The organism is Methylovulum psychrotolerans, assembly GCF_002923755.1.
Lineage (GTDB): Bacteria > Pseudomonadota > Gammaproteobacteria > Methylococcales > Methylomonadaceae > Methylovulum > Methylovulum psychrotolerans.
In genome coordinates this window covers 512009-568614 of the sequence record NZ_PGFZ01000001.1, presented here as the reverse complement: position 1 = coordinate 568614, position 56606 = coordinate 512009, and the positions used below count along the sequence as shown (strand labels likewise).

Here is a 56606-nt window from a genome sequence, read left to right as displayed (position 1 = left end):
GCTGGTAACTGCCGGGCTGCTGTTGCTGACCGCACTGACTTTGCCCTTGGCGTTGCAATACCAAACCGTAGACGCGTTGGCGGAAAAGGTTAAAGTCATTGAAAAAGATGCGAAAAAAATCAAAGCCCTGCAACAGGAAGTCGATTCGGTCATTAACGAAACCCAAAAGCTCTTAGATGAAAAACGTGGCCGCCCGAATATGGTGACCATGCTTAATGAATTGAGCCATCTCATCAAGGATGACACTTGGCTGGCGTATTTGCAGTATTCGGACGGGCATTTGCAAATCCAAGGCGAATCGCCCGCCGCATCGGCGCTGATCGGGGTTTTGGAAAGCTCGGATTTATTCAATAACGCCCGCTTTGCCTCACCCGTGACCCAAAACACCGTCAGCAAGCTGGAGCGTTTCCAGATTACCGTCGATGTGACCGGCAGCATTCCCCCTGGAGGCAATACCGATGAAAATCCTTAAGCAGCCTATCATCAATAACATTAATAAAGACCGTTGGCTGGCCGTCGGCCTGTTAGCAGGCGTGGTGCTGGTGGTTGGCTCGCTGGTGCTGATACCGCTGGTCGGCCAAAGTTTGGATCTGCACGATAAGAAAGAAGGGCTGTTGTTTAAGCTGGAACAATACCAACGCATTTTGGCGAAAAAAGACGCGGTGATTGCCAGCATGGAGAGCCTTAAGGTGCAACATGACGAGCAAGGCTATTTTAATAGCCAACAAACCGATGCCTTGGCTTCGGCGGAAATGCAGGATTTTATCAAAAAAAGCATTGTTGATGCGGGCGGGCAATTAAGCAGTACCCAAGCCATTCCGGTCAGTCTTAAAGGCGGTTTTAGCCGCATTACCGTTAGGGTCAGGATGACCGGCAATAGCGAAGTGCTACGCGCGGTGCTTTATAAAATTGAAACCTCCACGCCGCTGATAGTGGTCGACCAAATTGACATTCGGCCTATGCGCGGGCGCAGAAGCATGACTTCGCATAAAATCGAGCCCAGCAACGACCTTAATGTCAATTTTCAAGCAGTCAGCTTTATGAGAAAAAAGCCCGAATGAACAGCAAACTTGTAAAAGTGTTGGGGGCCATCTGCGGCGGCTTGTTGTTGGTGATTGGCGGCGAATGGTTTTATGCCAGCGTTAGCCAACAGGAATTGTTAAACACACAAATCCCCAAAGACAACAAGCCGTTAGCCGATGCAATGCCCACCATCAACCTGACCGAACACGACGAAGAAAGCTATGGTGATTTAGTCAACCGACCTTTATTTATTGAAGGCAGAAAACCTGTTAATGAGCCGCCGCCGGAGACCGTTAAAGGCCCAGCAGTGACGGTTAATTTTGATTGGGTGTTAAAAGGTATTGTTTATAGCAGGAAAAGTGGTTTGTTGGCGTTATTGACCCGCCCTGCCACCGTCAAATCGCCCAAAGCTAGCAATAACCGCACTCAGATCCGCTTAGGGGCGATATTGGATGGTTGGCGGCTGGCGGAAGTCACTGCCGATTATGTGGTGTTCACGTTGGATACTGATCAGAAACAATTATTCTTGCACAAAGCTAAGCCTAAAACGCCTGCCCGATCCGGTAACGCCACACCACCGCCAGGTGTGCAGCCCGAAGGGACACCGCCAGAAGGTACCCCGCCTGAGGGTGTGCCGCCGCCTGCTCCCGAACAGCAGCCGGAAGATTTGATGCCCGAACCCGAATCACCAGAAGACCTCATTGAGAATAGTGAAAATGAATAATGCCCCAAAAATCACTAACGTATCCTGTCTGCTTGCGTTAGGTTTATCGTTGTCCAGTTGTGAGCATCTAGGCCCTAAACATAACCAATTGCTACCTTTGGAACCGATCAAAGCGCAGAATGCCAAAGATGCCGAAGTTTTTAAGGATTTACAAAATAAACCCACTAACAGTACAGTACGTCCCCCTGCCGAAATTTATAAGGGTACTGACCGCTATATTGCCCCTTCAGGTGGGTCAGGCAAAGTGACACCAAAAACGGGTTCTTACACTATGGATTTTGATGACACAGATTTGGCGGATGTTGCTTATGTAGTATTCCATGATGTGTTAAAACAAAGCTATGTTATTAACCCTAAAGTAGTCGGTAAGGTGACAGTCCACACCAAAGAACAGCTGACAGACGATGAAATGCTGTCAACCTTTGAAACCTTGTTGCGTATGAACGGAGCCGCATTAGTTAAGCAAGGTACTGTTTATCATATCGAGCCTGCCGCTGATACTTTATATAATTCCGATATTACAAGCGGCGGTTCCAATGCTGGCCAAGTGGGTTATCAGACCCGTATTATCCCGGTCAGAAATGTCTCCGTTACGGAAATTGCCGAGGTGATTAAGCCCTTAGTGCAGGAAAAAACAATCCTGCATGTCGATAGCACCCGCAATATTTTGGTGGCTTCGGGTACAGCGGATGAAATGTCGCGGGTGATGGATTTGGTCAGTACCTTTGACATTGATGTCTTAAAAGGCCGTTCTTTCGGCTTATTTCCGTTGGTGCATAGCGACCCGGAAGACGTGGCGAAAGAGCTGGAAGAGATTTTTGTCGGCAAGAAGGGCAAAGAAGAGTCCGAGTTTTTCCATTTTATGCCGCTTGAGCGTTTGAATGCCGTGCTAGCGGTTACCCACCAAGGCCGCTACTTGCAGGATATTGAAAGTTGGGTATTACGCTTGGACAAGCCTAATACCGCCAGCGGCGGCGGGGTCAATGTCTATAAAGTGCAACATGCCGATGCCGAAGAGCTGGCGGATACCTTAAATGAAATTTTTACCGGCGCACAACACCAAGACCGTTCGGCAAAAGTCTCACCTGGGCAAAAATCCACTGAGCTAAGCAATAAAAATAGCGGCTCTAACAACAGTTCTAACCCTAACAGCAGCACAAATTCCGCCACCGGTTCCGGTTCCAGCTCTAGTGCCAGCAGTAAGCGCTCCAAAAAAAGTACGGGCCGCAGCACCGGTTCGGCCAGTACGGGTACGGCGACGGTCGCTAATGTTGACGATGTGCGCATTATTTCCGATAAGACTAACAACGCCTTGATTATTGTCGCTACCCCACGCGAATATGAAGTGATTTTGCCTGTTATCAAGCAATTGGACATTTTGCCGCTGCAAGTGCTGATTGATGCGACGATTGTATCAGTGACTTTGCAAGATGATTTGAAGTATGGGATACAGTGGTTTTTGGACCATCAAGGCAGCAGCATCAGCAGTGGTGTGACCAAGGCCTCGCAGCTAGGTAGTGTCGGTACTGCCGCGACGGATGCGTTTGCCACGGGCGGTTTGAGCGCGGTTTACAATTCGGGGGTGATCAGTGCCTTATTAAGTTCGGTGGCGGCAAAAAATAATCTGAATGTCATTTCATCACCGTCATTAATGGTGCTGAATAATCAGGAAGCCACTATCGAAGTGGGTGACCAAATCCCCATTTTAAGCAGCAGTTTGTCAGGGGTCAGCTCGGCCAGCACCAGCGGCCTAGTCACCAGCAACTCGATACAATATAAGGATACCGGGGTGACGCTTAATGTTACGCCACGCGTTAATGCCAATGGTATGGTGATTATGGACATTAAGCAGACGGTCAGCGACCCTAAAACGACGACGGTCAGCGGTATTGATTCGGCGACCATTTCGCAAAAGAAAATCGAAAGTTCGGTAGCGGTGGTGGATGGAGAAACGATTGTTTTAGGGGGCTTAATTAAAGAGGAAAATACCTTTAATAAATCGGGTATCCCTTTTCTGAATCAACTGCCTTGGGTAGGGCCGTTATTTGGCACAACGACTAATAATAAGGATAAAACGGAATTGGTTGTGCTGATTACGCCGCGTGTGGTGAAAAGTAAACATGATTCCAGATTAATTTCGACCGAGTTCAGACGTAAGCTGACTGGCATTTACCGCCAATAATTTTCCCGGATTAAGGAAAAGCCAGCCACCATGCTTTAGCTTAGGAATGTGCATGAAATAAAATCTGTTGGACAGGCGAAAGTACGGCAACCCCCTCCCAGCCTCCCCCTTGGCAGGGGGAGGGGCGTTTTCCTCTTGATTTTCGCCTGTATGAGGTGGAAGTCATTTGCTCCCTCCCCTGCCAAGGGGAGGGCTGGGGTGGGGTTCAACACGCTGAGCTGCAATGGAACGCCTACTTAATTTTATACACGTTCCTTAAGGTGCGCGGCAATTAAAACGTGATAATTTGCTCGCCATCGCTCACTAAGACAATATCCGCAGGACGGGCGGCAAACAGGCCGACGCAGACTACGCCGGTGATGTTGTTAATTGTCCGCTCTAAAGCAATCGGCTCGGCGATGCTGAAGCCATGCACATCCAAAATGTGGTTGTGGTTATCGGTCACGCAGCCTTCGCGCCAGACCGGTTGGCCGCCCAATTTCACCAATTCTCTGGCGACATAGCTTCTGGCCATCGGGATAACTTCGACAGGCAACGGAAACGCACCCAGCACATCAACCCGTTTGCTGCCGTCAGCGATACAGATAAATTTTTCGCTGGCGGCGGCGATGATTTTTTCGCGTGTTAAGGCCGCACCGCCGCCTTTAATCAGCTGTTTTAACGGATTGATTTCATCCGCACCGTCCACATACACTTGCAATGGGCCGACGGCGTTCAAATCCAATACGGGGATGCCGACTTTTTTCAGATGTTCGGTTGTGCCTTCCGAACTGGACACTGCGCCTTCAATTTCGCCTTTAATATCGGCCAGATAGTTGATGAAGTGCTTGATGGTCGAGCCTGTGCCGACACCGATAATGCCGACATCTTTTACATAAGGTAACGCGGCATGGGCGACTTTTTGTTTTAATTCATCTTGTGTCATAGTAGGGGTTGTTCCTATAAAGTGAATGGGGTGTGCGATAATACCCCAGAAACTAGGATTATTCAGCCCATTTTTTAAACCATGCCCGAAAAATATATAGAAAAAATACTCCGCGCCAGAGTTTACGATGTCGCCATAGAAACCCCTTTAGACTTTGCCCCGTCCTTATCGGAACGTTTAGGTAACGCGGTCTTTTTAAAGCGCGAGGACTTACAGTCGGTGTTCTCGTTTAAATTGCGCGGTGCGTACAACAAAATGTCTTTGTTGCCTGACAGTGCCAAGCAGCAGGGCGTAATCGCCGCCTCGGCGGGTAACCACGCCCAAGGCGTGGCGTTGTCGGCCAAACGCCTGGGCATTGACGCGTTAATCGTCATGCCCACGACCACGCCTGAAATTAAGATTAAATCCGTCCGCGCGATGGGAGCCAGCATTGAGTTGTTTGGCGACTCCTACAGCGAAGCCTACACCTATGCCCAGCAGTTGGCGGCAACGTCGGCACGGGTGTTTATCCACCCTTATGACGACCCCGATGTGATCGCCGGGCAAGGCACGGTGGCGATGGAAATCTTGCGCCAACAAACCGCCGCCTTAGATGCTATTTTTGTGCCGGTGGGCGGCGGTGGCCTGTTGGCGGGTATTGCGGTCTATGTCAAATTTGTCCGCCCTGATATTAAGATTATCGGGGTTGAGCCGGATGATGCCGATTGCCTTAACCGCGCCTTGCAGGCAGGCAGTCGGGTGGTGCTGGATCAGGTCGGCTTGTTTGCCGATGGGGTCGCCGTTAAGCAAGTCGGTGCCGAGCCGTTCCGTTTGGCGCAAAAGTATGTTGATGAAGTCATCACCGTCAGCACCGACGAGATTTGCGCGGCCATTAAGGATATTTTTGACGATACCCGCTCTATTGCCGAACCCGCCGGGGCGTTGGCGATTGCGGGCCTAAAAAAATATGTCGACCGCGAACAAGTGTCCGGTCAAACCTTGGTCGCCATCGACAGCGGCGCGAATATTAATTTTGACCGTTTGCGCTATGTTGCCGAACGGGCGCAAGTCGGCGAACACCGGGAAATATTGCTGGCGGTGAGCATTCCCGAAACGCCGGGCAGCTTTTTGGCGTTTTGCCGTTTGCTGGGCGGGCGGAGCATCACCGAATTTAACTACCGCTATTTTGACGCGGCACTGGCGCAAGTGTTTGTCGGCCTGTCCAGCAGCGGCTTAGAGTCCGACCGCGCCACCGTGATCGACCATCTCCAGGCGCATGATTTTCCGGTCACGGATATGACCACCAATGAGCTGGCAAAAGAGCATATCCGCTATATGGTCGGCGGCCACGCGCCTTGCGAGTTGCACGAAATTATCTACAGCGTCGAATTTCCTGAACGGCCAGGGGCGTTGTTAAAGTTTTTACTGGAATTGGGCGGGCGCTGGAACATTAGCCTGTTTCATTACCGCAATCATGGCGCGGCTTTTGGTAAAGTGCTGATGGGGTTGCAAATGCCGCCAGAGCAGCAAGCTGCTTTTGAGCAATGCTTGGAGGCGTTGGGTTTTTACTATCAGGAGGCGACGGCCAATCCGGCTTACCGTTTGTTTTCTGGGGGGATGCGTTAAGAAGGCCACGAAAGACGGCAACGCTGTCTTTCGTGGCAGATCATCGGCACAGGCTATAGGGTGGTCAATACGCCTGCCCGATAATCGCGGAAAGCTTGCTCAATTTCCGCCATCGTGTTCATGACAAACGGCCCGGATTGTACGACAGGTTCGCCTAAGGGTTGGGCGGCGAGTAGTAACAGCTTGGCGGGGCTAGCGCCCGTGCTTAGGATGATGCCGTCGCCGTCGGTCAATTGTCCCAGTTGCCCCGCTGTTAACACCCCGCCATCGGTATCGACGTTAAGCATACCCTGATACACATACAGCACGGCGGTATGGGTCAAGGCCACGGGGACGGTCAGTTGCTGGCCGGGGCTAAGGCTAATGTCAAAATACAGCGGTTGGGTGGCGGCTCCGCTGACGGCACCTGTCACTGTAGTTTGCCCATCGGCATAGTCGCCCGCGATCACTTTAATAGAGCCGCCCTCCGCCAAGCTGAGGCAGGGGATGTCGGCGGCGGCAATGTCCTGATAATGCGGCGGCTTCATCTTATCTTTGGCGGGCAGGTTCAGCCACAGTTGGAAACCTTGCATCAAGCCGTCTGTTTGCTCCGGCATTTCCGAATGGATAATGCCGTGCGCCGCCGTCATCCATTGCACATCACCCGCGCGTAAATGGCCTTGGTTGCCTAAATGGTCGCGGTGCAGCATCGCCCCCGCCAGCATATAGGTTACGGTCTCAAAGCCCCGGTGCGGATGTTCAGGAAAGCCGCCGATATAATCTGTCGCCTCGTCGGAGGCAAATTCATCCAATAATATAAACGGATCGAAGGCGTTGCTGGGGGTAGGACTGATGATGCGCTTTAATTTAACCCCTGCGCCGTCGGAAGTGCGTTGCCCGTTGATCACTTGGGCTAAATGGCGCGGTTGGGTGGGGTTGGTTGTCATAGCAGTCTCCTATAATAAATGTCATGTCAGGATTTAAGTTGCGTAATCGCATTATAGTCGGACTGAGTAGAATAAAAAGCGGTATATTTTGGTTTTTTTAATCAAGAAATTAGATGGATTAAAGGGATGGGGGAGGGCTGATAAAAGCATTTGCCATTGCCTTAACGACAATAGGGTGTCGATTTTCTTTACAGTGTAGGATGTATGTGGTTATTTATTATTTTGATAATAAAGGACTTTTGTATAAAGGTGTTATTATTGCTTATATTTAAGGTCTGATAATCCTTAATCCCTACAGAGAGTATAATTATGAAGAAAACAGCATTTGCTATAGGTCTTATGTTAGCTTTGGCTGTACCCCAAGTTAACGCCAGTATCTTTGATTTTTCCTATTCGTTTACGGATGCGGGTAGTGCCAGCCATACCATAAGCGGTGAAATGGTGGGGACGCTACAGGGCGACAACAATACGGTCGATGTCAGTGCCATCCAAAACCTGATTTTTGATAGCTTGGCGCAACCGTCAATGTCTTTTACTAGCAGTGCCGATGTTTTTTTCGGGGATGGCTCCCTCATTCCGGCAGTGACGTTGGATGGTAGTTTCATGGATTTCTATGCTTGCCATACCCTAGGCGGTTCTAGCGGCTGTGACCTCTATGTGGTCATCAATAATGGCAATGGCATTGCCACCACGCAAGGCTTTTCGGATTTTACCTACCAATCCGGCGCTGATTTTAGTAACAACACCTTTTATGGCAGTCCTTTCGTATCCGCTAATTGGACTATGAGCGAAACCAGCCCGGTTCCCGTACCGGCCACTTTGCCGCTGTTGGCTATCAGCGCCGGCGCGTTTGTTTGGCAACGCCGCCGCCAAAGCCGTTAAGCCATACGGTTAACAGCTATCTACCAAGCCCGTACCGACCAATCATGTGTCGGTACGGGCTTTCCCATTCTTAAAAAACGCCCGTTTTTAACGGCAATAGGGCATGACAATCTTGCTTAATTTTGCCATTCTGTGCCAATATGGCCTATGGCTGGCGGCTTTCCCTTCTTAAAGCCTTCGCTTTTCCCTTCCCTATAATAGACAGTTAAGCGCTTAGGCCTTAACCCTGACCTATACGAGCACATCCCCATGAAGAACCTACAACAAACGCTTATCTGGCTGACCATCGCCATCATTGGCGCTGCGGCGGTCGGCGGCATTGCCCTACAGCGCGGCGAGAGCATCAATGCCCTCTGGTTTGTCACCGCCGCCTTGTGTGTCTACGCCATTGCCTTCCGTTTTTATGCGGCCTGGATTGCCGCCACCGTATTAGAGGTTGACCCTAGCCGCGCCACCCCCGCCGAACGCTTGGATAACGGCCATGATTTTACCCCTACCCATAAATGGATAGTCTTTGGCCACCATTTTGCCGCGATAGCAGGCCCTGGACCCTTAGTGGGGCCGACCTTGGCGGCACAGTTTGGCTATCTGCCGGGCACCTTATGGATATTATTTGGCTCGGTGCTGGGCGGTTGTGTGCAGGATATGGTGACGTTGTTCATGTCCACCCGCCGTGATGCCAAAAGCTTGGGGCAAATGGCCCGCGATGAGCTGGGGGCGTTGGGCGGCACGGCGGCGTTAATCGCCACTTTCACCATTATGATTATCCTGATTTCCGTCTTAGGCCTGATTGTCGTCAATGCCATGAAACATAGCCCGTGGGCGACCTTTACCGTGTCCGCAACCATCCCGATTGCCATTATCGTCGGCTTTTATATGCGCTATTTCCGCCCTGGGCAAGTGCTGGAAGCCTCGGCCATCGGTGTGGCTTTGCTGTTATTGTCTGTGGTGGGCGGTAGTTGGATTGACCAGCATCCGGTTTTGCATGGCTGGTTCGACCACGAAGGCCTGACTTTGGCATGGTGGATTATGGCCTACGGTTTTGCGGCGGCTATTTTGCCGGTCTGGATGTTGCTCGCCCCGCGTGATTACCTGTCCACTTACATGAAGTTAGGCACGATCACCTTGTTGGCGGTGGCGATTATCGTCTTACAGCCTAGCGTCAAAATGCCCGCCATTACCCAATTCATTGACGGCACCGGGCCAATATTTGGCGGCAAACTATTCCCGTTCGTCTTCATCACCATTGCTTGCGGCGCCATCTCCGGCTTCCATTCGCTGGTCGCCTCCGGCACTACGCCCAAGCTGTTATCGAATGAGCGCGACATCCGCACCATCGGCTATGGCGGCATGTTATTGGAGTCTTTTGTCGCCATTATGGCAATGATTGCCGCCACAGTGCTCGACCCCGGCGTATTCTTCGCCATCAACAGCTCGGCGGGTGTCGTCGGTAAAGAAGCGGCCGATGCCGTGGCGAAAATTTCTTCTTGGGGCTTTCCGGTCAGCGTCGGACAAATGCAGGACTTAGCCACAGCGATGGGCGAAACCACCCTGTTTGCCAGAACTGGCGGCGCACCCTCTTTAGCGGTCGGTATGGCGAGCATTTTCGGCAGTGCCTTCGGGCAAGGCATGTTAGCGGTGTGGTATCACTTCGCCATCATGTTCGAGGCCATCTTCATCCTGACGACCTTAGATGCTGGTACCCGTGTCGGGCGGTTTATGCTGCAAGACATGCTCGGCAACATCTGGCCGAAAATGGGCGAAACCTCATGGACACCCTCCGCCGTCATCACCAGCGCCATTGTCGTAGCGGGTTGGGGCTATTTTCTTTATATCGGTGTGATCGACCCGAATGGCGGGGTTAACATCCTCTGGCCTTTATTCGGCATCGCCAACCAAATGCTTGCCGCAATTGCTTTGTGCGTATCGACCACAATTCTGGTCAAGTCCGATAAACTGCGCTATGCGTGGGTGACGGGCTTACCGCTGACATGGTTGGTTATCATCACCAGCACGGCGGCTTGGCAAAAACTGACCAGCGCCGATGTCCGTATCGGTTTTTTTGCGGGGGCCAATGACCTGAGCGCCAAATTGGCAAGCAACAGTCTGCCGCCGGAAAAAGCTCAACACGCCCCGCAACTGATCTTTAACCTGCATTTAGACGCTTATATAACGTTGGCGTTTGTCAGCCTGCTCTGGCTGATTGTGTTTGATATGCTGCGCGTATGCAGCCGCTATGTCAGCGGCAAATCTGTGCCGCCGCTGAGCGAATCCCCACACATCCCTAGCCGTTTAGTCGAAGACTGGGTGCGTGACTGATGCTGCTGAGTAAACTGAAAATTTTCTGGCGCGGTGTCCGCCAATTGTCGGGCGATGACGCTTATGAGCGCTATTTGCGGCATTACGCCCAACACCATGCCGACACCGACACCCCGCCGCTAAGCAAAGCCGAGTTCTTTAAACAATGGCAAGATGGCTTGTGGCAGGGGATCCGGCGCTGTTGCTGAGATAAAATCGTTATTTAACCTTGTGTGTAAGGGGGTTATGCCTTATAATTGTATCCCTTACGCATTTGGGGTGTTAGCTCAGTTGGTAGAGCAGTGGACTCTTAATCCATAGGTCTAGGGTTCGAGTCCCTAACGCCCCACCATATAATTCAAAGTGTTACGCGCGTCCAGTCTTTTAAAAATCCGTGCTATTAGCAACTGCACGGTTTTTTGCCATTTTTAGCCCTTTGTTGGGGTGACTTCTTTTTTCTCTATGTTGTAGATATTTAGATATTCATCATTTCCGGTGATCTGTGGCGGCTTGGGTCCATTTTTCCTGCTAATGTTCCGTCGGTATCGGTTATGCCTTTTCTTTTTAAATCGTGCAGGTTGAACGGTTCAAATGAGATGTTATTTGCGGTGGCAGTGGCTACGGTGGTAGCTCTGATGCGTTGCCAGGCCGTTTGCATGTCCAATTCGCTTAGCTTGTTCCCCCATCCGTTCGCTAATAAACAGGAAGCGTTTTTTATATTGATGGGCGGTGGCTGTTCGTGTTTCGCCAACATTTAAACGGGTTCGGCATGGAGCTTTACGCCTAATGCCTTAATCACTTTCAAATAAGAAGCCCCAATGGCCTAGCTGCCCTTGGGGCTTTTTTATGCCCCGCAAAAATGGAAACCCCCAGCTATCCCCCACCACCCGCGCCCTATAATGGCCAAAACACTATTATGGAGGGTGTATGCCCAGAGAATTGCCGCTAATCCGTTACTCGTTGAGGGAGCGGGGGCGTGAGTTTGGCGATCGCGGCGTTGGATTGCGCGGCGCAATTGCGCAGGGATATTGACGAATTTAACAGCCTTGCCGCGTTGCCGCAGTTTAAGGCGACCGACAGGGGCGGGTAAGTGTTACGTTTCATCAATAATGAGGGCACTGCTTGCTTCTCTGGGTTATATCGAAATGATTAAGGCAATACCGCCAAGTTAAAAGCCCCGTTAAGGGGCTTTTTTGTGTCCGGCGGTGGGTGGGGTTAGTTGTCCAACTGCGTGTGTATCACCCGGTTACGGCCTGCCGATTTTGCACAATATAAGGCTTTGTCCGCTTCATGAAGTAGGGTCTCTTCCGATTGGTGCTTAAGCAGGTCTACGGAGACGATGCCCGCACTAATGGTCACGAGCTTTTCCCTACCAAAAACCAAGTTCAGGCCGCTGATTTTTTCCCTGAGAGAATCGGCGGCGGTTTGTGCATAAGCGTTACCTATGCCGCCAAAAATGACGGCGAATTCGTCACCCCCCAAACGGGCGGCAAGATCGTTTGGCCTACTGGCGAACGACGACAGCACTTGGCTAACTTTGATCAGACATTCATCTCCCGCAAGATGGCCGAAATGGTCGTTGTAGCCTTTGAAATTATCAACGTCTATCATCACCAAGCTGATGGACAATTGGTTACGGATGCAACGGCGTATCTCTTCATGCAGAAACTCATTGAAATAGCGACGGTTAGCCAAACCTGTCAGCGGGTCATGCAAAGACAGGCTTTCTGCTTTTTCTTCAGCCAGCTTGCGCTCGGTAATGTCGTAATGGGCGATGACGAACAGACGTTTAGGGCCGTCCTGTAAGGGCGACACGCGCATGATGAACCAGCGTTGTTGGTTGGGGCTATGGCAGGGGTATTCGTAGTAAAAATGGGGGGAAGTGCAATTAATGACCGTCAAGATGCCTTGCAATGCCTGAACGGCAAGCTGGTCGCCCATGAAGTGGGAGTACCGGACAATATCAAGATAGTTGCTGCCAATGCTGCTGAACTCAGGCGACAAATTATTTTCCGCCCCGAAACATATCCAGGCGTAATTGACATCAATAATGCTGCCGGTGTCATCAATCACGGCGATTTGCTGTTGCAAAGAGTCAAAAACGGCTGCGCGTGTGGCCATTCGCTCTTGTGTGTGTTGTGCTTTCATGTCTAGTGTCAGAAAATGGGCGGTATGTGTGGTAAGTTCATACGTTTACCCATTCTGAGGATTGGGATTAGGGGCGCGATTGCTGGGCATAAACGGCATAACGGCCTTGCTTTTCGCCTGCCTTTGCGTTGACAGTATATACCAATTAGGTTAGGGTATATAAGTAGATGGGCATATATTTTTTAACATCCATTAATCCGTATAAGTTGATGGCAGGCCTCATGTTAAAGGATGGAACTGCTTGCCGGAATGCGGATAAAAAAAGCCCCTTAGCGGTTTTTTTTTGTGTCCGGTAGTTTGCGCCGGACGGGTGGGGTTTTGTTTGTTTTGATGCGTTTTAGGCGTTTGCTACTTCCTCCCTTAAGAAGTTTTCTAAGCGCTCGGGGGCGCAATGGATTAGTTGGGTGAGGCGTTTGGGCGAAACGTAGTGCATGACGATTTGGCCGGGTAGGTCTTAGCCTTTTTCGGTCGCCAGGTGTGAATGATGGGGTGTGCCACTAAAGGAGATAGTTGGATGCCAGCACAAGGGTACAAGTCGGGGCATATCCGGTCTTGCATCCTTTGCGGTAAAGCGCCCATTTGCTGGGCGCGGTCTGTTTGGCGATGAACAAGCCACTTCGGCCTAAGCCCATTCGGCGCTCAAGCTTTCCGCCTGCTCCAACACCAGTTGCACGGCCTCTTCCTGTTTGCCGGGCGGGTATTTGTATTTGCGTAAGATACGCTTGACCATCAGCCTTAAGCTGGCTCGGACGCTTTCGCGCACTGACCAATCGACGCTGATATTTTTGCGTAAATTTTCCGCCAGTTCGTGGGCGATTTTTTTCAGCGTCTCGTCGCCCAACTCGCGTACCGATTCCTCGTTGTTCGCCAAAGCGTCGTAAAAAGCCAACTCGTCATGGTTTAGGCCTAGGTTCGCGCCGCGCTCCGCCGCTGCCTTGAACTTTTTCGCCATCTGGATCAGCTCTTCCATCACCTGCGCGGTTTCAATCGAACGGTTCTGGTAACGTTTGATGCTGTCGGCGAGCAGTTCTGAGAACTTATGCTGCTGGACAATATTAGTCGCGAAACGGGCTTTTATTTCGCCTTCCAGCAACCGCTCCAGCAATTCCACAGCCAGGTTGCGTTCGGGCAGGTTGCGGACATCATCCAGAAAGGCTTGGTCAAGAATACCGATATTGGGCTTGTCCAGCCCCACGGCATCAAAAATGTCCACCACCTCTTCAGATACCACCGCCGAGCCGATAATCTGCCGTATCGCCAGTTCGCGCTCTTCGTTGGTTTTCTTTTTGTGGGTACTGTCCTTCTTGGTCAGCAACACCTTGACGGCCTGGAAAAAGGCGACCTCTTCGCGCACGGCCTTGGCTTCGTCCAATGTGCAGCACAAGCTGAAGGCTTTGGATAGAGCCAGCGCGGTGTCGCAGAAACGTTTTTTGCCCTCTTTGATACCCAGTACATGGTTGGCAGTTTTCGCCAATATGCCATGACCGCCGGTCAAAAAATCGCCGTAATCGAAGCCATGCAACTGGGCGCGAAGAATATCCAACTTTTCTTCCAGCACCGCGTAGGCTTCCTGGGCATCGACGGTGGGGCGGCCACGGCCCTTACTGGCGGTGTATTCTTTTAAGGCAGCTTTCAGGCTGTTGGCAATGCCGATGTAATCGACCACCAAGCCGCCTTGCTTATCGCGGAACACACGGTTGACACGGGCGATGGCCTGCATCAGGTTATGGCCTTGCATGGGCTTGTCCACATACATCGTATGCACACAGGGCGCGTCAAAGCCGGTCAGCCACATATCGCGGACAATCACCAACCGCAACGGGTCATCTGGATTTTTAAAGCGTTTCTCCAGCCGCTTTTTGGTTTGTTTAGCGTAGATATGCGGGCGCAACAAAGGCTTGTCGCTGGCCGAACCGGTCATAATGATTTTAATGGCTCCTTTTTCGGGGTCGTCGTCATGCCAAGCAGGGCGAAGGTCGATAATGGCGTTGTACAGATGCACACACACTTCCCGGCTCATCGCCACTATCATGGCCTTGCCGGATTGCGCTTGGCCGCGCTCCTCAAAATGGGCCACCAAGTCGGCGGCGACTTGCCGGATGCGCGGCTGCGCCCCGACCACTTGCTCAAGGGCTGTCCAGCGGCTTTTCAGGCGGGCTTGTTGGTCGTCTTCTTCATCTTCGGCCAGCTCATCGACTTCCGCGTCCATGTCTGCCAAGGCCTCTGGTTTCAGCCCCAGTTTTGCCAGCCGTGATTCAAAATAAATCGCCACCGTCGCGCCATCCTCACGGGCTTGCTGCATATCGTAAACGTCGATGTAGTCGCCGAACACGGCGCGGGTGTCGCGGTCTTCGGCGGATACTGGCGTACCCGTAAAGGCGACAAACGTGGCATTAGGCAGGGCATCGCGCAAATGTTGGGCATAGCCGACTTGATACACCAGACGCGGTTCGGCGGTCATCGCTGCCGATGGGGTTTGCGCCGCGTTTGCACCCAAGAGGGGGTAAGCCGATACATCCAAAGCATCTGACAGCTTAACCCCCGCTACCGCACGGGTGGTTTTGATTTTCGCGGCAAATCCGTATTGGCTGCGGTGCGCCTCATCGGCAATCACGACAATATTTTGGCGTTCAGACAGCACCGGAAAACAATCTTCATCTTCACCCGGCATGAATTTTTGGATAGTGGCAAAGACAATGCCGCCGGAAGGCCGATTAGCTAACACACGCCGTAAGTCTTGGCGGCTTTCCACCTGTACAGGCTGTTCGCGCAATAAATCCTGCGCCAAGGAAAACACCCCGAACAACTGCCCGTCCAAGTCATTGCGGTCGGTGATGACGACAATGGTCGGATTTGCCATCGCCGGTTCGCGCATCACGCGGGCGGCGAAGCAGGTCATGGTGATGCTCTTGCCGGAACCTTGGGTATGCCAGACTACGCCGCCCTTGTGCGAGCCGCCGGGGCGCGAGGCCGTAACCACTTGCACAATCGCCGTGCGCACCGCATGGAACTGATGATACCCGGCGATTTTCTTAACCAGCGTGCCGTCATCTTCAAACAGGACAAAGAAGCGCAGGAAATCCAATAAGTAAGTCGGCGCTAAAACCCCGCGCACCAGCGTTTCCAACCCGCTAAACTGCCCCAGAGGGTCAAGTGCCGCGCCGTCGATGGTGCGCCACGCCATAAACCGCTCGCTATCCGCCGACAGCGACCCCAGCCGCGCTTCCGTGCCGTCCGAAATCACCAGCACTTCGTTGTACTGGAATACATCGGGGATTTGCTCCTTATAGGTTTGCAGTTGCCTAAAGGCTTGCCAAATATCGGCGTTGGCATCCGCCGGATTCTTCAACTCCAGCAATACCAGCGGCAAGCCGTTAATAAACAGGATAATATCAGGACGGCGGGAATACTTCGCCCCCTTGATGGCAAACTGGTTAACCGCCAGCCAGTCATTGGCGGCGACATCGGCAAAATCCACCAGCCGGACAAAATCGCCGCGCGTTTCGCCCGCTTGTTGATATTCAACGGGTACGCCATTAACCAACAAACGGTGGAAATGGCGGTTTGCCGCCAACAACACGGGCGTGTCCATATTCAACACCTGTTGCAGCGCGTCTTCACGCGCGGCCATCGGCACTAAGGGATTCAGTTGGCCGATGGCCTTACGCAACCGCCCAACCAACACCACTTGCGCGTAATGGCTACGCTCAGGCGCGACACCATCGACGGCAATATCAGGGTCATAAACGGCGCTATAACCGACATCCGCCAGCCAGCCTAGGGTTTCTTGTTCCAGTTGGTCTTCGGTCATACACTGCTGTTGCTAAGGAATGGGTAAGAAAATCATTCAGGCAAACGCCAAAAGCTACACATTGTGGAGCGCGGGCATCTTGCCCGCAACAGCGGGCAAGATGCCCGCGCTCCAATAAGCTGACTGCCTTACGGTTATGCCGAGGTTATTTTATACGCATTACTAAACCAAATGTACTGCTAATTTTTTACCGAATCAATTAGCCTTCTGTCATTCCAATAACTCCCAATAGCCACCCTTGCTGGAACCAACCCGGCGCAAGCGGTTTTCTTGCTGTAATTTTTGCAGATTGCGCTCAATTGAGTGCCTAACTCTGGAATGGTAAGACGCGTTTTTCACGCAGCAGCGCAAACATTTTCCCCGACGTTTCCCCCGACGTTTTTACCGACACTTCCGTCATGGCATTGTGTACAGGTTTTTATTTCATGCACATTCCCAAGCGGTATGGCAGGGTTGAATGCTCATAATGGCGATGTAACAGGCGGTTTTTGGTCTGGGTTTGGTTCAGGTGCTACCGCATCATTTACCAATTGCCCATTTACCGAATACCAATTGACAATGCCCAGTTCACGGTTACGCGCTTGCGCTTCCCGGACGGCTTTATTGCCGATACGGGCAATTTTGACTGTCCAACGCTCATTTTTATTTGTTTTCATGCGCGACCTCTAAAAAATAATTAAATTTCCCCCATGCCGCCTACGATAACTAATTGTGGCCGGGGGTTCATGCAGCCGCCTCTTCGGCATCGGGCAGGCGGAGATGGCCGGAGATTAGGCGGGGGAGTAGGGTGTCGCGTAGGGAGGTTAGGGTTTGGGCTTGTTGTTGATTCTCTACAATACTTATTAGTAATTCGCTAGTTATACCATGGAAGGCTTGCATAATTTCGTTACTAGGTAAAACACATTGAATACCTGATACCACTTCAGGGCGCACCGCAGGATAAGCTCCACCATCTGCAACATGAGCAAGATATTCAATACTTGAATCTTGTGTGGCAGCGAGATAAACAAACTCAGTATTTTGACTGGTTTTTGGTCGCAAAACTGCGAAACCTGTACTTGCCGTCAAATTACTAGTAGCCCCATGAATGAAAGCAAAAGAACGGTTGCCTGGACGAACAGTGCCAATAATTGTATCTCCATTACTTAATGATCGCCGCGCACGACTAGGTGCTTCATCAAATTGGTAATCTATAATAGCGGCAATTTCATTATCTTTAGTATTTGCTAAATCAATATACGCGACCGTATCAGGGTGTTTATTAGCTTTCCATGATTCAGGATTAAGCTTAGCTAAGTTCGCCAAGTTTCCAATTCGCCACCCCCTAGGCACTAAACCCAATTCCGATTCCTCAAAACCATCAGGAAACAGCGCGGCGGTGTCCGCGTCCATGCCTTCCGGCTCGCGGCCTTGCTGTTTGGCGTGTACGAGATCGAAATCCACAAACCACGATTTGAACAGGGCTTGGGCAATGGCTTCTAGCGTGGCGTTGGTTTCGCGTAGTAGGGCAATGCGGTTAGTCAATACATCAGCAATAGCGGAAATGTTCTTTATCGTGTTACTTGGTGGCATCGGAATTGGTAGCTTACGAATATCTTTTAGATTAAGCGTTTTTTGAACCGTAGTGTTTAACACCGCGTCAATGAGATGCCTACTTGCAGCACTTTCTAATACTGTTTTTAAATATATACGTATACTCGGATCATGTAGGCGAATTACTGCTATTGCACGAGCAGGGTTCCAACCCGCCATTGATGGCTTGACTACTACACACTCTCCTGGATTACCTACAAGCGTGATTAGCAACTCATCGCCCACAAGTTGGGTGCGTTTATGCTCTTCGTTTGTTTTCTCCGATACACAATAAGTAGGTTTTAATGGAATGGAACCGTCTTTTATATCCCCAACTTTTATAAGTGGAATACCACTGGGTGTATCAGGGCCAGGATACATGACACCTACAGCAATGCTTTTGCTGTCACGTAATAGCGATTCAAGGGGCACAATACTCCAATCTGATGGTATTTGACCTCCCGCACTTTCCCAATATCTTCTTAATTCAGATGCCAGTCGGCTTACGCTATCGCTAACCCGACCTACGGTTTTGTCTTCACCTAAACTCATAGCCCCGCCCGCAACAAAGCTACGATGACATTAACCACTTCGGATTGTTTGTCGGCCTTTAATAAGCCTGCTGTACCTTTAAACAGCGTTTCATTGGCGGTAAAGAGTTTGCCAGGACGGACGTAGCTGGTGCGTTGCAAGCTGCCTGTCACAAAATCCGCATCGGTAAGTTCCACGGCGGCAGAATCCGCATAAGGGTTGCTGGTAATTTGGCATAACACCCAGTCGCCTTTGCCCGCTGACGCTAACAACAATGCTGGGCGTAGTTTGCTGGCGGACAGGTCGGAAAACGGAAAAGGCAGCAAGATTACTTGGCGGGTTGCAAATGCGCCCATGCCGCGTCCTCCTCGTTGCGTAACCAATCTTGGGCCAATGCGATTTCGCTAAGGGTCGCACCGCATAAGGCCGTGTCAGCAGGTTGCGTTTCCGTGGTGAAAGTAACCAGCACCCTGCAGGAGGTGGTGATTAGTGTGGGTAAGGTTTCCAAGAACTGGAGGTGACCATTTGGCTCTAGCACGGCTTCGTAGGTTTGCAGCATCGTTGCTCCTGATTGATTTTAAAAAGGTTGGCTTATTTTGCTATTAGCTTCGGCAAGCGCGATTGCCGCCTCGGATTCTTTTAGTCAGCTGATAACAACATTGGTGTCCAGCAAAAACTTAATCCCATTCATTACGCATATCCTGTTGGATTTGCACAGGGTCACCCGCAAATATTGGCGATGATTTTAGCTGGCCAGCAAATGACCGCCAGTCTTTTGCTGGGCTGGGCGTTTTTGATGTCAGCACTTTTTTGGACCGCCTCAACACCACCAACGGCTCGTTTTCCTCAAACTCGACGGCTTCTAACAATTCGATAACGCCGGATTTTGAAACGGCTTCAATCGCTTGATACATAATTGATTCTCCTGTTGGATTGCATGGCATTGTGCCACAGCTTGTGGCATAAAGTTGGGCCACAAATAGAGATGTTATCACTCACATTAAGCGGCACAACTTGATTTGTTGGGTTAGGCGCGAGGTTAAAGCCCTCGGCAAAGGCTGAAGACCTTTGCACTCCACCGAAGAAGCCGCCCCGAACGGAATGCAATGGTCTTCAGCCATTGCACGATGGCTTAACCGCGTGTATCCGCGTTTAGCCTGCCATTTGCTTAATAACGGCCCCAAGCCTAATACTCGATCATCAAGTTTTTCATAAAACCCGCCCCGAATAATATTACAGATGCTGGTTCCCAAGCTCCAGCTTGGGAACCTTGTTTTCCGAAGCTCTCGCTTCGGGAATTCTGGGTACTAACATTTGCTAACACCGTTCAGATAGGTTTGTAAAGCGGTTTTGGCGCAGCCGCTGAGTTTTTTTGGAATTCTCGAAGCAGGAGCTTCGAGTAGGTTGGTTCCCAAGCTGGAGCTTGGGAACCAGTACAAAATTTCAGGGCTGGTTTTATGAAAAACGTGAACATCTTAACCCTAACACCCCCCGCCTCAAAACGTATAACCCAAGCCCCCCAGCTTCTGCCGTATCAGCTGATCCAGTTCCGCGCCCTTCGCCATTTGCTCGCCGAGCTTTTCGGTGAGTTTTTGCATCTTGTCGGCAAAGGCTTCGTCATCGTCTTCCACGGCTTCAGCGCCGACATAACGCCCAGGGGTCAGGACATGGCCGTGTTCGGCAATTTCCGCCAAGGTCACGCTACGGCAAAATCCGGCAATGTCGGCGTAGGCTTCGCTTGTTGTGCCGTCGCCACGCCAAGCGGCGACGGTGTTGGCGATCCTGTCAATCACGGTATCGGTAAATTCGCATTGGACGCGGCTAATCATGCTGCCTAGCTTACGCGCATCAATAAACAGCACCTCGCCTAGTCGGGCGCGTTTTTCTTTGACCAAAAACCACAAACAAGCGGGGATTTGGGTATTGAAGAACAACTGGCCGGGCAAGGCGATCATCACTTCGACTTTGTCGGCATCGACCATGGCGCGGCGGATGTCGCCCTCGCTGTTCTGGCTGGACGACATGGAGCCGTTCGCCAGGACAATGCCGCCGCGCCCGTTGGGTTTCAGATGGTGCAGGATGTGTTGCAGCCACGCGTAGTTGGCGTTGCCTAGCGGCGGTGTGCCGTACAGCCAGCGCGGGTCGCCTTCCAAGCTGCCATGCCACCAGTTGGAAATATTGAAGGGTGGCCCTGCCAAAATGTAATCGGCTTGTAAATTTGGGTGCTGATTACATGTGAAGGTATCGGCTGGTTCTTTGCCTAAATTAAAATCAATCCTATGAATTGATAGATTCATCGTCGCCAATCGCCATGTCGTCGGGTTAGCGTCTTGTCCATATATAGATAGGTCACCCTTCTTGCCATTATGAGACTTTGAATATATATCGGCTAACAGGAGAGTATTGCCCACGCCACAGCAAGGGTCATAGACTTTACCTTGAACAGGTGCGAGTACTGATACAAGTAACCAATCGACACTTCTCGGCGTGTGATCGTCACCGCCGCGCTTGCCTTCGGCGCTGGCAAATTGCCCCAGAAAGTATTCGTACACTTGCCCCAGCAAATCCCGCGCGTGGTTTTTGGCGGTGTCGGCGGATTCGCCAAAGCCGATTTGCGAGACCAAATCCACCAACTCGCCGAGCTTGCCGTCGGGCAGTTGCACCCGCGCATAGCGTTTGTCGAGTATGCCTTTCAGCTTGGGGTTTTCGCTTTCAATCAAGGCCAGCGCATCGTCAATGCGCTTGCCGATGTCGGCCTGTTTGGCTAGGGCGCGTAAGGTTTCCCACCGCGCCGCTTCCGGCACCCAAAAGACGTTGGCCTCTTTGTAATAGTCGCGGTCTTCCAGTTCGGCCTCAATAAGGTCTGGGTCGTCGGCCCCTTCCAGATAGTAGTCGTCGCCACTGTCGGTAAACTTGCCCAGCAGTTCGGCGCGGCGGGTCTGGAAGGTGTCGGAAATGTACTTGACGAAGATCAGACCCAGGACAATATGCTTGTATTCGGCAGCGTCCATATTGGCCCGCAGTTTGTCGGCGGTCGCCCACAGGGTTTTTTTAATGTCTTCAATCATCTGTTGAGGGTATAGGGATGGGTAAGGTAAGGCCGCTTAATCCATCACTGGCAATGGGTCGGGCATCGGTGTTTGCGGCAAAGGGGCTATTATAGGCTGGCTAACGTCTGAGATTCTATGAACCATTTCACAACACGGTTAAAAACAGTGAAATATTTTAGGGATGTCACAAAAAGCCCCTTGATGGTGGGTAGCTTGGCTAAGGGCGCAGATCGACAAGGCCGAGATAGGGGGCGGGATGGGATTAGGAAAGCTACTTTCGGGTGGTTTTTTGTGCCTGAAGCGGCAAGGGGTGCGGCTTTATGGTGGCTTGTTGTCCGGTGTCATTTTGAGGGACAAAATGGGGACAATTTTTCTTGCGGGCATAAAAAAAGGCCTACATTTTCATGTAATGCCTTGATTTGATTGGTGGCGATAGGTGGATTTGAACCGCCGACCCCGGGGTTATGAATCCCGTGCTCTAACCAACTGAGCTATATCGCCATGTTCTTGAAAGAACCTCTAAAAGAGCCGATAATTTTATATAGATAATGTCTGTCTGTCAAACATTAAATCTAAAATGTACCACATCACCGTCTTTAACGACGTAATCTTTACCTTCAAGCCGCCATTTTCCGGCATCTTTTGCGCCTTGTTCGCCTTTGTAGGTGACAAAGTCTTGGTAAGAGATGACCTCGGCGCGGATGAAGCCTTTTTCAAAATCGCTGTGGATAACGCCAGCGGCTTGGGGGGCGGAGGCGCCGACGGGGATAGTCCATGCGCGGACTTCTTTCACCCCGGCGGTGAAGTAGGTCGCCAAGTCCAATAACTCATAACCCGCCCTAACGACACGGTTCAGGCCGGGTTCTGCCAGGCCTAAGTCGTCCAAGAATTCTTTGCGTTCGTTTTCTTCCAACAACGCGATTTCGGCCTCAATGGCGGCGCAAATCGGCACGACACGGGCATTTTCTTTGGCGGCGAGGGCGACGACCTTGTCTAAGAGCGGATTGTTGTCAAAACCGTCATCTTGGACATTGGCGATGTACATGGTCGGTTTGATGGTCATCAGGCACAGGTCTTTGATTAAGGCTTTTTCATCCGCGTCCAGATTCAGGCCACGCGCAGGTTCGCCCGCTTCGAGTTGCTTTAAGACCCGTTCCAAAACGGATTTTTTCGCCACGTCGTCTTTGCTGCCGGATTTCGCCATTTTGCTGACGCGCAATAAGGCCCGTTCGACTGAGGCCATATCGGCTAAGGCCAATTCGGTGTTGATGGTTTCTATGTCGGAAATGGGGTCGACTTTACCCGCGACATGGACGACGTTTTCGTCATGAAAACAGCGCACGACATGGGCGATGGCATCGGTTTCGCGGATATTGGCGAGGAATTTGTTGCCTAAGCCTTCGCCTTTGGAAGCCCCAGCGACTAAGCCTGCGATGTCGACAAATTCAATCGTGGTGGGCAGGGTGCGTTCGGGTTTGACAATTTCCGCGAGTTTGTCGATTCTAAGGTCGGGTACCGGCACTACGCCAACGTTGGGGTCTATCGTGCAGAAGGGGTAGTTTTCGGCGGCGATTTTTGCGCGGGTCAGGGCGTTAAATAAGGTTGACTTGCCTACGTTGGGTAAACCCACGATTCCACAATACAGTGCCATAGTAATTTTCTATATAATCGGTTAAGTTAAGAACAGGGTGTAGCAAACCCAGCATTATACAAGCTATCGGGTGAATCCACACGGCAAAACGCCGATTTCTTGCCGCGACACTAACATTTAAGGACATTTATGAAGTATTGGTTAATGAAATCCGAACCCGACACGTTCAGCATCACGGATTTGGCGCAACGTCCAGGCCAGATAGAGCCTTGGGACGGGGTGCGTAACTATCAGGCACGCAATATGATGCGCGACGACATGCAGGTGGGCGATTTAGTGTTTTTCTACCATTCCAACTGCGCCGAGCCGGGCATTGTCGGCATTATGGCGGTGGCGAAAGCGGGTTATCCTGACGGTTCGGCATTTGATCCCGATGATAAGCATTTCGACCCGAAAAGTAATCTTGAGCAGCCGCGCTGGTTTCGGGTCGATGTGCAGTATGTCAGGACGTTATCGCGCACCATCACCCTGCACGAGCTGAAATTAAAGCCGGAATTGGCCGATCTGGCCTTAGTCAGGCGCGGCAACCGCCTGTCGATCATGCCCGTCAGCGCGGCGCAATGGCAGTTTATTTTGGCTTTGGAATAATCAAGGCTTAGGCTGTTGGCTTTGCTCGTAGCGGTCATAAGATTGGGTGGCGGTGTCATAACATCGCGCCCGTTCGCTGTTATCGGCGATTTTTGTGCATTGGTTAACCCGTGCGCCTTGCGCGGTATCATACAGGCGTTGCTCGGTGCAGCCTTGCAGCAGGATGAAGAGCAGGGCGGTTAGGAGGCGTTTTGGCATGGTGTTGTCCTGGTCTGTGGGGGGGGAGGGCGGATACTATAACACTAAAGCTATCGGAAATAGAGGGGGTGGATGAAATGGCGATAGGGTTAGGTAAAATGTTGCAAGCGTGTTGCCGATGGTATCCGGTATTGGCGGCAGCATTTGTCCATGAGTTTTTGCCTTGGGTTTCGATGGCTGTAGAGACGTTACGGCGCAACGTCTCTACAAAGGTAAAATCACCCCACCTCAATCACAATTTTGCATTTCGACAATAAAATTTTCTGAATTGCGCTCGCTTTGGGCATCATCGTTGCGTAGGGCTTCGATGCGTTCCAGGTAATCGTCGTCGATGTCTCCGGTGATGTATTCATTGCTGAAACAGGAGGTGTCGAAGTGGCTGATGTTGGGGTTGCCTTTGCCGACGGCGGCGATCAGGTCGTCCAAATCTTGGTAGATCAGGCGGTCGGCGCCGATGGCGGCAGACACTTCGTCTTCGGTGCGGTTGTGGGCGATCAGTTCATGGGCGGCGGGCATGTCGATGCCGTAAACGTTGGGGTAACGCACAGGAGGCGCGGCGGAGGCGAAATAGACTTTTTTCGCGCCCGCATCTCTGGCCATTTGGATGATTTGTTCGGAGGTGGTGCCGCGCACCACCGAATCATCGACCAGCAAGACGTTTTTGCCTTCAAATTCCAAGCCGATGGCGTTGAGTTTTTGACGCACGGATTTCTCGCGCATTTTTTGGCCGGGCATGATAAAGGTGCGGCCTATGTAGCGGTTTTTGATAAAGCCTTCGCGGAATTTTACGCCTAAGATGTAGGCCATTTGCAGGGCGGCGGTGCGGCTGGTGTCGGGTATCGGGATGACCACGTCAATGTCGTTGTCCGGCCATTCGCGTTGGATTTTTTCCGCCAGTTTGGTGCCCATGCGCAGGCGGGCCTTATAGACGGATATGTTGTCGATAATCGAGTCGGGGCGGGCAAAATAGACGTATTCAAAGATACACGGGCAATGGTCAACGTTCTCGGCGCATTGGCGGGTATGTAAAACACCTGATTCTTCGATAAAGACGGCTTCGCCTGCGGCGACATCGCTAATCAGCTCAAAGCCCAGTACATCGAGGGCGACGCTTTCGGAGGCGATCATAAATTCGGTGCCGGACTCGCTTTGCCGTTGCCCGTAGACGATAGGACGGATGCCGTGCGGGTCGCGGAAGCCTAAGATGCCGAACCCGGCGATCATGACCACGACCGCATAAGCGCCACGACAGCGGCGGTGTACGCCTTTGACGGCTTCGAACACGTCATTGACGCTTAAATGCAGCTTGCCCAGGCTTTGCAGTTCATGGGCGAAGACGTTGAGCAACACTTCCGAGTCGGAATCGGTGTTGATGTGGCGCTGGTCTTGGACAAACAAGGCCTCTTTGAGTTCTTCGGTGTTGGTCAAGTTGCCGTTGTGCGCCAGAGTCAGGCCGAACGGGGAATTGACATAAAACGGTTGGGCTTCGGCGGAGCTGGTGCAGCCTGCCGTCGGGTAGCGGACATGGGCAATGCCCATATTGCCGCGTAGTTTCATCATTTGGGCATTAGTAAAGACATCACGGGTCAATCCGGTGTCTTTGCGAAGGTGCAAGCGTCCTTTTTCGCAGGTGACTATGCCCGCCGCATCTTGTCCGCGATGTTGCAGGACGGTGAGCGCGTCATAGAGTTCTTGATTAACAGCTTGATGCGAAACGATAGCAGCAATACCACACATTTTTTACGACCTGATTTTAAAGTTGTTAGCGATAATGAATGTTTTCCAGCAACACTGATGGAAGGTGATCTTTTAGCCATAAGGCTAGGGTTTGGAACGGCGGCACAAATTGGGTGCGGTGCCACCACGGCGACTGGGGCAACACCGACAAACCGGCCAGGATGACGATGATAGTTGCCCACAGGCCGCCGCGCAATAGGCCTAAGCAGAGGCCACCGAAGCGGTGCAGTAGCTTCGGTGGCGTACTTTTTAATACGTTGCCTAATAAGAGCCGGATGATTGCCGCTATGGATACGGTGAGTGCGTATAGGGCAATAAAAGCCGCCGCCAGTTTGGCGGCGGGGTCTTTGAAGGCGGGGGGGAATAAATAGGCCAAATCATGGCTAAATCCTAAGCCGACCAGCAGGGCCAGACAAGCGACCGCTAAGGAAAAGGCCTGTTGGTTATAGCCTTTGAGTGTGCCGATGACAGAAGCAACGGAGACCACTCCGGCGATAGCATAATCTAACCAGATCATTGTTATGCCTATCAGGTAGCGGGGGCTTTACTCGCCGACCAGCATACTGCCGATGTTTTGTTGCTGGAGCTTGCTACGCATGGTTTCTGCTCGTTTTTTGTCGAGTTCGGGGCCGACCCGCAGCCGATACATCGTGCCTTTGCTGGTTTGGATGGTGTCCAGTTGGACGGGCATACCTTGTTTGCGGATGGTATCGGAGAGCGCCAAAGCGTTTTCCCTTTTGCTGAAAGTGCCCGCTTGCAGATAGTAGCGACCCAAGCTGCCGGTGGCCTTGGCAGGCTTAGGGGGCGGAGGCGGGGCTTTCGGCTGGGTTTTGGCAGGCGTGGCTTTGGGAGGCTCATGCGCTGGCGGTTTTGGCGTTTCTTTTACCGTGTAGGGTTTTTTGCCCGGCTTTTTGACTTCGCTGACATCACCCGTGTCCAAGCGGACTACAGGGGCGGCAGCGGCGGGCGGCTGGTCAATTGGGCTGTCTTCAGGCAGCGCCGAGTCGTTTTGCATTGCGCCTTCACCGGGCAGTTCGGGGTCGTTAGGATCGCCTGCCAGTTCACCTTCTTCCATCGGCGGCGGCATGTTTTCGGTGTCGGAAAGGCCGCTATTGCTGTCGGTTTTATCAGGGGTTTCGGTGGTTTCATCAGGTAAAGGGGCGATATCGTCAGCATTGCGCGGCAATTTGCTGGCACTGTCGTCCATAGTGATGGCGGGCTCTTCGGGAATGGTCAGTTCGCTGACCATCTGGCCGCTATTGTCGACGGGGTCTTCAAATAGCATGGGTATGAAAATAGCAGCCAGAGCCGTCAGGACGATGGCCCCGATGATCCGTTGGGTTAATTCTTGATTCATGTTGTCAACTCACTTTTCTCAAATTCATGCAAACAATCAGACACCAAAAAGAACGAGCCAAAAACCAACAGCACATCATCTGGATGGGCTTGGCTTTTTGCCGCGTCAAACGCATCCTTAAATCCGCTAAAGCCAAAGGATACCTTGCTAACCGGACTTTGTAAAAAAATCTCGCGCATGGCGGTTTCGGTAATAGCCCGGTGGTTGGCCAAGGGCGCGAAATACCAGTTATGGACGACAGGGTGCATAATGTCCAAGACGCTGGCAATGTCTTTGTCTTTCATCATGGCGAAAACGGCGTGTATTGTCCGGTCAGGATAGTACTGCTTGAGATAAGCGACCAAGGTTTTCACGGCTTCGGGATTGTGTCCGACATCAAGGATAACCGTCATGTCACCCGGAAGCTGTTGGAAACGCCCCGCTAAGCGGACGTTTGCCAGGCCTGAGCGGATGGCATCGGCACCGACGGGCAGACGTTCGGACAGCAACTGCGTCGCCAAAATGGCGGCGGAAGCATTGCGGTATTGGTGTTCGCCTTTCAGAGCCGGTTCAGGCAAGCCGTCAAGCTGGCGGCCTTCGGCAGACCATGTCCAGCCTTGCTGCTGTTGGCTGTAGTGGAACTGCTGATTGAGACAATAGAGCCGGGCTTGCTGTGCTTGGGCGGTGGCAATGACCGAGGCGGGCGGCTCCAGGTCGCTGACGATGGCGGGGGTGGCGGGGCGGAATATACCTGCCTTTTCACCCCCTATCGCTTCACGGGTGTCACCTAACCAATACACATGGTCTATGCCGATGCTGGTAACGATGGCGGCATCAGGATCGACAATATTGACGGCATCTAGCCGTCCGCCTAGACCTACTTCCAACAGTTGGATATCAAGGTCGGAACGCCAAAAAATATCCAAGGCCGCTAGGGTGCCAAATTCAAAATAACTTAACGAATGCCCGGCGCGGACGGCTTCTATGCGCGTGAACGCCGCGCAGATCAGCTCGTCGCTAACCGGTTCGCCATTGATTTTGATGCGCTCATTATACCTGAGGATGTGCGGCGAGGTATACGCGCCGACACGGTAGCCTTGGGCTTTGTAGAAAGCCTCCAGATATGCCACGCACGAACCTTTGCCATTGGTACCGGCAACGGTAATGGTCAAAGGTTTTAGGCGCTGAGGGTTAAGCGCGTCATAAACGGCGGCGACGCGCTCTAAGCCTAAATCGATTGCTAAGGGATGTAAGCCTTCTTGCCAACGCAACCAGCCGGGTAGTGAATCAAAATGCATTATCAAAATAAGCTTACGTTGCTATGCCCTGCTTAAACAGGGACGACAACAGCCGGAGCGTCAACGGGGCTGGCGGTTTCTTCAAGGGCGGCGGTGCGCCGGGTGTGTTGGCTTGCGGTCAGGATGGCAAGGATACTGGCGATTTTGTCGCGCATGTCGCGGCGGTCGATAATCATATCAATCGCCCCGTGTTCTTGTAAAAATTCGCTGCGTTGGAAGCCTTCGGGCAATTTTTCCCGCACGGTCTGCTCAATGACCCTGGGGCCAGCAAAGCCGATCAGGGCATTAGGTTCGGCGACATTAATGTCGCCGAGCATCGCTAAGCTCGCCGATACGCCGCCCATGGTCGGGTCGGTCATGATCGAAATATAGGGGATGCCCCGTTCAGACAAGCGTGTCAGGGCGGCGCTGGTTTTGGTCATTTGGAATAAGGAGAACAACGATTCTTGCATCCGTGCGCCGCCGCTGGAGGTAAAGGCGACAAACGGAATGCCCAATTCGACACTTTTGTTAATGCCGCGCACAAAGCGTTCGCCGACCACCGAACCCATAGAACCGCCCATAAAGCTAAACTCGAAGGCAGCAACCACCACATCTTGGCCTTGGAGTTGGCCTTTCATGACGACGAGCGCATCAGTTTCTTTGGTTTGTTTTTGGGCGATGACTAGGCGTTCTTTATATTTTTTGGTGTCTTTAAATTTTAGCGGGTCCAGCGGTTTGACGTTTTTGCCGATTTCTTCACGCGTACCTTCGTCTAAAAATAGGTTCAGCCGCGCCCTGGCGGAAATGCGCATGTGATGGTCGCATTTCGGACAGACGCTGTAGTTTTTTTCCAGTTCCGAGTTATAGAGAATGGCGTTACAGTTGGCACATTTGCTCCACAATCCTTCGGGTACGGTGGTTTTCTTTGCGGACGCATCCGTTTTGATAAAAGCTGGGCGTAATTTTTCTAACCAACTCATTTTTTAGGCTCCGTTATTGTCCATAGCGTGGCGCATGGCGGCCAACAATTCAATAATTTCTTTTTTCGCTTGTTCGGGGCTGTCAAGGTTCGCCTCAATTTTGCTGATTAAGGCACTGCCCACTACTACGCCGTCGCCTAATGCGGCAATTGTTTTAGCGGTGTCGGCATCTTTGACACCAAAACCGATAGCGACCGGCAAGCGGGTGTTGGCGCGTAATTGTTCCAATTTTGTCTTAACGTCGGCGATATTCAAATGTCCCGCGCCTGTTACGCCTTTTAGGGAGACATAATACAGGTATCCGCTGCCGACTGCGTCCATTTTTTGGATACGCTCGGAACTGCTGTTCGGGGCGAGCAGAAAGATAGGGTCTATGTCCCGCGCTTTCAGCAACGCGGCGCATTCTTCGCCTTCTTCGGGCGGCAAATCGACGGTTAAGATGCCGTCCACTTCGGCACGTTGGGCGGCATTGGCAAACGCTTCATAGCCCATCGCTTCAATGGGGTTAAGATAGCCCATCAGCACAATCGGGGTATGGCGGTTGCTGCGGCGGAACTCCATCGCCATTGCTAAGGTACGGCGTAAGCTCATTTTATGGGCTAAAGCACGTTCGCTGGCGCGTTGGATGACCGGGCCGTCGGCCATAGGATCAGAGAAGGGTATGCCCAATTCAATCACGTCTACCCCGGCTTCGACCATTGCGTGCATCATCGGCACGGTAAATTCGGGATACGGGTCGCCTGCGGTAATGAAAGGGATCAGGGCTTTACGGCCTGTTTGGGCCAGTGCTTCAAAAGTTGCGGCTAATCGGCTCACAGTTCTATTCCTTCACGTCTTGCCATAGTTTGCATGTCTTTGTCGCCACGCCCTGACAGGTTGACGATAATCGTTTGGTCGGGGCGCAGGGTTGGCGCCAGTTTCATGGTGTAAGCCATAGCATGGCTGGATTCCAGCGCAGGGATAATGCCTTCCATGCGGGTCAGGGCATAAAAGCCACCCAAGGCTTCGTTATCGGTGATGCTGACGTAATTTGCCCGCCCGGTATCTTTTAGCCACGCATGTTCGGGGCCGACACCCGGATAATCTAAGCCGGCGGAAATGGAATGGGTTTCGATAATTTCCCCATCATCATCAGACATCAAGTAGGTGCGGTTGCCGTGCAGGACACCTGGGCGGCCTGCGGATAGCGGCGCGGAATGCCGTCCGGTTTCGATACCGTCTCCGGCGGCTTCGACCCCGTACAGGGCGACGCTGGCATCGTCAATAAACGGATAGAACAGGCCGATGGCGTTGGAGCCGCCGCCGACACAGGCGACTAAAGCATCGGGCAGGCCGCCTGTCGCCGCCAAGCATTGTGCTTTGGCTTCGCGGCCAATAATGGCCTGAAAATCCCTGACCATGGCAGGGTAGGGATGGGGGCCTGCTACCGTACCGATAATATAGAAGGTGTTGTCGACATTAGTGACCCAATCGCGCAAGGCTTCGTTCAATGCGTCTTTCAGGGTTTTGGAGCCGGATTCGACGGCGACTACGGTCGCGCCCAGCAGTTTCATGCGGTAGACGTTTAGCGATTGCCGCGCGACATCGACCGCGCCCATGTAAACCACGCATTCCAGACCTAAACGGGCGGCGACGGTCGCAGTGGCGACACCGTGTTGGCCTGCGCCGGTTTCGGCAATGATTCGGGTTTTGCCCATGCGTTTGGCAAGCAAGGCTTGGCCGACGGTATTGTTGATTTTATGCGAACCGGTGTGGTTGAGGTCTTCGCGCTTCAAATAAATTTGCGCCCCGCCCAATTCGCGGCTCCAGCGTTCGGCATGGTATAAGGGCGAAGGCCGTCCGACATAATATTGTAAGTCTTTATCCAGTTCGGCGATAAAGTCAGGGTCGCCCAAATACTGTTGGTAAGCGGCGTTCAGTTCCTGAATCGGCGGCATGAGGGTTTCAGCTACGAACATACCGCCGTAAGGGCCGAAGTGTCCGCGTGCATCGGGCATGGTGTATTTATCTGTCATATTATTATTGTATCCCCTTGGTTAACTTCCTTTAAAAACGCACGCATTTTTTGCGCATCTTTAATACCTTTATCGACTTCCACGCCGCTGCTGACATCCAGCGCATAAGGCCGTACCGCCTGTATTGCCTGTATCGCGTTGCCCGGTTCCAACCCACCCGCCAAAATAATCGGCAAGGCGCAATGCGGCGGGATCAGCTCCCAATCAAAGGTGCTGCCAGTACCGCCTTTAGCGTTGGGGTGGTAGGCATCCAGCAATAGCCCGGCGGCATCGTGATAGGCCCGCGCCAGTTGGCCGACATCGGTGTCGGCCTGCATCCGTACCGCTTTAATGTAGCGCTTGTTATAGAGCCGGCATTGTGCGGGTGTCTCATCGCCATGAAATTGCAGGCAGTCGATGGGGACTTGTGCTAACACGTCGTGTATTTGCTCAGCGTGGGCATCGACAAACAACGCCACCACCGAAGTGAAAGCGGGTAGGGCAGCGACGATTGCCTGCGCTTGGGCTATCCCGACATGGCGCGGGCTGGGCGGATAAAACACAAGGCCAATAGCATCAACACCTGCTTGGGCGGCAACCACCGCATCCTCGACACGGGTAAAACCGCAAATTTTAACGCGAGTTCGCATAAAGTGATATGGGAATTTAGAAAATTTATGACAATAAAAGCGTTATCTAGCGCTTAACAAGGTTTTAAAGGCTATTAAGCGGGCTGGGATAACGTTTCGGGAGGCTATTGTGGGTGTTCATCATGCCCATGCCCATCTTCATGATGGTCTTGGTCTTGCCCCGCATGGTCATGATGATGCGCCGTTGCCGTTTCGGTGACCGGGACGGCGGCGACGGCCACACCGTAGTGGTAGACCATCAGGCCACCCAAGTCCGCACCCAAGGCCAACAGCAAACACAATACCCCGGAGGCAAATAAAAATAAGCCGTTGGCCGCGCCGCGTAAGGCGACTCCCGCTTGGTTACGCCAAATGGAGAGGATGCTGGCTAAGGCTAAGACCCAGACGCCAAAATGTTCATGGCGTTCCATAATGGCGTGGACGTTATCGCCGTGCGGTACGGAGTCGGCGGCGATAAAGCCCGCCATGACCGTAAATCCCGCCGCCACTGTGCCTAAGTATAAAAACCAAGTTGCGGCCATGCGCCAGGTAGGTTTTTTTGCCAGGGTCGCTATGCTGTCAATCATAAAAAAAGCCACCAGAAAGGCAATGGGGAAATGCACTAACATCGGATGGATGTTCGCCATTGCCGATAATCCCGGTAACAAGGTCGTAAACATACCGCTTGGGCTTTGGGCGGTAAGCCCTTCAATAAAGCCCAGCAAGCTGACCAGGCCATCCGCCAAGCCGCCGCTATCACCATGATCCGCGCCGCCGTGGACTTGGAAAGATAAAAAATTATACATAGCTGTTGGAAAGTGAAAAAAGTGTCGCTAAAAAGCACAATCTACCTGATATTGGGGGAATTGCAATATGATAAGGCTTTGGCGGGTGCAAATGCCGTACCGTACTGGCTGCGGCAGCAGTGAAAAAAACGCCGCTAGCGTTGTGCTGTTTCCGCCCAGACTAACCTTAAAATAATTATGGAATTTTTTGGGAATTTGCTAAGAAAGCTGATAGCATTCCAATCCTTCTTCAACACGTCTGACAGGCCCGGCCATGAAAACTGATGACATTACCGCTGTAAAAAACTACTTACTTGATTTGCAAGATAAAATTTGTTCGGCACTGGAGAGCCAAGAGCCTGAGACCCGGTTTGTCGAAGAGCTGTGGGAACGTGCCGAAGGCGGTGGCGGTAGGACGCGGGTGCTGGCGGGCGGTGAGGTGTTTGAGCAGGGCGGGGTCAATTTTTCTGCCGTGTCGGGGATTAGCCTGCCGCCTTCGGCAACCGCTAAGCGTCCTGAATTGGCAAACCGCCATTTTCATGCCATGGGCGTGTCCTTAGTAATCCACCCCAGAAACCCTTATGTACCGACATCGCACGCCAATGTCCGGTTTTTAATTGCCGAGCAACCGGGCGAGCCGACCATTTGGTGGTTTGGCGGCGGTTTTGATTTAACGCCGTTTTATCCGTTTCATGACGATGTCATTTATTGGCATCAAACAGCCCAAAAAGCCTGCGCCCCTTTTGGTGACGACGTGTACAGCACTTACAAAAAATGGTGCGACGAGTATTTCTTCCTGACCCACCGCCAAGAGACCCGTGGCGTGGGCGGGCTGTTTTTTGACGACCTGAACGAAGGGGGCTTTGAACAATGTTTTGCCTTTATGCAAAGTGTCGGTAACCATTATATTGAGGCTTATTTGCCGATTGTGCAAAAACGTAAGGATACCCCTTACGGCGAGCGTGAACGCGAGTTCCAACTGTATCGCCGGGGCCGTTATGTCGAGTTTAACTTGGTTTATGACCGGGGTACGCTGTTTGGCCTGCAATCGAATGGCCGCACCGAATCTATTTTAATGTCCATGCCGCCCGTGGCGCATTGGCGGTACAATTGGCACCCAGAAGCAGGTACGCCCGAAGCGGCGCTGTATGAGCAGTATTTAAAGCCGCAAAATTGGTTGGGCATTTAGGTCGCCGATGTTGCTGTTAACCATGCAGTTTTTGCTGGGTTTGCTATATGCCAATGCGGGAGAATGGCTGATGCACAAGTATATCCTGCATGGCTTAGGGGCTAAACCTACCAGTTTTTGGGCTTACCATTTACATGAGCATCATGCGGTCTGCGCCCGGTGCGCTATGGTTGACCCCGGCTATCGGGCGATCAGGCTATCGGTTTGGAATACCCAAACTAAAGAGCTGGCCGTTTTGCTGGGCCTGGTGCTGTTGCATCTGCCGTTATTGTTGCTGCTACCCGCAATGGCCTGGAGCCTTTATCTGTCGCTGGCGCTGTATTATTACAAACACCGCCGGGGGCATCTGGATCCTGACTGGGCGCGGCGGCATCTGCGTTGGCATTACGACCATCACCTTTGCCAGCAAGCCGCCTGTAGCGGCAATTGGTGCGTGACGTGGCCGTGGTGTGATTATTTGCTCGGCACCCGTATTAACATGCCGTAATCGGCAGGTGTTGCGCATAAAACTTACTGGGTCAGCAAACGGTGCCGCCACGCATACGCCGTTGCTTGAGTGCGGTCTGTTAAATAAAGCTTGGAAAGGATGTTGCTGACGTGGGACTTTACGGTTTTTTCACCAATACCAGCTTCTCGGCAATCAAAACATTGGCAAGTCCTTGGGCAAGCAACAACAGAACCTGCATCTCCCGGTCACTGAGTTCTTCATGAAGGGCGCGATCAAGGTGACGGCGCGACATAGCGGTCATTAACAGGGTTGCAATGCGCGGACTTAAAGTGCTTTCGCCCCGTGCGGCAGCGCGGATTGCCGCGACCAATTCATCAGGGTCGGTATCTTTCAGTAGATAGGACAGCGCCCCGGCCTGCGTGGCCTCTATGTAATTGTAATAGTTGTTCCTTGGCCTACAGCAGTTTCGATTAAAAACAGGCCAACGGGAAGTGAAGCTGTACGCTCGCGCATGGAAAGGATACCCGTTCCAGCGGTGGGAAGGTTTTGATTAAAACCTACGCCATCATCTTTTACCAGCAATTCGAAAACAGCGTGTTCCGGCCTAAACAAGCAAAGGCAAATAAAAGCAGTTCTATTTTCTAATCTAATTTACTCCCGCTTCTTCTTGTGTTTTGGGGATAAGCCCGGCATGAACGGCTATGGCGCTTAATTTAATGGCAGTGACGCATTTAACTATTAGACAATATCCAAATTAACGTCCAAACTAAGCACGTCTCTGTGTGCAACGGAGCGTGTATACCCGTGTTTTTCAAAATGCGGCAGCAGGCTGTCGAATTTGGCCTCATTCAATCCGGTGCAATGCCTGAATACGGCGGGTTGGGTTTTCTACCAGCATATAGGGCCAAAATTTTAATGCCTTATTTGCACCTGTCCTCAAAACACAATATGAGCCTATTTTTTAAGGATAAAAAGACACTAAAACCCATATAGGGCCTTATAATACTGGGCGGCAGTTGTCAAAATGGTAGTGTGAAAAATCAGTGCCATTTATGCGGCTCCTGATAGCAACCAAGCACAGGCGTTAATCTTTACAACGCCTAAGATAAAGGAACCCCTTCACAATGGCTAGCGAACAATTCATTTTTTTTGGGGTGCAGTTACTTGGCGCCTTAGCAGTATCCTTCTTTGCCTATCAATCCTTCCAAAAACGCCGGATCCAATTGGGCTCTGAACCGACATTGCCCGAATACTTTATCCGCAGGAGCACTTACTGGCTAGGGATTGCTTCGTATTGCACATTAATGGCGGCCCTTTTCGGTTTGCTCACTTGGCGGTGGTTGCCTTTAGAGCCGCTTGTCACGCTTATCGTGAATAATTTCCGTTCCCAAGGGCTACTGAATCTCCTGAATGGCTTGGACGGAAATACCCTCATACCTTTGGTTGCCGCCGGACTATTTCTTTTTCTTGTGGATTGGGAAAGTAAGCTCAATCCCTTGCTTAATTTGCGGGACGGCATCCATGATGCTTTTGCTATACCGACAAAAGCGGTGGAGGTTTATAACGCTCTCATTGCAGCGCGCTTGTCTGCGGTCGATGATAGCCTCAAGGCACAAATCGGCAAGCGCTTGCTGGTGGCGAGCATCGATTCGGGCGATTTCGAAAAATCCAGCACCACCGTTGAGTATAAATGGGCGCACAATTGCCTACTTTTTGAGCAAATACAAAGCTATGTCATCCAACAGTCTTTTCGGCGCTTATTCGCCGAGCCGTCATTGCAATGGGGGGAAATTTGTATCTCCTTCAATGCGATGTCGGAAAAAGTGGTCATCTGGAAAGAAGCGGAGCCCCACTATACCAAGACGCTTAAGCTGATAAAGGAACTGGACCACCTTACCGGCTTGCTCTGCCGCTTGCTCGCCGCCTTGGTCGTATTCGGGAGCGCCAGCGAAAATGAGTTATGGGCAACCGTAAAACAGCTCGGCGGCAATGTCCACGAAGCCCGCCTGCAACACGCGTATAAATATATCCTGATTTTTATGGCGGCGACGGCCCTTGGGGTCATATTGGGACGGGAGATTTCGGTTGCGCTACACAACGCCTTCCTATTTCCTGACCAACCGCTGGCGCACTTTGATTACACGACATTGCGCTGGGTCGCTTACGCCATTTTGATGTATGTCCTCCCGATAACCTTTACTTTTATCCTACGCAGGTTTGCTTTCAGGCACCAACAGGTGCAAGCTGACTTAAACTATGGGTTCTATCTGGCAATGATGATCATGGGCTTTATGGTCAGCACGACGGCATCAACGCTTATTCTTGAGTTAACTTACTATAAAGATAATTTCAATTTTCTGGCAAGTTTTATAGATCACATGCGCTGGGGAATTTTGCCCGCGCTCATCTGTGGTTTTGTGGCCTATCGGATGGACACGCCGGTGGACGAATCGGAAACCTTAAGCAAGCTTATTTTAACCGCTATATTGCGTTTTTTTGTTTGGGGATTAATCGCCGTCATTATTATGCTGTATGCAACCGACGATTTGACCCTCCAAGAAACTAACCTGCGCTTTACCTTGGTCGGCACAGCATTCTTCGTTCTCGGCTTCTTAGGGGCCTCTGTCCGTTTCAAAACAGCAAAGCCAGATGTTAAATGATACTATTGCCGTGTGGATAGAGCGCCTGTATTGACAGGCCGATAACGACTCACTAGACTACCAGCCAAACTCATTTAGCATAAACTGCCTACTCTATGGAAATAACGCCTGACATTATTGGCTACATTGCCGCCGTGCTGACCACCAGCTCATTCTTGCCGCAAGCCATTTTGACCATTAAGACGCGTGACACCGATTCGCTGTCCATGGGTATGTACAGCCTGTTTACTGCCGGAGTGTTTTGTTGGTTAATCTATGGCCTTTATATCGCCGACAAGGCCATTGTGCTGGCTAATATTGTCACGTTCATACTGGCGGCAACTATCCTGTCGTTTAAGGTGTATAACCACTTTTTAAAAAAATAATTTGGCTTAGCTTTTGGGTGTTTGCCCCTATCCTCCATCGCCCCCTAATAACAATGCCGCCAGACCCATAACGCAAACGTCTCCATGCCTAGCGGTTGCGTGCCCCTATATCCATCCCTTGTTAACGGGTTAACAGACAAATCCCGCCGGACTCAGCTAAAGTGTGCCTTGGCGGGGTTCGGCAACCCGTGCCGGACCATTCATTTTTAAACAGAACAGAGAGTCAGTATGAGCAACAAAGTAACATTAACCCGATTTATTATAGAGCAGCAACGCGAGTGGCCCGATGCGTCCGGCACTTTTACCTTGCTGCTGAATAATATCGTCACCGCTTGCAAGCAAATCGCCCATAAAGTCAGTAGAGGCCAGTTGATTGGGGTGTTAGGCAGTGCCGGTTCGGAAAATGTCCAGGGTGAGGTGCAGAAGAAGCTGGATATTATCACGCATGATATTATGGTTAACCAGTTAATTTGGACGGGACATCTGGCGGGTATGGCTTCCGAGGAGATAGATGATGTCATTACTATCCCGGCGCATTACACCAAGGGCAAGTATCTGGTCATGTTCGATCCTTTGGACGGCTCGTCCAATATTGATGTCAATTTGGCGGTCGGGACGATTTTTTCGGTATTGCGTTGCCGTGAAGGCATTGAGCCGACTTTGGATGATTTCTTGGCGAAAGGTGCCGAGCAGGTTTGTGCGGGATTTGTCTTGTATGGTCCGTCTACCATGCTGATTTTAACGACCGGACAAGGTGTGAACGGCTTTACGCTCGACCAGGATATTGGCGAATTTATGCTGACCCACCCTAATATGCGTATCCCCGAAGAAACAGGCGAGTTTGCGATTAATATGTCTAACCATCGGTTCTGGGAAGCTCCAGTCCAGCGTTATATTGACGAATGTCTGCAAGGTAAGGAAGGGGTGCGCGGCAAAGACTTTAATATGCGTTGGGTCGCCTCGTTTGTCGCCGATGTCTACCGTATCCTGAACCGTGGCGGGGTGTTTTTATATCCTTTGGATAACCGTGACCCGACCAAACCCGCCAAACTGCGGATTATGTACGAAGCCAATCCTATGGCGTTCATTATCGAACAGGCGGGCGGGATGTGTACGACAGGTTATGAACGGGTGTTGGACATTAAACCGTCTGGCGTACACCAGCGGGTGCCGGTCATTTTAGGCTCAAAAAACGAAGTGGAGCGGATTATCCGTTATCATCAGGACGCTTAACAGATTTCAAGCAAGCCGTTATTTTGACGGCGTTCCTGGCCTAGCTTAGGCAAAAAAAGCTAAAACCCTCATATAGCCAACTATATGAGGGTTTTTTTATGTGGAGGCTTATTGGTTTTGCTGGCTGATAGCCTCCCGCTGTCTTACCGCTCCCGCTTCCAGGGCTTGCTCGACCATTCTGGCCTTCGTGAGGTTTTCTACATGGTCGCCTTTGACGGCTTTCTTCAATGGGGGCAGGTCATCATCTTCGATAAGATCACAGCCCGCGATACTGAATACGGCGAGTAAGAAGAGTATTTTAAGGATGAGGTTCATGGTCTGCTCCGGTCTGTAAAAAAATCATGCGGTAAGCGTTAACGCTTACGGCAGTTGCGTCATTTCTGCCGACTTATTGTAATCGACACCGACACTGACAATAAAGCTGGTGGCTTCTTCAATATTCATCGCCGATTTGATGATTTTTGCTTGGTGGACAATAACAGTAAATCCTGACGTGGGGTTCGGTGAAGTGGGGATAAACAGCACATATCTGTCTTCATGGTGGTTAGTGACATAGGCGGGCACCCAAATGCCGGGGCTAGGATATTCGACATACACCACTTCTTTGCCGACCGTCTGGTCGTGCGAGGAAAACATATTGATGAGTTTGCCGATGACCCGGTAGACCGTGTTCAGGAACGGGATTTTGGCAATAATCCGGTCAAAAATGGTGATGACCCAAGGACGGCCTTTTTTGACGATTTTTTGCCCGATGGATACCACAATGGTAAAGCTGACGACGAAAAACAACGCGGTGTAGACATAGCTGTCGGCGTAATCATAAACGATGCTAAATAAGTCGGAGACTATTTTTTCGATAAAAATGATGATCTGTAAAATCACCACGATAGGGATGATCGCCAAGATGCCGATTAAAAAATAGTTTAACAGGGTTTTGGTGTAGTTTTGCATGGTGCGTCTCTGGAAAAATATCCGTTAGGGTGGACGGTGCGCCCCGCAATGGACAGCGGGACGATTTTATAATTGTTATTGCCATCATCCAGATGGGTTTTCTTCAGGCGGTTAGGGGTTTGGGCTCTGCCGAAAACGCGGCCCGCCTAGCCAATTATAAGCCAATTTCCTACAGTTAGCGGCTTATCGTCCATAAATACCGTTATTTGACCCAAGCACAAGCATCTGATGAATATAACAATCGGGCGTTTTCGCTGTAACTAATACGCTAGAGGGTATATAATCGGGGGCTTTGATTGAACCATTTACCACTTTCACACCGGAAAAACACATGCTCGGTAAGCTAGTTAAACTTGTTGTAGGGAGCCGTAACGACAGGCTAATAAATAAAAAGAAAAAGCTGGTCAAAAAGATCAATGCTTTAGATTCGGACTATGAAAAGCTGTCGGATACCGAACTCACCGCCAAAACCCAAGAATTCCGCGACCGTTTGGCAACAGGCGAGACCTTGGATAACCTCATTCCTGAAGCGTTTGCAGCCGTCCGCGAAGCCTCCAAACGGGTGTTCGGTATGCGCCATTTTGATGTGCAATTGATCGGCGGCATGGTCTTGAACGACGGCAGGATTGCCGAAATGAAGACCGGCGAAGGCAAAACCCTTATGGCTACGCTTGCCGCCTATCTGAACGCCTTACCTGGGCGGGGTGTCCATGTTGTGACCGTCAACGATTACCTGGCCAAGCGCGATGCCGAAAACATGGGCAAGCTGTACGCTTTTCTGGGCTTGACCACGGGTGTGATTTTGGGGCAAATGGATCAGGTAAGCCGCCGCAAAGCGTATGCTTGCGACATTACTTACGGGACTAACAACGAATTCGGTTTTGATTATCTGCGCGATAATATGGCCTTTAACTTGGACCAAAAAGTCCAGCGTGATCTGTATTTCGGCATTGTTGACGAAGTCGACTCCATTCTGATTGACGAAGCCAGAACGCCGTTGATTATCTCCGGCCCTACCGAAGACAGCACCGAAATCTACATCAAAGCTAACGATATTATCCCGTACCTGAAAGCACAGGAAAAAGACAGCCCGCACGGCGACTACACGGTGGATGAAAAAACCCGGCAAATCCATTTGACCGAGCAAGGTCATGAGCGTATCGAAGAGTTGATGGTCGAACACGGCCTGATGATCGGCGGTACTAGCCTGTACGATGCCACCAATATCCGCCTTATGCACTACCTGAACGCCTCGTTGCGGGCGCATATCCTGTTTAAGCGTGATGTCGATTATATTGTCGCCAACGACGAAGTGGTTATTGTTGACGAATTTACTGGCCGAGTTATGCCAGGACGGCGTTGGTCGGAAGGTTTGCATCAGGCGATTGAAGCGAAAGAGCGTGTCACCATCCAAAATGAAAACCAAACGCTCGCCTCCATCACGTTCCAAAATTATTTCCGGCTGTATGAAAAACTGTCGGGCATGACCGGCACCGCCGACACCGAAGCCTTCGAGCTGAATAAAATTTATGGTTTGGAAGTGGTGGTTATCCCTACCCATCGCCCAATGATACGCCGCGACTTGGGCGACGTGATCTTTTTGACCGCTGAGGAAAAATACCGGGCGGTTGCCGATGATATTAAGGAATGCGTCAGCCGGGGCCAGCCTGTTTTGGTCGGCACCACGTCTATCGAAAACTCCGAACTGCTGTCGTCGCTGTTGATACAGCAAGGCATTAAGCATGAAGTGCTGAACGCCAAACAACATGAGCGGGAAGCGCATATCATTGAGCAGGCCGGGCAACCCTTTGCGGTCACTATCGCCACCAATATGGCCGGGCGCGGTACCGATATTGTTTTGGGGGGTAATCTTGAGGCGGAATTGAAAGCCTTAGGCCCTGAGGCCAGCGAAGCGCAAAAAGCCGCCGTCCGGGCGGCTTGGGAAGAGCGCCATAATGCGGTCATCGCCAGCGGTGGCCTGCATGTGGTCGGGTCTGAGCGTCATGAATCGCGGCGTATCGATAACCAGTTACGCGGGCGGTCAGGCCGTCAGGGCGATCCGGGTTCGACCCGCTTTTATCTGTCGCTGCAAGACGATCTGATGCGTATTTTTGCCTCGGAACGGGTGGCCGGGCTGATGCAGAAACTGGGTATGGGCAACGGCGAAGCCATTGAACATCCTTGGGTGACGCGCTCGATTGAAAACGCCCAGCGCAAGGTCGAAGGCCGTAACTTTGATATCCGCAAAGAAATTTTGGCTTATGATGACGTTGCCAATGACCAACGTAAGGTCATTTACGCGCAGCGTAACGAAATTATGGCGGCGACGGAAATTTCCGACATCATCACCGCCATCCGCGAAGATGTCGTCAACCATGCCATTTCCGAGTATATCCTGCCCAAAACCATGGCGGAACAGTGGCTGGTTGAAGACTTGGAAACTCACATCCAGCAAGAGTTTGATGTCCAGATCCCGATCCGAAAAATGCTGGATGACGACCATTCTTTGCAGGAAACGTCTTTGCGCAAGAAAATTGTCGAAATACTGGAACAAAACCACCAGGACAAGGCGCAGAATATTGGCTTGGATATTATGCAGCATATTGAAAAAACCATCATGTTGCAGGTGTTGGACAGCAATTGGAAAGAACATTTGGCGGCGATGGACTATTTGCGCCAAGGCATCCATTTTAGGGGTTATGCGCAAAAAGACCCTAAACAGGAGTATAAGCGCGAAGCCTTTGAAATGTTTAACAGCCTGCTTGAACATATTAAGCACGAGGTGGTCACTATCTTGTTTAAGATTCAGCTAAGGCAAGACCGTGATGTTGAAGTGCTTGACGAGCAGATGCAGTATGTCCCTAAGACCATGCAATTTGAACATGCTCAAGTCCCGATGTTTGATGGCGATGATGCCGCCGCGCAATGGGAAATGGATGAGAATAACGGCGAGCAGTTGCTGGCCGGCATTGACCCTAGCATAGGCCGTAACGATCCTTGCCCTTGCGGGTCTGGGCAAAAATATAAGCAATGCCATGGCAAGATCAGCTAAGTAGGCCAGCAGGCGTGGGTTTTGGTGTAAACCAAGCCCCCTGAGCTGTTATTGAAAGCCGTAAACGCGAATTCAGCGTTTACGGCTTTTTTATGGGGTTCAGATTGGGGGGCGACGTTGACCGGATATTTTGACAGCCCTGCTAAGCGGCTCCATACGCTTAATTAAACTGTGTTATTTAACGCAGTTTTATGTGTCATATCCCTATTTTTTTTATTGGGGCTTGTAAATCAAGGTATGGATAAGGGGCGTTGCCAAAAAAGTGTGTGATATGCCACATTTTTTCAGCTTCCAGTTTAGATTTATGCTGTCCATCAATGGGTTTTAGCCAACGCATTACCACTTTATTTTTATGGGTATACCCCACCGAAAGCGAGCTTTTTATTATTATATCATTTGTTTTCAATTTGTTATGTTATTTGCGATAATCAGTTTTCTGTTGGCATACATAGTGCTTTATTGTAATTGTGAATAAAAAATGCGTCGCCGCCTTTCTTATTTGCTTTTCTAATATACTAATAAATGTCCGCAGGAGGACTTGATGAAAAAACATGATTTGGCAAAACAACTGGCTCTAGTATCCGCAACGGCTTTAGTTGCTATGGCTGCACAAAGCGTATCGGCACATACCGGTATCCGTGATGTCGTCCAAGAAGGCGTGGTGTCTTACAATGCGGTCAATATTAGCCACGGTTGCGCTACCAATGCCGTAGCTGAAGGCACTCCGACTACCCGCCTTGATCTTATTGCCGCTTCAGCACTGTTTCCAAACTCACCCGATCCGACTATGGCGGTTGTTACCCAATTAGACCCTACAACAGGTGCGGTTCTTGCCACGGTTGACCCTTCGGTCGGTTTGTCAAATGACATCGTCGGCTCTGTTGCAGGCGCGGGCTTCACTAACTTAGGATTGGGTCTGGTTCAACCTAACCTGTTCCCTAACTTTATTGCTAAAATTGGTACAAACGCTGCCGGTACTGTCATTAACAGAGGTTTTGCCAGCCACAACGGCCCAAAACCTTATGCTTCAGCACCTATTTATCAATCTGTGAACAGCTCTAACTCCTTGGCGCCATTCAGAGTCGGGCCGGTTGCTTTTAAACCGACTTCTTGCGCCATCAGCCTGAAAGTACGCGTGGCAACAGCTAACTGGTGTATGAATGGCAAAGGCAATAACGCCAATCCTGCCAGAGCCGATATTTGGATAGGCCACATGACCACCAAATTCAATGACTCATTCGTGATGCCTTATAACCAAGCGGACATGGATGCGGGCAAATTCTACTGGCCGACTATGACTATTGCGCGTAATTTGACTACTAATCCGCTGCCAGCAGGTTGCGGTGCCGGTTATAACTTAGTTATCGAGCCTGCGGATGCGGATATTGATGCTAACCTGCCAATTCCATTTGGCCCTGCACCAACTGGCGCACCTAAAGTATTCTGGCCTTCTACTAATTAATTCTCAGCATAAGCCCACGCCGACCCTAGCTTAGGTTTTCCGGTGTGTCGTCCGAGCCTTCGGGCAGTAAATTATTCGTTCAGGCAGAGGGTGCAACGCCGTCAACAAGCTGGAATGGCGAATTTTTTTCTAAAAACTGCTATAGTGTAAACATTTTAACCACGGGTTTTCGGGCCCGTGGTTTTTTATTTTCAAGGGTGGTGGGTATTCATAAATTTATGGATAAAATATTGGCAATCTGTGGCGGCTTATTGGCTTCTTCGCTAGTCTCGGCGAATGATAACGCCATTAATTTTCATGTCAGCCAAGCTATGCCCCCGCACTTTGAACTGGCGGTCGCGCACAAGCCTCTGACCGAGGTGCTTAAGGCGATTGCCGACACAACGGGCATCGTCATCCATATTGCCGATGAGCCGAAAAATTCCGTGACCGCAACGTGTAACGTTGCCGATGCGAAACAACTTTTTGACTGTCTGCTGGAAGCGAAAGCCGACTTGGTTTTCCGTTACGGACAGGTAGGCCCTGTGGCTAAACGCGCCCAAGTGCTTGAAGAAGTCTGGGTGGTTAGGACGTATGGCGATACCGATAGCCATGATGGTATACAGATATTGCCGCCAGTGGCTGAACAAAAACCAGACAGTAGCCCGATGATGCAAATGTTGGCGGCGATAGATACTGGCAAACTGCTTACCCAAGCACAGGCTAATGACCCTGAAAGCCGTGCCAATGCTATTGCCACGCTGGCCGTACAGCCGGCGAAAAATGATCCGGCTATCCGCAAAACCGTGGCGGCCGCCTTAGCCGACCAATCTGCTGAAGTCAGGGCGCAAGCGGTGTTCGCTTTGGCTAAATACGATGATGCCGAAGCGGCGGATGGGTTGGCGACGGCCTTACAGGACAGTGATGCTTCAGTACGTTTGATGGTGGTCGATAGTGCCGATAATCATCAGGCTTTATTACAACAAGCACTAGATGATAGTGATGAGGCGGTACGCGCTGCGGCGGCAAGTAAGTTAGAAACCTTAGCTTCCCAATAAATGCCCGTGTACCTGATGCTATACTTTAAGCGGTCAGATTTTCGGATTAACCGTTCGGCCTGAGCTTGTCCCACAGGGACTTCCGTTGGTTGTCGAAGGCTGGACGGTTAATCCGCCCATGGTTCGACAGGGCTCTCCTGAGCTTGTCGAAGGGCTCACCACGAACGGATTAACCGAAAACTTGACCGTTCAGAGTATATAACTTAACCCACGAGGAAACATAATGAAAAAAACCACGCTGTTGTTAGCTGCTGTGGCAGCATTTACCGCCTTAGGGCAGGCCAAAATGGCGAATGCCCATGACATTACCGGTTCTTTAGGTTCAGCCGCCACGGCGGTCGATTACTATCAGGTGCATTGTTACGATGATGGCAGCGGCCCTACCGCCCATCTCTATGTGGCTGTCATAAACAAATCCACCAACACCCCTAAGGTCAGCGTCCAAGCGATCCGTGATAATACCGCGACCAATACTACTGATGCGGTTAATGGTAATGCCACTTATAGTCCGGGCATTTATCAACCGGGTACGGATGGCTTTTTTTATCTGACCGTGGACAAAACGGGGGCAGGGGTGGCGAATTACTCGTTGCAGTATCATTGCCAAACCAGTGACCAGCAACATAACGGCACTGATATTTTTCAGCTCATTAACCAGTAACGCCAGTTAAGCACGAGGATATTTTATGAACACAAGCATCTTAACAAAGACCTTGGCAAGCAGCCTGTTGCTGGGCTTTTGTCTGTACACTCCCGCATCATTTGCTGTTAACTTAAACGGTGCGCTGGGCAGTGCTGCCGGGGCGATAGATTTTTATCGGGTTACTTGCGCAAGCAATACTAACGGGGTTACGGATAATCTGAAAGTGACGGTGCGTAATTTAGCCTCGGTCACCTCGCCGCTGATGAGTGTCCAAGTCATTAAAGGTATTTTGGCGAAAAATACCACCGATGCCGTAAATGCCGATACTACCCTCAGTCCGGCGGCAATTGTCAAAGGCGGCAATGGCGTATACGATGTCAGGGTTAATAAAGCCGGGGCAGGTGCAGAAAACTACGCACTGACCTATGCCTGCTTAAATAGTGCGGGCAAAGCGACAGGCGCTACCATCGCTACGGTGCAAAACCAATAACAGCCTAACCGTATCTCCATTAATAATAATAAAAATAATAACAAATGAATAAGCGCATTAAAGCCCTGCTGTGTTGTTTAGTGTTCACAAGCCTTTTTGGACAAGAGGCTATTGCCGCCGGGCAGGGCGACCTTTCTCCAGATTGCCAGCTCAGCGCATTTACCGACCATAATCCCCTGTCTTTAAAGCAATGGCGGGGGCAGGTGTTATATGTCGATTTTTGGGCTTCTTGGTGTGGGCCGTGCGCCAAGTCGTTCCCGTTTTTGAATAGTCTGCACAGCGAATTGAAAGGCCAAGGTTTGCAGATTGTTGGGGTTAACTTGGATGAAACCCCCGCTGATGCCCAAGGTTTTCTGGCCAAATATCCCGCCAATTTTACCATTGCCGCCGACCCCCAGGGGCTATGCGCCCCGCTATTTTCTGTGCAAGCCATGCCCTCGTCTTATTTGATTGACCGTAAAGGTGTTATCCGGCATATTCATCTGGGCTTTAAGGCGGGCGAAGCCGAAGAACTAAAACAGTTGGTTATTAAATTGCTCGCCGAGCATTAATGGGGCTAGGGGTTGATGGACAGTAAACTAATGCGGGGTATGGTGATAATAGTGGCTTTGGCCTTATGCGCTTGCGCACCTGTAGCGCCCTGGCAACGCGGTACGTTGGCTAAAGCATCTATGGCGGTGGAGCCTACGCCTATGCAAACACTGTTAAGCGAACACACCCATGGTAGCCGTGAAGCGGCAGCGGCCAGCACGTCGGCAAGCGGAGGTGGTTGTGGTTGTTACTAAATATTTAAACGCCATTGGGCGTTTTTGGGGTGATTGGGTCGCGGCAGAACCAAAAGATATACTTCAAACGGTCAAGTTTTCGGTTTTAGGATTAACCGTTCGCCCTGAGCCTGTCGAAGGGTGGACGGTTAATCCGCCCATGGTTCGACAGGCTCACCACGAACGGATTAACCGAAAACTTGACCGTTCAGAGTATAAGTTGCCGACAGTACCAAGCCCCGCGTTACAAGCGTTGACAGTGGCGGCGTTGGCGTTGCCGGGGTTGATGTTGCCGATGGCGGCAGGGGCGGCGGAAGACGACGAGGTCGATTTTCAGTATAGCCATTATGAAGAAGGCAAGCGTAATTTATATGGGGCTAAGAGTACCTTACACCCTATCGAAGTCGATAGTGTGTTGGGCAAGGCACGGATAAGTTTGTCGGATCGGATTAAGTTTGCGTTTAATTATGTCCAGGATACTTGGTCGGGCGCTACGCCTTATACCACTTCACCTTTGGCGGTGGGGGGCAATAGTCCCATTCAGTATTATACAAAAGCCGGTAAAAGCATCACCACAGGCGCTTCGCCGATTACTGACACTACGATGTATTTAAGCAAGAACTTTATTCCTATTGCATTTGACCTGGTAACGGGCAAGAGGACGTTAAGGACTTTGCAACCCGTCCATGTCTTAGCGATGGCTTCGCCGGAGACCCGTAAACAGGGTGACTTTAAGTTGAGTTATGAATGGGATGAGGCCGCCCTTAATGTCGGCGGCGGGTTGTCGGTGGAGCCGGATTATGTGTCCAGCTTTGGTAATGTCGGTGGCCGTTTGGATTTTAACCAAAAATTGACGACGGTAGATTTTGGGCTTAGTTATACCAATAGCGACACGTCGGCCATTCTGGATCATGATGCCGAACCCTATGTGATACAAACAGCGTTTGCCCAACAGATTACCGAAAATGCCAGCTTTAAAACCTTGCACGGCAACCGTCAAGATTGGGCGGGGAGTTTGGGATTGAGCCAAATTCTCAATAAAAATGCCTTAGTTACGGCCAATGTCGGTTACACGCACAGTTCAGGCTATATGGCTAATCCTTATAAGGCGGTGACGGTTATCTTTGCCGACCCGGCAGCTTTAGGTGCCGACCCGAGCCATCCTAAAGCCATTCTGGGTGATGTAAAAACTTTTTTGGAGCAGCGTCCCAATGAGCGCAACCAATTCACAGCAGGTGGCCGATATATCCAACATATTGGTTTTGCCGATGCCGCCCTGCATCTGGATTACCAGTTTTTTCATGACGATTGGGGCATTAATGCCCATACGTTCGAAGCGGATTGGGTACAGCCGATTGCGTCGACTTGGACAGTGACCCCTAAAGTGCGTTATTACAGCCAAGATGCGGCTAGCTTTTACTCCCCTTATCTGATTTCTAAACAAAGTTATTATAAATCAGTACAAAATCCGGACGGCTCTTATTCGGCACAATATTACGATCCTAAAAAATTGCCCAGCAATTTTTCCAGTGACCAGAGGCTATCCGCTTATGGGGCGTTAAGCGGAGGTATTACGGTTAATAAAAAGCTCTCCAAGGCGGTAAGCCTGGAAGCAGGATTTGAATACTATACCCATGCAGGATCATTAAAATTGGGCGGCGGCGGTGAAGGCAGTTACAGCGATTTTAATTATTATTTGGTCAATGGTTCCTTAAATGTCAATTTAGAGGCGTTGAATAGCGGCGGCAGTAGCTCCAGTAGCCATGCCCATCATGGCGCACATCACGATAGCCATGCCCCGGCGGGGATTATGTTTGGTCACATGCTCCATAAAACCAACGATGTAATGGTTGGCTACCGTTATATGTATAGCCGCCAAGCGGGCGATACGCTGCATGGCACTGGTGTGGCCAGCGATAGCCAAATCCAGAACCAGGGCTGTACGCAAGGTTACACCCACACCTGTCGGGTTACCCCAGCCTATATGAATATGAGTATGCACATGCTCGACATTATGTACGCGCCTACCGATTGGCTGAACGTGATGCTGATGCCGCAATTTATGGATATGGATATGGATATGCGTCCCTTGCAAGGTGTTAAGGTTGACGTTACCGAAGACCATTTGCATGGCGGTCACCGCACGGGCGGCATCGGTGATACGGGGATGTACGCGCTGTTCAAGCTGTTTGATAACGGCGACCACCATTTCCATGCCACGTTAGGCTTAAGTGCGCCTACGGGTGACACTGATATTATGCTCCGCCGTATGCACCGTAAAGCCGAAGGCTATCTGCATTATGGGATGCAGTTGGGTAGCGGCACTTGGGATTTTAAACCCAGTCTGACATATACCGGCCAGTGGGACGATTGGTCTTGGGGCGGACAATTTAGCGCGGTTACGCGTCTGCAAAACCATAATAGCTCCGGTTACGCGCTGGGTGATGTTTTTCAAACCACGGCGTGGGGTAGCTATAGTTTAACGCATGCCTTATCCGCATCGGTACGCGGGCTTTATACGGTACAACAGCAGATTGATGGGCGGTTTAATCCGGTTACCGGCGTGGTTGACGGCGTTCTGGTCAAGAATGTCAATCCGGGTTCGCAACTTAATTACAGCTCAGGCCCTATGGATTATACCAGCAGTTACGGTGGCCGTTATTGGGATGTCGGTTTTGGCCTTAACTACACCGTGCCGGCGGGTACGTTAAAAGGCAATAATATCGGCGTGGAATGGCTACAACCGGTGCAGGATGATGTCAACGGCTACCAATTGGAAAGGGAAGGGTCTTTGTCGGCGACATGGAGTGTGATGTTTTAACGGCGCATGGCATTTTATCAGTGCGGCTTCAAGGCGATGGGTACGCCTTGCGACATTCAGCTCTTCGCCAAGACCCAAGCCCAGGCCAAACAGGTTGCCGATAGCGCGATTGCCGATATAGCCCGCTTGGAAGCCCGCTATTCGCGCTACCGCCCCGATAGTTTTTTGTCGGCCATTAATCGGGTTGCGGCCAGCGGCGGCAGTATCGAAGTCGATCCCGAAACGGCGGGTTTGCTGGATTATGCGCTGACGTGTTACCAGCAAAGCGAAGGGCTGTTTGACATCAGCTCAGGGCTGTTACGCAAAGCGTGGCGTTTTGATACGGGTAAACTGCCCGAAGAACAGACTATCGCCGAATTGTTGGCGCACATCGGCTGGCAGCATGTCCGCTGGCACAAGCCGATATTGACTTTTACCGTGCCGGGTATGGAGCTTGATTTTGGCGGTATTGTCAAAGAATATGCTGTTGACCGCGCGGCGGCCCTGTGTGCGGCGCAGGGCATACGCCATGGGGTTGTCAATCTGGGTGGCGACATTAAAATCATTGGCCCGCGTGCTGACGGTACGCCTTGGCGTATCGGTATCCGCCATCCGCGCCAGCACGACGCTTTGCTCGACACCTTATCCCTGCATCAGGGGGCGTTAGCCAGTAGCGGCGATTATGAGCGCTGCGTGATGATTGACGGTATCCGTTATGGCCATATCCTCAACCCGAAAACAGGCTGGCCAGTCCGGCATTTGGCGGCGGTCAGTGTGGTGAGCGAGTTTTGTGTTATTGGCGGCAGTGCCGCCACCATCGCCATGCTCAAAGAAGACCAAGGCCCTGCTTGGTTGGCGGCCTTGGGCTTACCGCATTACTGGTTTGATGTTGAAGGCAATGCAGGCGGGCCGTTGTTGGCAGGGTAGTTAAGCCCTTAGTCCGTTCGGCTAATCCGATTCGGCAAGGCTTTTTACCAAAAATGGCATAATTAACGCCAGTGTGTCCGCTTCTTCGGTGAGGTTAAGAGCCCGACTGTTAGTGTCGATAGTGCTTAAGTCGGCGTTGCCTTGGGTGTTAAACGCAAAAGCGCCGATTTTTACTTTCGTCGGCTGGGGATAGTTGTGTGCTTGGTAGCAGCTGATTTTTCCGGCTAATTTGCCGCCGCCATTAATATAGCTGGCCAGCGTGAAATGCAAGGTGTGTCCGGCCAGTTTAATAATGAATTCGCCATAAGCAAGGTAAGGCGGCGGTGTGCAATGTATGCCTAAGCGTTTTTCTTGGGCGGTGACGCGCTGGGCAAACGTATTAAACAGCATCAGCAGTTTATCGTAATCCATAGCGAGCCTATTAATGTCATTGGCGGTGCTGAAATCAGCCATGTCGTTTCCTTGTGGGTGACGGTTAAATGCTATAAAAGAGGCATAGCAAATAGCAAGCCAGTTTTTTAAATAAAAAGATAAACATTATCAATTAGTTAGTTGTTCCTTATTTTAGCCTTTGTGTGATAACCCTGCAAAAAATGTGTGGTGGCGACTGTTTTTGCAGGGTTGCCGGGCTTCCTTCCTTTATCCATAGCAAAATATCTATCTGGCAGATTGACCATGACCCACACCACAACCCAGCTTTTCCATCGGACGGGCTTATTTCTTACTGTGTTCATTACCGGCGCGTCGGTCATGGTGATCGAACTGCTAGGCACACGGATGATCGCGCCATTTTATGGGGCTAGCCTCTATGTTTGGTCGTCACTGATTTCGGTGACGATGATCGCGCTGTCTATTGGCTATTATCTTGGCGGACGCTGGGCGGATACGTCAAAACGCACCGGGCTGTCGTTGATTATCGCCCTGGCGGCGATTTGTACCTTGTTAATCCCTTTATTGACGCGGACGGTCTTGTTAGCCACCGATCCGCTGGGTTTGCGGGGCGGGGCGTTTGTCAGCGCCTTAATCTTATTTTCCCCCAGCTTGACCTTATTAGGCATGGTCGGCCCCTTTGCGATTAAGTTGGCGACGGCGCAATTGGAGGGGGTGGGTAACAGCGTCGGTTCGATGTATGCGGTCAGTACCTTAGGCAGTGTGGTTGGGACGTTAGTGCTGGGCTTCTTTTTGTTCCCTTTGCTCGGGTCGCGGCAAATTCTTATCGGTACGGGGATTTTATTGTTGGTGCTGGCATTGGCGATTGCCGTGTATGAGCAGAAAAAGCTGCAAGTCCCGACTGCTATCCTGCCCAGCCTTGTGCTTGCCGTCATCAGTTTGGCGATGTTGCCGAAAGTGATAGGGGCGGGGCATAGCTATACGGGCAGCAACCAATTCCAGATCCAATCTGAGCAAGAAAGCTTATACGGTTGGGTGCGGGTGATTGACCAAAAAGCGCGGGATTTGCGCTTATTGACGGCTGATGCTTCGACAATTGGCGCGTCCAGTATCAGTGACGGGCAAAGCCGTCTCAGTTATCAGGAAATTGTCGGCCTGATCCCGGCTTTAACCGAGAAGAAAATGACCCGCGCCCTGATTATTGGGCTGGGGGCAGGGCACATGGCAAAAGTCCTGCATGACCGTTACGGCATAGTCACCGATACATTGGAAATCGACCCTGCGGTGGCGCAAGCCGCCAGTGATTATTTTGGCTTTCAGCCGACAGGTAAGGCGATTGTCGGGGATGCCCGCTATGAAATCCGCCATCTGACCGGGCCTTATGATCTGATTATCCATGATTGCTTTACGGGCGGCTCGGAACCCGCGCATTTATTGACGGTGGAGACCTTGGCGCAGTTAAACGGCTTATTGGCCGAGCAAGGCATTTTGGCGTTAAATTTTGTCGCCTTTGCCCAAGGCGAGCATAGCAATACTTTAGCCGCCGTCTCCAAAACCTTGGCGGAGGTCTTCCCCCAGCAGTCGGTGTTTATTTCCGAGCCGGGCCGCGATTTTAACGACTTCATCTTTTTGGCGACCAAAAAGCAGCCGATTGATTTGGATGCTAAAGCCTTGTTAGCCAGCCAATCGGCTTGGCTGAAAGAGCGGGTGTTTCCGGTCGATAACCGCAATGGTGTGTTATTGACCGATAACCTGAATCCTTTAGAGCATTTACAAACCGCCAAAGCCGAACATTACCGGCATGTGATTGTCGATTGGTTTGGGCCTGAACTGTTAATCCGTTAAATCCCCTTCTTTAGGCGCTAGTGCCGTCAATTGTCGCGCCAGTAACACCACTGGATGCACGACTTCCAACGTAAATCCCCGTTCCCGCAAGCCCGCTGCGATATGTAAGGCACAGCCGATATTTGAGCTGACCAAGATGTCCGGCGGTTGCGCTAAAGCTTGATCTAAGACAGCAGTTAATAAAGTCTGGGCCATTTGCGGATGGTCGAGCAGATAACTGCCCGCCGAACCGCAACACTGTGCGCTGTCGGGTAAGGGGACAAGATTTAAGTCGGGGATTTTCTGCAATAAGTTAACCACACTTTGGTCAGTACGCAGGCTGTTTTTTAACGAGCAAGGGCTATGCAGACAAACGGCTTTGGGCAGGGGCTTTAAGCGCGGCGTTAGCGCAGCACCGAATTGGCTTAAAAAATGGCTGATGTCCATGACTTTGCCCGCAAACCCGGCATTGTTATAGTCGCGTAATTGGCTACCGCAACCGCTGGCGATACTGACAATGGCCGTCAGCGTTAAACCGCTAAAACTGCCGATATTGGTTGCCGCCAAGTGGCTGGAGGTGGTTGAATCGCCATCGTGCAAAGCCAACGCGCCGCAACAGGCCTGGGTAGTGGGGATGTGTACGGCAAATCCGGCGGCGGTCAGGACGGTAATGGCGGCGTGGACGGTTTCCTGATCCAGCCATTCGCCCAAACAGCCGACAAACAGGCCGACTTGGCCTTGTTCGGGGGCAGTGGCCGGATAATAGCTGTTAATGGGACTAATCGGCTCAGAATGGCTAGGCAACAGGCGTTCTAACGACTGTAAACGCAATAGTTTCGGCAAGTTTAGCCGCCGGACGGTTTGTTGTAAGTGGCTGCTTTGATAAACGCGCAAAGCAGTTTGCGCCCAACGGCGGGTTTTTTGGTTATGCGCGACTTTTTTTAGCAGTGCCACGCGTACCGAACGGTGGCTGTGACTGTGGCTACGGAAATTGTCGATCAAGCGGCTATAGGGTACGACGGCGGGGCAAGCCCGTTCACAAGCACGGCATAACAAGCAGTTATCAATATGCGCAAATAAGGCTTCCGAGCCGGGTAGCTTATGTCCTGCCCACGCTTGGATTAAGGCAATCCGTCCGCGCGGTGATTCGTTTTCATTTTGAGTGTGGGTATAGGTAGGGCAATGGGGCAAACAGAGGCCGCATTTAACGCACAAATCCGCATCGCTTAATAACTCATTCATCATGGTGTTGTCTGGCCAGTGCCGTCATCAGTGCTTGGTACTCTTGTGGTTTTGGGCGGTACAGATAAAAGCCCAAGGCCGACATCAGGGTAAAAATGGTCAGGGTATTGACCGGGTCGCCGAAATAGAACATGACAAAGCCATAGATGACCGGACTTTGTATCAACGCCATAGACACTGTAACAGTTACCCAATAGCGCCGCTTAGCGGTTGCCGGGTAAGCGTCTGAAGGGCAGGGCATGGTTTGATTTAGGCGCAATTGGATGTGCCGGAGCAGGTTGGTAAAAGGGAAGGTGACAATGGCGGTGGCGTAAAGGGCCGTCCTTAACCATTCACGGGGCGTATCGGGTAAGGGTTGTTGGATGCTGTCGCCGAAATGTTGGCAGACCAGCACCAAGGCGATTGACACAAGCACCGCCGCCGCCACGCTTAGCCACGGCATCCTAAGGTCTGCTTGTAAGCGTTGGGGGTCAAAAGGAGGCTGCATAGTGATTCCTGTAACGGTAAAAAAGCTTCTATGATAGCAAATTCGGCAGGGCTTGGGTGAAGGGCGGCGCTAAGATTAGCGCTTGTTTTCTTAAAGTTTGGTTCACTGCCTGAAAACCGCCCATTTGCATGGGCAGTTTGTATGTCCATGCCGTTGCTATAGGTTATTCTTGAGCCAATTTGCTGTTATGGGCCGAATAGGTGAAATAAACGATCAATCCCAGCACTAACCAGACGAAAAAGCGTAACCAAGTGATGGCGGGTAAGAAAGCCATTAATGCCGAGCAGGAGATCATGCCCAATACGGGTAGGGTAAAGCCGAACGGGGCGCGGAACGGGCGGTGCATGTCCGGTTTGGTGATGCGTAAGACAATCACCCCTAAACACACCAGCACAAACGCTGCCAACGTACCGATATTGACCAATTCCGCCAAGATGTTCAAGGGCATTAGCCCTGCCATAATGGCCATGACCACACCGCAGACGACAATAATGCGCACGGGGGTTTGGGTGCTGGGATGGACGTAATCGAATAAAGAAGACAACAAACCGTCGCGGGACATCGCCAAAACAATACGGGTCAGGCCGTAATACAAGACCAGCATGACCGTGGTCAGCCCCGCGATGACACCGGTGGAAATCAGTGCCGAAGCCCAATTGATCCCTATTTGCTGCAACGCATGGGCAACGGGTGAAGGGACGTTCAGATCGGTGTATGGCACGACCCCGGTCAGCAAGCCGGCAACAATAATGTAGATGATGGTGCAAAACGCCAACGACGAAACAATGCCAATCGGTAAATCCCGTTGCGGTTGTTGGGCTTCTTCAGATGCAGTGGAGACGGCATCAAAACCGACATAAGCAAAAAAGACTAAGGACGCACCCGCCAACACCCCCGTGGTTTTACCGTCGGGCAGGGTTTGGAACCAGCCAAACGGCATGAACGGATGCCAGTTTTCGGGGTGGATATTGAACAGGGCGACCGCGACAAATACCGTAATGGTGATCAGCTTGACAAAAACCATGGCATTATTGGCTTTGGCACTGTGCTTTACCCCCGCTATTAATAGCCCCATCAGCGATAGAATTATCAAAAATGCGGGTAAGTTGATCATGCCACCGTCTTTTGGGGCTTTGGTCAGCAAATCGGGCAACGGTATGCCGATAGCGGTGAGGGCGGTATTAAAATAGCCCGACCAACCGACCGCCACGGTCGCCACCGAAACGCTGTATTCCAGCAATAAATCCCAGCCGATAATAAACGCCCAAAGTTCGCCGAACGCCACATAGCTGTAGCCGTAAGCGCTGCCGCAACCGCCGATGGCGGCGGATAGTTCGGCGTAGGATAGGGCGGCAAACGCACAGGCAAAACCTGCGATGATAAACGACACGACCACAGCCGGCCCTGATTGCGTCGCCGCCGCTACGCCGGTCAACACAAATATGCCCGTACCGATAATCGCCCCTATGCCCAAAAACGCCAAATCCCAAGCGGAAAGGCAACGCTTCAGCCCATGTTCAGCCTCTTCGTGTGAAATAACCTCTTTTGTACGGAAAATTTGCAGTGTCATGAGAAAGCTCCCTGAATTGAAGATAGCTGATATTACGCAGTCATTTTTGCGATATTGGAAAAATGCAGCAATGAGTCGCTATCGCGACGGTTTTTTAATCGGGTTCTCGCACCCGAAGGCGAGATACTTTCTTTTGCTCCGCCAAAAGAAAGTATCCAAAGAAAAGGCGGCCCGATTGCCGCTTGATCCTGCGCTTCTCGGTTTTGTCGGGGGTCGG

At 51.3% G+C, this 56606-nt stretch carries 54 protein-coding genes, 2 tRNA genes and 1 pseudogene (1 of these 57 cut by a window edge); 26 read left to right on the top strand and 31 right to left on the bottom strand.

The genetic code is table 11. From position 1 onward, the window contains the following. The 4 genes in view from AADEFJLK_RS02675 to gspD are tightly spaced (each overlapping or abutting the next) and all read left to right on the top strand, a layout consistent with a single transcriptional unit that may run on beyond the window. On the top strand, window positions 1-472 hold the 3' end of the coding sequence (locus AADEFJLK_RS02675; protein WP_088618075.1) for a PilN domain-containing protein. Its footprint begins 653 nt before the window's first position; 472 of the gene's 1125 nt are visible here — the last part of the coding sequence; the start codon falls outside the window, past its left edge; its stop codon occupies window positions 470-472. Continuing rightward, window positions 459-1061, top strand: a complete 603-nt coding sequence (gspM, locus tag AADEFJLK_RS02670; RefSeq protein WP_088618076.1) for a type II secretion system protein GspM — start codon at window positions 459-461, stop codon at window positions 1059-1061. Before AADEFJLK_RS02675 ends, gspM begins: the two co-directional genes overlap by 14 nt. Then, window positions 1058-1747, top strand: coding sequence for a hypothetical protein (locus AADEFJLK_RS02665; RefSeq protein ID WP_103973209.1), 690 nt, complete (start codon window positions 1058-1060; stop codon window positions 1745-1747). The genes gspM and AADEFJLK_RS02665 overlap by 4 nt, the downstream gene beginning before the upstream one ends. Beyond that, on the top strand, window positions 1740-3929 hold the full coding sequence (gene gspD / locus AADEFJLK_RS02660; protein WP_103973208.1) for a type II secretion system secretin GspD: 2190 nt from the start codon (window positions 1740-1742) through the stop codon (window positions 3927-3929). Before AADEFJLK_RS02665 ends, gspD begins: the two co-directional genes overlap by 8 nt. A gap of 271 nt (window positions 3930-4200) precedes the next feature. Here the strand turns inward: gspD and rpiA are convergent, their stop codons facing one another. Next, entirely contained in the window at window positions 4201-4854 is a 654-nt protein-coding gene (rpiA, locus tag AADEFJLK_RS02655; RefSeq protein WP_088618079.1) for a ribose-5-phosphate isomerase RpiA, read from the bottom strand. A gap of 81 nt (window positions 4855-4935) precedes the next feature. On the opposite strand from rpiA, the gene ilvA reads away from it, so the two are divergent. Then, window positions 4936-6459, top strand: a complete 1524-nt coding sequence (gene ilvA / locus AADEFJLK_RS02650) for a threonine ammonia-lyase, biosynthetic (protein ID WP_103973207.1) — start codon at window positions 4936-4938, stop codon at window positions 6457-6459. A 53-nt stretch (window positions 6460-6512) separates the two neighbouring features. On the opposite strand, the gene AADEFJLK_RS02645 is transcribed toward ilvA, so the two are convergent. After that, window positions 6513-7385 carry a pirin family protein gene (locus tag AADEFJLK_RS02645; RefSeq protein WP_103973206.1) on the bottom strand — a complete coding sequence of 291 codons (873 nt, stop codon included), beginning with the start codon at window positions 7383-7385 and terminating at the stop codon, window positions 6513-6515. A 309-nt stretch (window positions 7386-7694) separates the two neighbouring features. Here AADEFJLK_RS02645 and AADEFJLK_RS02640 point away from each other — a divergent pair, with 309 nt between their 5' ends. The 4 genes from AADEFJLK_RS02640 (at window position 7695) to AADEFJLK_RS02625 (ending at window position 10917) form a co-directional block, all read left to right on the top strand. Beyond that, window positions 7695-8267 carry a PEP-CTERM sorting domain-containing protein gene (locus tag AADEFJLK_RS02640; RefSeq protein ID WP_146054494.1) on the top strand — a complete coding sequence of 191 codons (573 nt, stop codon included), beginning with the start codon at window positions 7695-7697 and terminating at the stop codon, window positions 8265-8267. A gap of 249 nt (window positions 8268-8516) precedes the next feature. After that, complete coding sequence (locus AADEFJLK_RS02635; protein ID WP_088618083.1) at window positions 8517-10586, top strand: carbon starvation CstA family protein; 2070 nt, start codon at window positions 8517-8519, stop codon at window positions 10584-10586. Continuing rightward, the gene (locus AADEFJLK_RS02630) at window positions 10586-10774 is read left to right on the top strand and encodes a YbdD/YjiX family protein (RefSeq protein WP_103973205.1); all 189 of its coding nucleotides are present in this window, start codon (window positions 10586-10588) and stop codon (window positions 10772-10774) included. The genes AADEFJLK_RS02635 and AADEFJLK_RS02630 overlap by 1 nt, the downstream gene beginning before the upstream one ends. A gap of 67 nt (window positions 10775-10841) precedes the next feature. Further along, window positions 10842-10917 (top strand) — tRNA-Lys (locus AADEFJLK_RS02625). A gap of 123 nt (window positions 10918-11040) precedes the next feature. Here the strand turns inward: AADEFJLK_RS02625 and AADEFJLK_RS02620 are convergent. From AADEFJLK_RS02620 to ychF, 11 genes are all read right to left on the bottom strand, one after another. Further along, window positions 11041-11319: an integrase gene (locus AADEFJLK_RS02620; protein WP_103973204.1), complete on the bottom strand. Its 279-nt coding sequence runs from the start codon at window positions 11317-11319 to the stop codon at window positions 11041-11043. Between the two features lie 461 nt (window positions 11320-11780). Next, window positions 11781-12686 (bottom strand): sensor domain-containing diguanylate cyclase, encoded by a 906-nt coding sequence (locus tag AADEFJLK_RS02615; protein WP_170065013.1) that lies wholly within the window; start codon window positions 12684-12686, stop codon window positions 11781-11783. 649 nt (window positions 12687-13335) lie between these two features. Beyond that, window positions 13336-16524, bottom strand: coding sequence for a type I restriction endonuclease subunit R (locus AADEFJLK_RS02610; protein WP_103973202.1), 3189 nt, complete (start codon window positions 16522-16524; stop codon window positions 13336-13338). A 461-nt stretch (window positions 16525-16985) separates the two neighbouring features. After that, window positions 16986-17180 carry a hypothetical protein gene (locus tag AADEFJLK_RS02605; protein ID WP_103973201.1) on the bottom strand — a complete coding sequence of 65 codons (195 nt, stop codon included), beginning with the start codon at window positions 17178-17180 and terminating at the stop codon, window positions 16986-16988. Window positions 17181-17247: 67 nt separating this feature from the next. After that, entirely contained in the window at window positions 17248-18648 is a 1401-nt protein-coding gene (locus AADEFJLK_RS02600; RefSeq protein ID WP_103973200.1) for a restriction endonuclease subunit S, read from the bottom strand. Beyond that, window positions 18645-18983 carry a MazF family transcriptional regulator gene (locus AADEFJLK_RS02595; RefSeq protein ID WP_103973199.1) on the bottom strand — a complete coding sequence of 113 codons (339 nt, stop codon included), beginning with the start codon at window positions 18981-18983 and terminating at the stop codon, window positions 18645-18647. Before AADEFJLK_RS02595 ends, AADEFJLK_RS02600 begins: the two co-directional genes overlap by 4 nt. Next, window positions 18956-19186, bottom strand: coding sequence for a hypothetical protein (locus tag AADEFJLK_RS02590; RefSeq protein WP_103973198.1), 231 nt, complete (start codon window positions 19184-19186; stop codon window positions 18956-18958). The genes AADEFJLK_RS02595 and AADEFJLK_RS02590 overlap by 28 nt, the downstream gene beginning before the upstream one ends. A 118-nt stretch (window positions 19187-19304) precedes the next feature. Continuing rightward, the gene (locus AADEFJLK_RS02585; RefSeq protein WP_146054493.1) at window positions 19305-19541 is read right to left on the bottom strand and encodes a DUF2281 domain-containing protein; all 237 of its coding nucleotides are present in this window, start codon (window positions 19539-19541) and stop codon (window positions 19305-19307) included. A 582-nt stretch (window positions 19542-20123) separates the two neighbouring features. Beyond that, window positions 20124-21695, bottom strand: coding sequence for a type I restriction-modification system subunit M (locus tag AADEFJLK_RS02580; RefSeq protein WP_103973196.1), 1572 nt, complete (start codon window positions 21693-21695; stop codon window positions 20124-20126). Between the two features lie 406 nt (window positions 21696-22101). Then, window positions 22102-22178: transfer RNA gene (locus AADEFJLK_RS02575), tRNA-Met, on the bottom strand. A gap of 58 nt (window positions 22179-22236) precedes the next feature. Then, entirely contained in the window at window positions 22237-23328 is a 1092-nt protein-coding gene (ychF, locus tag AADEFJLK_RS02570; protein ID WP_088619075.1) for a redox-regulated ATPase YchF, read from the bottom strand. Window positions 23329-23457: 129 nt separating this feature from the next. On the opposite strand from ychF, the gene AADEFJLK_RS02565 reads away from it, so the two are divergent. After that, the gene (locus AADEFJLK_RS02565) at window positions 23458-23916 is read left to right on the top strand and encodes an EVE domain-containing protein (RefSeq protein WP_103973195.1); all 459 of its coding nucleotides are present in this window, start codon (window positions 23458-23460) and stop codon (window positions 23914-23916) included. On the opposite strand, the gene AADEFJLK_RS02560 is transcribed toward AADEFJLK_RS02565, so the two are convergent. From AADEFJLK_RS02560 to AADEFJLK_RS02515, 10 genes are all read right to left on the bottom strand, one after another. After that, window positions 23917-24114, bottom strand: a complete 198-nt coding sequence (locus AADEFJLK_RS02560) for a hypothetical protein (RefSeq protein WP_088619073.1) — start codon at window positions 24112-24114, stop codon at window positions 23917-23919. Window positions 24115-24342: 228 nt separating this feature from the next. After that, the gene (gene purF, locus AADEFJLK_RS02555) at window positions 24343-25851 is read right to left on the bottom strand and encodes an amidophosphoribosyltransferase (protein WP_088619072.1); all 1509 of its coding nucleotides are present in this window, start codon (window positions 25849-25851) and stop codon (window positions 24343-24345) included. Window positions 25852-25876: 25 nt separating this feature from the next. After that, window positions 25877-26368, bottom strand: coding sequence for a CvpA family protein (locus AADEFJLK_RS02550; RefSeq protein WP_103973194.1), 492 nt, complete (start codon window positions 26366-26368; stop codon window positions 25877-25879). Between the two features lie 27 nt (window positions 26369-26395). Next, window positions 26396-27208 carry an SPOR domain-containing protein gene (locus tag AADEFJLK_RS02545; RefSeq protein ID WP_088619070.1) on the bottom strand — a complete coding sequence of 271 codons (813 nt, stop codon included), beginning with the start codon at window positions 27206-27208 and terminating at the stop codon, window positions 26396-26398. Continuing rightward, window positions 27205-28488, bottom strand: coding sequence for a bifunctional tetrahydrofolate synthase/dihydrofolate synthase (folC, locus tag AADEFJLK_RS02540; protein WP_211299154.1), 1284 nt, complete (start codon window positions 28486-28488; stop codon window positions 27205-27207). Before folC ends, AADEFJLK_RS02545 begins: the two co-directional genes overlap by 4 nt. Before the next feature lie 29 nt (window positions 28489-28517). Next, window positions 28518-29447, bottom strand: coding sequence for an acetyl-CoA carboxylase, carboxyltransferase subunit beta (gene accD, locus AADEFJLK_RS02535; RefSeq protein WP_088619068.1), 930 nt, complete (start codon window positions 29445-29447; stop codon window positions 28518-28520). A gap of 3 nt (window positions 29448-29450) precedes the next feature. Next, window positions 29451-30263 carry a tryptophan synthase subunit alpha gene (trpA, locus tag AADEFJLK_RS02530; protein ID WP_103973192.1) on the bottom strand — a complete coding sequence of 271 codons (813 nt, stop codon included), beginning with the start codon at window positions 30261-30263 and terminating at the stop codon, window positions 29451-29453. Continuing rightward, entirely contained in the window at window positions 30260-31462 is a 1203-nt protein-coding gene (gene trpB, locus AADEFJLK_RS02525; protein ID WP_088619066.1) for a tryptophan synthase subunit beta, read from the bottom strand. Before trpB ends, trpA begins: the two co-directional genes overlap by 4 nt. Beyond that, entirely contained in the window at window positions 31459-32091 is a 633-nt protein-coding gene (locus AADEFJLK_RS02520) for a phosphoribosylanthranilate isomerase (RefSeq protein ID WP_103973191.1), read from the bottom strand. Before AADEFJLK_RS02520 ends, trpB begins: the two co-directional genes overlap by 4 nt. Before the next feature lie 104 nt (window positions 32092-32195). Further along, window positions 32196-32876, bottom strand: coding sequence for a DUF2231 domain-containing protein (locus AADEFJLK_RS02515; protein ID WP_088619064.1), 681 nt, complete (start codon window positions 32874-32876; stop codon window positions 32196-32198). A gap of 253 nt (window positions 32877-33129) precedes the next feature. Here AADEFJLK_RS02515 and hemF point away from each other — a divergent pair, with 253 nt between their 5' ends. After that, window positions 33130-34044: an oxygen-dependent coproporphyrinogen oxidase gene (hemF, locus tag AADEFJLK_RS02510; RefSeq protein WP_088619063.1), complete on the top strand. Its 915-nt coding sequence runs from the start codon at window positions 33130-33132 to the stop codon at window positions 34042-34044. Between the two features lie 7 nt (window positions 34045-34051). After that, window positions 34052-34531 carry a sterol desaturase family protein gene (locus AADEFJLK_RS02505; RefSeq protein ID WP_103973190.1) on the top strand — a complete coding sequence of 160 codons (480 nt, stop codon included), beginning with the start codon at window positions 34052-34054 and terminating at the stop codon, window positions 34529-34531. A gap of 23 nt (window positions 34532-34554) precedes the next feature. Here AADEFJLK_RS02505 and AADEFJLK_RS26025 read toward each other — a convergent pair. Further along, window positions 34555-34730 (bottom strand): annotated as a pseudogene (locus AADEFJLK_RS26025) (response regulator transcription factor). A gap of 886 nt (window positions 34731-35616) precedes the next feature. Between AADEFJLK_RS26025 and AADEFJLK_RS02495 the strand changes: the two are divergent. From AADEFJLK_RS02495 to AADEFJLK_RS02485, 3 genes are all read left to right on the top strand, one after another. Beyond that, window positions 35617-37152, top strand: coding sequence for a hypothetical protein (locus tag AADEFJLK_RS02495; protein WP_103973189.1), 1536 nt, complete (start codon window positions 35617-35619; stop codon window positions 37150-37152). A gap of 95 nt (window positions 37153-37247) precedes the next feature. After that, on the top strand, window positions 37248-37517 hold the full coding sequence (locus AADEFJLK_RS02490; protein WP_088619059.1) for a SemiSWEET transporter: 270 nt from the start codon (window positions 37248-37250) through the stop codon (window positions 37515-37517). Between the two features lie 228 nt (window positions 37518-37745). Next, window positions 37746-38750: a class 1 fructose-bisphosphatase gene (locus AADEFJLK_RS02485; RefSeq protein WP_088619058.1), complete on the top strand. Its 1005-nt coding sequence runs from the start codon at window positions 37746-37748 to the stop codon at window positions 38748-38750. A gap of 108 nt (window positions 38751-38858) precedes the next feature. Here AADEFJLK_RS02485 and AADEFJLK_RS02480 read toward each other — a convergent pair whose 3' ends face one another. After that, window positions 38859-39065: a hypothetical protein gene (locus tag AADEFJLK_RS02480; RefSeq protein ID WP_088619057.1), complete on the bottom strand. Its 207-nt coding sequence runs from the start codon at window positions 39063-39065 to the stop codon at window positions 38859-38861. Between the two features lie 45 nt (window positions 39066-39110). Further along, window positions 39111-39701 carry a DUF502 domain-containing protein gene (locus AADEFJLK_RS02475; protein WP_103973188.1) on the bottom strand — a complete coding sequence of 197 codons (591 nt, stop codon included), beginning with the start codon at window positions 39699-39701 and terminating at the stop codon, window positions 39111-39113. Window positions 39702-40032: 331 nt separating this feature from the next. Here AADEFJLK_RS02475 and secA point away from each other — a divergent pair, with 331 nt between their 5' ends. Then, window positions 40033-42753: a preprotein translocase subunit SecA gene (gene secA, locus AADEFJLK_RS02470; protein WP_088619055.1), complete on the top strand. Its 2721-nt coding sequence runs from the start codon at window positions 40033-40035 to the stop codon at window positions 42751-42753. 196 nt (window positions 42754-42949) lie between these two features. Here secA and AADEFJLK_RS23810 read toward each other — a convergent pair whose 3' ends face one another. After that, the gene (locus tag AADEFJLK_RS23810) at window positions 42950-43159 is read right to left on the bottom strand and encodes a hypothetical protein (protein ID WP_146054492.1); all 210 of its coding nucleotides are present in this window, start codon (window positions 43157-43159) and stop codon (window positions 42950-42952) included. Window positions 43160-43294: 135 nt separating this feature from the next. Between AADEFJLK_RS23810 and AADEFJLK_RS02465 the strand changes: the two genes are divergently transcribed. The 8 genes from AADEFJLK_RS02465 to AADEFJLK_RS02430 all read left to right on the top strand — a co-directional run bounded on the left by AADEFJLK_RS02465 (window position 43295) and on the right by AADEFJLK_RS02430 (window position 50876). Then, on the top strand, window positions 43295-44215 hold the full coding sequence (locus AADEFJLK_RS02465; protein ID WP_103973187.1) for a hypothetical protein: 921 nt from the start codon (window positions 43295-43297) through the stop codon (window positions 44213-44215). Between the two features lie 218 nt (window positions 44216-44433). Next, window positions 44434-45252 carry a HEAT repeat domain-containing protein gene (locus AADEFJLK_RS02460; protein WP_103973186.1) on the top strand — a complete coding sequence of 273 codons (819 nt, stop codon included), beginning with the start codon at window positions 44434-44436 and terminating at the stop codon, window positions 45250-45252. 223 nt (window positions 45253-45475) lie between these two features. Then, the gene (locus AADEFJLK_RS02455) at window positions 45476-45913 is read left to right on the top strand and encodes a hypothetical protein (protein WP_103973185.1); all 438 of its coding nucleotides are present in this window, start codon (window positions 45476-45478) and stop codon (window positions 45911-45913) included. A gap of 25 nt (window positions 45914-45938) precedes the next feature. Continuing rightward, window positions 45939-46385 (top strand): hypothetical protein, encoded by a 447-nt coding sequence (locus AADEFJLK_RS02450; RefSeq protein WP_103973184.1) that lies wholly within the window; start codon window positions 45939-45941, stop codon window positions 46383-46385. A 44-nt stretch (window positions 46386-46429) separates the two neighbouring features. Next, a complete protein-coding gene (locus AADEFJLK_RS02445; RefSeq protein ID WP_103973183.1) occupies window positions 46430-46936 on the top strand; it encodes a TlpA disulfide reductase family protein in 507 nt (168 codons plus the stop codon). Window positions 46937-46951: 15 nt separating this feature from the next. Beyond that, window positions 46952-47170, top strand: coding sequence for a DUF4266 domain-containing protein (locus tag AADEFJLK_RS02440; RefSeq protein WP_249027956.1), 219 nt, complete (start codon window positions 46952-46954; stop codon window positions 47168-47170). A 139-nt stretch (window positions 47171-47309) separates the two neighbouring features. Beyond that, window positions 47310-49970, top strand: coding sequence for a DUF3570 domain-containing protein (locus AADEFJLK_RS02435; protein ID WP_103973182.1), 2661 nt, complete (start codon window positions 47310-47312; stop codon window positions 49968-49970). A gap of 6 nt (window positions 49971-49976) precedes the next feature. Then, on the top strand, window positions 49977-50876 hold the full coding sequence (locus tag AADEFJLK_RS02430; protein ID WP_103973181.1) for an FAD:protein FMN transferase: 900 nt from the start codon (window positions 49977-49979) through the stop codon (window positions 50874-50876). 21 nt (window positions 50877-50897) lie between these two features. Here the strand turns inward: AADEFJLK_RS02430 and AADEFJLK_RS02425 are convergent, their stop codons facing one another. Further along, window positions 50898-51329: a hypothetical protein gene (locus AADEFJLK_RS02425; RefSeq protein ID WP_103973180.1), complete on the bottom strand. Its 432-nt coding sequence runs from the start codon at window positions 51327-51329 to the stop codon at window positions 50898-50900. 222 nt (window positions 51330-51551) lie between these two features. On the opposite strand from AADEFJLK_RS02425, the gene AADEFJLK_RS02420 reads away from it, so the two are divergent. Continuing rightward, entirely contained in the window at window positions 51552-53111 is a 1560-nt protein-coding gene (locus tag AADEFJLK_RS02420; RefSeq protein ID WP_103973179.1) for a fused MFS/spermidine synthase, read from the top strand. On the opposite strand, the gene AADEFJLK_RS02415 is transcribed toward AADEFJLK_RS02420, so the two are convergent. The 3 genes from AADEFJLK_RS02415 to AADEFJLK_RS02405 all read right to left on the bottom strand — a co-directional run bounded on the left by AADEFJLK_RS02415 (window position 53100) and on the right by AADEFJLK_RS02405 (window position 56389). Then, complete coding sequence (locus AADEFJLK_RS02415; protein ID WP_249027955.1) at window positions 53100-54335, bottom strand: (Fe-S)-binding protein; 1236 nt, start codon at window positions 54333-54335, stop codon at window positions 53100-53102. The two genes, AADEFJLK_RS02420 and AADEFJLK_RS02415, sit on opposite strands and share 12 nt — an antisense overlap. Next, window positions 54325-54819, bottom strand: a complete 495-nt coding sequence (locus tag AADEFJLK_RS02410) for a hypothetical protein (RefSeq protein ID WP_103973177.1) — start codon at window positions 54817-54819, stop codon at window positions 54325-54327. The genes AADEFJLK_RS02415 and AADEFJLK_RS02410 overlap by 11 nt, the downstream gene beginning before the upstream one ends. 163 nt (window positions 54820-54982) lie before the next feature. Beyond that, window positions 54983-56389, bottom strand: coding sequence for an amino acid permease (locus AADEFJLK_RS02405; protein ID WP_211299132.1), 1407 nt, complete (start codon window positions 56387-56389; stop codon window positions 54983-54985). Here AADEFJLK_RS02405 and AADEFJLK_RS24975 point away from each other — a divergent pair. Further along, window positions 56388-56606: hypothetical protein (locus tag AADEFJLK_RS24975; protein WP_211299131.1), on the top strand; the 219-nt coding region annotated here is incomplete at its 3' end. The genes AADEFJLK_RS02405 and AADEFJLK_RS24975 overlap by 2 nt on opposite strands.

What these genes read in the sequence shown, in the direction of transcription:
- AADEFJLK_RS02425 (WP_103973180.1), bottom strand. Translation starts at nt 51,329, where the DNA reads ATGGCTGATTTCAGCACCGCCAATGACATTAATAGGCTCGCTATGGAT.
- AADEFJLK_RS02495 (WP_103973189.1), top strand. Translation starts at nt 35,617, where the DNA reads ATGGCTAGCGAACAATTCATTTTTTTTGGGGTGCAGTTACTTGGCGCC.
- AADEFJLK_RS02620 (WP_103973204.1), bottom strand. Translation starts at nt 11,319, where the DNA reads ATGTTGGCGAAACACGAACAGCCACCGCCCATCAATATAAAAAACGCT.
- AADEFJLK_RS02550 (WP_103973194.1), bottom strand. Translation starts at nt 26,368, where the DNA reads ATGATCTGGTTAGATTATGCTATCGCCGGAGTGGTCTCCGTTGCTTCT.
- AADEFJLK_RS02460 (WP_103973186.1), top strand. Translation starts at nt 44,434, where the DNA reads ATGGATAAAATATTGGCAATCTGTGGCGGCTTATTGGCTTCTTCGCTA.
- accD (WP_088619068.1), bottom strand. Translation starts at nt 29,447, where the DNA reads ATGAGTTGGTTAGAAAAATTACGCCCAGCTTTTATCAAAACGGATGCG.
- gspM (WP_088618076.1), top strand. Translation starts at nt 459, where the DNA reads ATGAAAATCCTTAAGCAGCCTATCATCAATAACATTAATAAAGACCGT.
- AADEFJLK_RS02420 (WP_103973179.1), top strand. Translation starts at nt 51,552, where the DNA reads ATGACCCACACCACAACCCAGCTTTTCCATCGGACGGGCTTATTTCTT.
- AADEFJLK_RS02435 (WP_103973182.1), top strand. Translation starts at nt 47,310, where the DNA reads ATGGTTCGACAGGCTCACCACGAACGGATTAACCGAAAACTTGACCGT.
- AADEFJLK_RS02665 (WP_103973209.1), top strand. Translation starts at nt 1,058, where the DNA reads ATGAACAGCAAACTTGTAAAAGTGTTGGGGGCCATCTGCGGCGGCTTG.
- secA (WP_088619055.1), top strand. Translation starts at nt 40,033, where the DNA reads ATGCTCGGTAAGCTAGTTAAACTTGTTGTAGGGAGCCGTAACGACAGG.
- AADEFJLK_RS02610 (WP_103973202.1), bottom strand. Translation starts at nt 16,524, where the DNA reads ATGACCGAAGACCAACTGGAACAAGAAACCCTAGGCTGGCTGGCGGAT.
- AADEFJLK_RS02615 (WP_170065013.1), bottom strand. Translation starts at nt 12,686, where the DNA reads ATGGCCACACGCGCAGCCGTTTTTGACTCTTTGCAACAGCAAATCGCC.
- AADEFJLK_RS02410 (WP_103973177.1), bottom strand. Translation starts at nt 54,819, where the DNA reads ATGCAGCCTCCTTTTGACCCCCAACGCTTACAAGCAGACCTTAGGATG.
- ilvA (WP_103973207.1), top strand. Translation starts at nt 4,936, where the DNA reads ATGCCCGAAAAATATATAGAAAAAATACTCCGCGCCAGAGTTTACGAT.
- AADEFJLK_RS02485 (WP_088619058.1), top strand. Translation starts at nt 37,746, where the DNA reads ATGAGCAACAAAGTAACATTAACCCGATTTATTATAGAGCAGCAACGC.
- hemF (WP_088619063.1), top strand. Translation starts at nt 33,130, where the DNA reads ATGAAAACTGATGACATTACCGCTGTAAAAAACTACTTACTTGATTTG.
- trpB (WP_088619066.1), bottom strand. Translation starts at nt 31,462, where the DNA reads ATGACAGATAAATACACCATGCCCGATGCACGCGGACACTTCGGCCCT.
- AADEFJLK_RS02560 (WP_088619073.1), bottom strand. Translation starts at nt 24,114, where the DNA reads ATGCCAAAACGCCTCCTAACCGCCCTGCTCTTCATCCTGCTGCAAGGC.
- AADEFJLK_RS02405 (WP_211299132.1), bottom strand. Translation starts at nt 56,389, where the DNA reads ATGACACTGCAAATTTTCCGTACAAAAGAGGTTATTTCACACGAAGAG.
- AADEFJLK_RS02480 (WP_088619057.1), bottom strand. Translation starts at nt 39,065, where the DNA reads ATGAACCTCATCCTTAAAATACTCTTCTTACTCGCCGTATTCAGTATC.
- AADEFJLK_RS02595 (WP_103973199.1), bottom strand. Translation starts at nt 18,983, where the DNA reads ATGGGCGCATTTGCAACCCGCCAAGTAATCTTGCTGCCTTTTCCGTTT.
- AADEFJLK_RS02565 (WP_103973195.1), top strand. Translation starts at nt 23,458, where the DNA reads ATGAAGTATTGGTTAATGAAATCCGAACCCGACACGTTCAGCATCACG.
- AADEFJLK_RS02430 (WP_103973181.1), top strand. Translation starts at nt 49,977, where the DNA reads ATGGCATTTTATCAGTGCGGCTTCAAGGCGATGGGTACGCCTTGCGAC.
- ychF (WP_088619075.1), bottom strand. Translation starts at nt 23,328, where the DNA reads ATGGCACTGTATTGTGGAATCGTGGGTTTACCCAACGTAGGCAAGTCA.
- AADEFJLK_RS02645 (WP_103973206.1), bottom strand. Translation starts at nt 7,385, where the DNA reads ATGACAACCAACCCCACCCAACCGCGCCATTTAGCCCAAGTGATCAAC.
- AADEFJLK_RS02520 (WP_103973191.1), bottom strand. Translation starts at nt 32,091, where the DNA reads ATGCGAACTCGCGTTAAAATTTGCGGTTTTACCCGTGTCGAGGATGCG.
- AADEFJLK_RS02415 (WP_249027955.1), bottom strand. Translation starts at nt 54,335, where the DNA reads ATGATGAATGAGTTATTAAGCGATGCGGATTTGTGCGTTAAATGCGGC.
- AADEFJLK_RS02630 (WP_103973205.1), top strand. Translation starts at nt 10,586, where the DNA reads ATGCTGCTGAGTAAACTGAAAATTTTCTGGCGCGGTGTCCGCCAATTG.
- AADEFJLK_RS02440 (WP_249027956.1), top strand. Translation starts at nt 46,952, where the DNA reads ATGGACAGTAAACTAATGCGGGGTATGGTGATAATAGTGGCTTTGGCC.
- AADEFJLK_RS02600 (WP_103973200.1), bottom strand. Translation starts at nt 18,648, where the DNA reads ATGAGTTTAGGTGAAGACAAAACCGTAGGTCGGGTTAGCGATAGCGTA.
- AADEFJLK_RS02545 (WP_088619070.1), bottom strand. Translation starts at nt 27,208, where the DNA reads ATGAATCAAGAATTAACCCAACGGATCATCGGGGCCATCGTCCTGACG.
- AADEFJLK_RS02590 (WP_103973198.1), bottom strand. Translation starts at nt 19,186, where the DNA reads ATGCTGCAAACCTACGAAGCCGTGCTAGAGCCAAATGGTCACCTCCAG.
- AADEFJLK_RS02490 (WP_088619059.1), top strand. Translation starts at nt 37,248, where the DNA reads ATGGAAATAACGCCTGACATTATTGGCTACATTGCCGCCGTGCTGACC.
- AADEFJLK_RS02515 (WP_088619064.1), bottom strand. Translation starts at nt 32,876, where the DNA reads ATGTATAATTTTTTATCTTTCCAAGTCCACGGCGGCGCGGATCATGGT.
- purF (WP_088619072.1), bottom strand. Translation starts at nt 25,851, where the DNA reads ATGTGTGGTATTGCTGCTATCGTTTCGCATCAAGCTGTTAATCAAGAA.
- AADEFJLK_RS02635 (WP_088618083.1), top strand. Translation starts at nt 8,517, where the DNA reads ATGAAGAACCTACAACAAACGCTTATCTGGCTGACCATCGCCATCATT.
- AADEFJLK_RS02505 (WP_103973190.1), top strand. Translation starts at nt 34,052, where the DNA reads ATGTTGCTGTTAACCATGCAGTTTTTGCTGGGTTTGCTATATGCCAAT.
- AADEFJLK_RS02580 (WP_103973196.1), bottom strand. Translation starts at nt 21,695, where the DNA reads ATGATTGAAGACATTAAAAAAACCCTGTGGGCGACCGCCGACAAACTG.
- AADEFJLK_RS02605 (WP_103973201.1), bottom strand. Translation starts at nt 17,180, where the DNA reads ATGAAAACAAATAAAAATGAGCGTTGGACAGTCAAAATTGCCCGTATC.
- AADEFJLK_RS02445 (WP_103973183.1), top strand. Translation starts at nt 46,430, where the DNA reads ATGAATAAGCGCATTAAAGCCCTGCTGTGTTGTTTAGTGTTCACAAGC.
- AADEFJLK_RS02640 (WP_146054494.1), top strand. Translation starts at nt 7,695, where the DNA reads ATGAAGAAAACAGCATTTGCTATAGGTCTTATGTTAGCTTTGGCTGTA.
- AADEFJLK_RS02450 (WP_103973184.1), top strand. Translation starts at nt 45,939, where the DNA reads ATGAACACAAGCATCTTAACAAAGACCTTGGCAAGCAGCCTGTTGCTG.
- AADEFJLK_RS02455 (WP_103973185.1), top strand. Translation starts at nt 45,476, where the DNA reads ATGAAAAAAACCACGCTGTTGTTAGCTGCTGTGGCAGCATTTACCGCC.
- AADEFJLK_RS02465 (WP_103973187.1), top strand. Translation starts at nt 43,295, where the DNA reads ATGAAAAAACATGATTTGGCAAAACAACTGGCTCTAGTATCCGCAACG.
- AADEFJLK_RS02585 (WP_146054493.1), bottom strand. Translation starts at nt 19,541, where the DNA reads ATGTATCAAGCGATTGAAGCCGTTTCAAAATCCGGCGTTATCGAATTG.
- rpiA (WP_088618079.1), bottom strand. Translation starts at nt 4,854, where the DNA reads ATGACACAAGATGAATTAAAACAAAAAGTCGCCCATGCCGCGTTACCT.
- AADEFJLK_RS02475 (WP_103973188.1), bottom strand. Translation starts at nt 39,701, where the DNA reads ATGCAAAACTACACCAAAACCCTGTTAAACTATTTTTTAATCGGCATC.
- gspD (WP_103973208.1), top strand. Translation starts at nt 1,740, where the DNA reads ATGAATAATGCCCCAAAAATCACTAACGTATCCTGTCTGCTTGCGTTA.